This is a genomic window from Streptomyces sp. NPDC085944 (assembly GCF_040686295.1).
Taxonomy (GTDB): Bacteria; Actinomycetota; Actinomycetes; order Streptomycetales; family Streptomycetaceae; genus Streptomyces; species Streptomyces salinarius.
Window position 1 is genome coordinate 1 of record NZ_JBFBJX010000034.1, and the last position, 40638, is coordinate 40638.

General features: G+C 72.9%; 39 protein-coding genes, 1 tRNA gene and 2 pseudogenes. 17 read left to right on the top strand and 25 right to left on the bottom strand.

Annotated elements, in window-relative coordinates; all coding sequences use genetic code 11:
- Positions 1–83: 83 nt before the first annotated feature.
- From AB0P07_RS35435 to AB0P07_RS35445, 3 genes and pseudogenes are all read left to right on the top strand, one after another.
- Positions 84–488: pseudogene (locus tag AB0P07_RS35435) on the top strand (UTRA domain-containing protein); the annotation flags it as partial.
- A gap of 94 nt (positions 489–582) precedes the next feature.
- The gene (locus AB0P07_RS35440) at positions 583–774 is read left to right on the top strand and encodes a DUF6381 family protein (protein ID WP_365558231.1); all 192 of its coding nucleotides are present in this window, start codon (positions 583–585) and stop codon (positions 772–774) included.
- Positions 775–984: 210 nt separating this feature from the next.
- The gene (locus tag AB0P07_RS35445) at positions 985–1743 is read left to right on the top strand and encodes a dienelactone hydrolase family protein (protein WP_365558234.1); all 759 of its coding nucleotides are present in this window, start codon (positions 985–987) and stop codon (positions 1741–1743) included.
- 299 nt (positions 1744–2042) lie between these two features.
- On the opposite strand, the gene AB0P07_RS35450 is transcribed toward AB0P07_RS35445, so the two are convergent.
- The 9 genes from AB0P07_RS35450 to phoU all read right to left on the bottom strand — a co-directional run bounded on the left by AB0P07_RS35450 (position 2043) and on the right by phoU (position 7611).
- A complete protein-coding gene (locus tag AB0P07_RS35450) occupies positions 2043–2363 on the bottom strand; it encodes a transcriptional regulator (protein ID WP_365558237.1) in 321 nt (106 codons plus the stop codon).
- On the bottom strand, positions 2360–2851 hold the full coding sequence (locus AB0P07_RS35455) for a hypothetical protein (RefSeq protein ID WP_365558240.1): 492 nt from the start codon (positions 2849–2851) through the stop codon (positions 2360–2362). The genes AB0P07_RS35450 and AB0P07_RS35455 overlap by 4 nt, the downstream gene beginning before the upstream one ends.
- 85 nt (positions 2852–2936) lie before the next feature.
- Positions 2937–3335 (bottom strand): signal peptidase I, encoded by a 399-nt coding sequence (locus AB0P07_RS35460; protein ID WP_365558242.1) that lies wholly within the window; start codon positions 3333–3335, stop codon positions 2937–2939.
- Positions 3336–3417: 82 nt separating this feature from the next.
- Positions 3418–4287: an AraC family transcriptional regulator gene (locus AB0P07_RS35465; protein ID WP_365558245.1), complete on the bottom strand. Its 870-nt coding sequence runs from the start codon at positions 4285–4287 to the stop codon at positions 3418–3420.
- 105 nt (positions 4288–4392) lie between these two features.
- The gene (locus tag AB0P07_RS35470; protein ID WP_365558248.1) at positions 4393–5658 is read right to left on the bottom strand and encodes a lanthionine synthetase LanC family protein; all 1266 of its coding nucleotides are present in this window, start codon (positions 5656–5658) and stop codon (positions 4393–4395) included.
- A 69-nt stretch (positions 5659–5727) separates the two neighbouring features.
- The gene (locus tag AB0P07_RS35475; RefSeq protein ID WP_365558251.1) at positions 5728–6111 is read right to left on the bottom strand and encodes a hypothetical protein; all 384 of its coding nucleotides are present in this window, start codon (positions 6109–6111) and stop codon (positions 5728–5730) included.
- A 135-nt stretch (positions 6112–6246) separates the two neighbouring features.
- On the bottom strand, positions 6247–6495 hold the full coding sequence (locus tag AB0P07_RS35480) for an SCO4226 family nickel-binding protein (protein ID WP_030868395.1): 249 nt from the start codon (positions 6493–6495) through the stop codon (positions 6247–6249).
- 118 nt (positions 6496–6613) lie between these two features.
- Complete coding sequence (locus AB0P07_RS35485) at positions 6614–6769, bottom strand: hypothetical protein (RefSeq protein ID WP_164883312.1); 156 nt, start codon at positions 6767–6769, stop codon at positions 6614–6616.
- 152 nt (positions 6770–6921) lie between these two features.
- Positions 6922–7611 (bottom strand): phosphate signaling complex protein PhoU, encoded by a 690-nt coding sequence (gene phoU, locus AB0P07_RS35490; protein ID WP_109035183.1) that lies wholly within the window; start codon positions 7609–7611, stop codon positions 6922–6924.
- A gap of 215 nt (positions 7612–7826) precedes the next feature.
- On the opposite strand from phoU, the gene AB0P07_RS35495 reads away from it, so the two are divergent.
- Entirely contained in the window at positions 7827–9125 is a 1299-nt protein-coding gene (locus AB0P07_RS35495; protein ID WP_365558254.1) for an ATP-binding protein, read from the top strand.
- Positions 9122–9802 (top strand): response regulator transcription factor, encoded by a 681-nt coding sequence (locus AB0P07_RS35500; RefSeq protein ID WP_019326704.1) that lies wholly within the window; start codon positions 9122–9124, stop codon positions 9800–9802. The genes AB0P07_RS35495 and AB0P07_RS35500 overlap by 4 nt, the downstream gene beginning before the upstream one ends.
- A 103-nt stretch (positions 9803–9905) precedes the next feature.
- Here the strand turns inward: AB0P07_RS35500 and AB0P07_RS35505 are convergent, their stop codons facing one another.
- A complete protein-coding gene (locus tag AB0P07_RS35505; RefSeq protein ID WP_365558257.1) occupies positions 9906–10640 on the bottom strand; it encodes a DUF461 domain-containing protein in 735 nt (244 codons plus the stop codon).
- A 656-nt stretch (positions 10641–11296) separates the two neighbouring features.
- Here AB0P07_RS35505 and AB0P07_RS35510 point away from each other — a divergent pair.
- From AB0P07_RS35510 to AB0P07_RS35535, 6 genes are all read left to right on the top strand, one after another.
- Positions 11297–11779: a CarD family transcriptional regulator gene (locus AB0P07_RS35510; protein WP_003953493.1), complete on the top strand. Its 483-nt coding sequence runs from the start codon at positions 11297–11299 to the stop codon at positions 11777–11779.
- Between the two features lie 329 nt (positions 11780–12108).
- A complete protein-coding gene (ispD, locus tag AB0P07_RS35515; RefSeq protein WP_256109006.1) occupies positions 12109–12885 on the top strand; it encodes a 2-C-methyl-D-erythritol 4-phosphate cytidylyltransferase in 777 nt (258 codons plus the stop codon).
- 67 nt (positions 12886–12952) lie between these two features.
- A complete protein-coding gene (ispF, locus tag AB0P07_RS35520; protein ID WP_365558304.1) occupies positions 12953–13432 on the top strand; it encodes a 2-C-methyl-D-erythritol 2,4-cyclodiphosphate synthase in 480 nt (159 codons plus the stop codon).
- Between the two features lie 221 nt (positions 13433–13653).
- Complete coding sequence (gene cysS, locus AB0P07_RS35525; protein ID WP_365558260.1) at positions 13654–15054, top strand: cysteine--tRNA ligase; 1401 nt, start codon at positions 13654–13656, stop codon at positions 15052–15054.
- Positions 15055–15182: 128 nt separating this feature from the next.
- Complete coding sequence (rlmB, locus tag AB0P07_RS35530; RefSeq protein ID WP_365558263.1) at positions 15183–16124, top strand: 23S rRNA (guanosine(2251)-2'-O)-methyltransferase RlmB; 942 nt, start codon at positions 15183–15185, stop codon at positions 16122–16124.
- Positions 16125–16405: 281 nt separating this feature from the next.
- Entirely contained in the window at positions 16406–18109 is a 1704-nt protein-coding gene (locus AB0P07_RS35535) for a DoxX family membrane protein (protein WP_365558265.1), read from the top strand.
- Positions 18110–18200: 91 nt separating this feature from the next.
- Here the strand turns inward: AB0P07_RS35535 and AB0P07_RS35540 are convergent, their stop codons facing one another.
- The 3 genes from AB0P07_RS35540 to msiK form a co-directional block, all read right to left on the bottom strand.
- Complete coding sequence (locus tag AB0P07_RS35540; RefSeq protein ID WP_365558267.1) at positions 18201–18938, bottom strand: nucleotidyltransferase family protein; 738 nt, start codon at positions 18936–18938, stop codon at positions 18201–18203.
- 42 nt (positions 18939–18980) lie between these two features.
- Positions 18981–19436, bottom strand: a complete 456-nt coding sequence (locus tag AB0P07_RS35545; protein ID WP_365558307.1) for a hypothetical protein — start codon at positions 19434–19436, stop codon at positions 18981–18983.
- A gap of 222 nt (positions 19437–19658) precedes the next feature.
- Entirely contained in the window at positions 19659–20795 is a 1137-nt protein-coding gene (gene msiK, locus AB0P07_RS35550; RefSeq protein ID WP_365558269.1) for a diacetylchitobiose ABC transporter ATP-binding protein MsiK, read from the bottom strand.
- A gap of 219 nt (positions 20796–21014) precedes the next feature.
- On the opposite strand from msiK, the gene AB0P07_RS35555 reads away from it, so the two are divergent.
- Positions 21015–21088 (top strand) — tRNA-Thr (locus AB0P07_RS35555).
- 312 nt (positions 21089–21400) lie between these two features.
- On the opposite strand, the gene AB0P07_RS35560 is transcribed toward AB0P07_RS35555, so the two are convergent.
- From AB0P07_RS35560 to AB0P07_RS35595, 8 genes are all read right to left on the bottom strand, one after another.
- The gene (locus tag AB0P07_RS35560; protein ID WP_365558272.1) at positions 21401–22876 is read right to left on the bottom strand and encodes a zinc ribbon domain-containing protein; all 1476 of its coding nucleotides are present in this window, start codon (positions 22874–22876) and stop codon (positions 21401–21403) included.
- Positions 22873–23451 (bottom strand): phage tail protein, encoded by a 579-nt coding sequence (locus AB0P07_RS35565; RefSeq protein WP_365558273.1) that lies wholly within the window; start codon positions 23449–23451, stop codon positions 22873–22875. The genes AB0P07_RS35560 and AB0P07_RS35565 overlap by 4 nt, the downstream gene beginning before the upstream one ends.
- Entirely contained in the window at positions 23448–25406 is a 1959-nt protein-coding gene (locus tag AB0P07_RS35570) for a putative baseplate assembly protein (RefSeq protein WP_365558275.1), read from the bottom strand. Before AB0P07_RS35570 ends, AB0P07_RS35565 begins: the two co-directional genes overlap by 4 nt.
- On the bottom strand, positions 25406–25867 hold the full coding sequence (locus AB0P07_RS35575) for a GPW/gp25 family protein (RefSeq protein WP_102927663.1): 462 nt from the start codon (positions 25865–25867) through the stop codon (positions 25406–25408). The genes AB0P07_RS35570 and AB0P07_RS35575 overlap by 1 nt, the downstream gene beginning before the upstream one ends.
- Before the next feature lie 61 nt (positions 25868–25928).
- The gene (locus AB0P07_RS35580) at positions 25929–27848 is read right to left on the bottom strand and encodes a VgrG-related protein (RefSeq protein ID WP_365558277.1); all 1920 of its coding nucleotides are present in this window, start codon (positions 27846–27848) and stop codon (positions 25929–25931) included.
- Positions 27848–28567: a tail protein X gene (locus AB0P07_RS35585; RefSeq protein ID WP_365558280.1), complete on the bottom strand. Its 720-nt coding sequence runs from the start codon at positions 28565–28567 to the stop codon at positions 27848–27850. Before AB0P07_RS35585 ends, AB0P07_RS35580 begins: the two co-directional genes overlap by 1 nt.
- A gap of 28 nt (positions 28568–28595) precedes the next feature.
- A complete protein-coding gene (locus AB0P07_RS35590) occupies positions 28596–29018 on the bottom strand; it encodes a phage tail protein (RefSeq protein ID WP_365558283.1) in 423 nt (140 codons plus the stop codon).
- Positions 29019–29171: 153 nt separating this feature from the next.
- Complete coding sequence (locus AB0P07_RS35595; protein ID WP_365558286.1) at positions 29172–30299, bottom strand: hypothetical protein; 1128 nt, start codon at positions 30297–30299, stop codon at positions 29172–29174.
- A 208-nt stretch (positions 30300–30507) separates the two neighbouring features.
- On the opposite strand from AB0P07_RS35595, the gene AB0P07_RS35600 reads away from it, so the two are divergent.
- Both AB0P07_RS35600 and AB0P07_RS35605 read left to right on the top strand, forming a co-directional pair.
- Positions 30508–30930, top strand: a complete 423-nt coding sequence (locus tag AB0P07_RS35600; protein ID WP_365558289.1) for a hypothetical protein — start codon at positions 30508–30510, stop codon at positions 30928–30930.
- Positions 30931–32715: 1785 nt separating this feature from the next.
- On the top strand, positions 32716–33075 hold the full coding sequence (locus AB0P07_RS35605) for a hypothetical protein (RefSeq protein ID WP_365558290.1): 360 nt from the start codon (positions 32716–32718) through the stop codon (positions 33073–33075).
- A gap of 359 nt (positions 33076–33434) precedes the next feature.
- Here the strand turns inward: AB0P07_RS35605 and AB0P07_RS35610 are convergent, their stop codons facing one another.
- The 4 genes from AB0P07_RS35610 to AB0P07_RS35625 all read right to left on the bottom strand — a co-directional run bounded on the left by AB0P07_RS35610 (position 33435) and on the right by AB0P07_RS35625 (position 36242).
- Complete coding sequence (locus tag AB0P07_RS35610) at positions 33435–33593, bottom strand: DUF6760 family protein (protein WP_007450918.1); 159 nt, start codon at positions 33591–33593, stop codon at positions 33435–33437.
- Positions 33590–34120, bottom strand: a complete 531-nt coding sequence (locus tag AB0P07_RS35615; RefSeq protein ID WP_365558293.1) for a hypothetical protein — start codon at positions 34118–34120, stop codon at positions 33590–33592. Before AB0P07_RS35615 ends, AB0P07_RS35610 begins: the two co-directional genes overlap by 4 nt.
- Positions 34120–34566: a phage tail protein gene (locus AB0P07_RS35620; protein WP_030405220.1), complete on the bottom strand. Its 447-nt coding sequence runs from the start codon at positions 34564–34566 to the stop codon at positions 34120–34122. The genes AB0P07_RS35615 and AB0P07_RS35620 overlap by 1 nt, the downstream gene beginning before the upstream one ends.
- A gap of 71 nt (positions 34567–34637) precedes the next feature.
- Positions 34638–36242, bottom strand: a complete 1605-nt coding sequence (locus tag AB0P07_RS35625; RefSeq protein WP_365558296.1) for a phage tail sheath subtilisin-like domain-containing protein — start codon at positions 36240–36242, stop codon at positions 34638–34640.
- Positions 36243–36570: 328 nt separating this feature from the next.
- On the opposite strand from AB0P07_RS35625, the gene AB0P07_RS35630 reads away from it, so the two are divergent.
- The 3 genes and pseudogenes from AB0P07_RS35630 to AB0P07_RS35640 all read left to right on the top strand — a co-directional run.
- Positions 36571–39480, top strand: a complete 2910-nt coding sequence (locus AB0P07_RS35630) for a hypothetical protein (RefSeq protein WP_365558299.1) — start codon at positions 36571–36573, stop codon at positions 39478–39480.
- 124 nt (positions 39481–39604) lie between these two features.
- On the top strand, positions 39605–40276 hold the full coding sequence (locus AB0P07_RS35635; protein WP_365558302.1) for a DUF4157 domain-containing protein: 672 nt from the start codon (positions 39605–39607) through the stop codon (positions 40274–40276).
- Positions 40277–40291: 15 nt separating this feature from the next.
- A pseudogene (locus AB0P07_RS35640) lies at positions 40292–40638 on the top strand (hydrogenase expression protein); the annotation flags it as partial.

The window sequence follows — 40638 nt, forward strand, 5'->3', positions numbered from 1 at the left end:
GCTTCGCCAGGACGCAATAGCCGGCCGATCCCCGCGACCGGCAGTCCTGCCCCAACCTCACCGGGAAACGGACATCAGATCACGAACCGCCCTCTGAGAGCGTCGCGGCGGTACTGGACCTCGCCGGAGGGGAGCCGGTGTGCGTGCGACGCCGGCGCTTCGCCCTGGACGGCAAGCCCGTCCTGCTGGCGACGAGCTATCTGCCCGCCGCCCTGGTCGCCGGGTCCGCGATCACCCAGGAGGACACCGGGGAGGGCGGGACGTACGCCCGGCTCGCCGAACTTGGCTACAAACCGGTGCACTTCCGCGAAGAGATCCGCTCCCGGATGCCGTCGAGTGAAGAGGCGGCCCAGTTGAGCATGTCCGCGGGCACCCCGGTCATCCTCGTCTGCCGCACAGCGTTCACGGACGAGGGTCGCGCCGTCGAGGTCAACGAAATGACGCTGGATGCCGCCTCATACATCCTGGAGTACGACTTCGACGCGTGAGGCGGGAACGGCGGCTCGGAGAGGATGCAGAAGGTAGCCGAGCGTGATTCGCTGGTATACGCAACTGCACACTCACGATGCGAGGACGGATCACATGAGTGCAAGCGGAGAAGCGCGCGCCCGACTCCAGCAGATGCGCGACAAGGCGCAGGAGTTGCAGGCCGCCTCGGAGCGGGCCAGTGACCCGGACGAGCGGAAGAGGCTTCAGGAGAAGGCCCGCAGGCTGCAGAGCCAGAGCGAAGAGGAAAGCATGGAGCGGGGCGGGGACATCTATCCCCCGGCGTGAGTCCGGTGGGCTAGGTTCTGGAGTCATGACTACCGGGACGGCTTCGCGCCACGCACGGATTGGTGACCCGGTGCCTCTCTGAGCGCCGTAGGGGCCGGTGTCGGCCCGCTGTTGGGACGAGGATCCCGCGCCGCCGCGCGGGCGCCGCCTCCGTCGTGTTGAGCACAGGATCGATACATCAATCGATGCATCAACCACGACAGGAGACTCATGCTCACCAAGACCCTGCAGATCCCCACCGCGGACGGACAGGCCGACGCGTTCGTCGCCCTTCCCGAGGGGGAGGGGCGGCACCCAGGGGTGCTGATGTACGCGGACGGCTTCGGGATCCGGCCCGTGCTGCGCGATATGGCCCGCGAACTGGCGGGGCACGGCTACTACGTACTCGTCCCCAACTTCTTCTACCGACACGGCCCGGCACCGGTGATCGAGCTTCCCGAGTACATCGGAGAAGAGGACCGGGTCGCGATCGTCCCCCAGTTGATGCGCCTGATCGAGGCGCACACCGCAGAGCGCGTCCTGCGGGACGCACACGCCTTTCTCGACTTCCTCACCGCTCAGCCCGAGGTCGGCGCCGGGCCGGTCGCGGTGACCGGCTACTGCATCGGCGGCCTCCTGGCGACGCGCACGGTCGTGGCCCATCCGGGCCGGGTGGCCGCCCTCGCCGCGTTCCATGCCCCCGTGGCAGCCGACGGGCTCGACAGCCTCGCCAGGCTCGCCGCCGAGGTTCATTTCGGCCACGCCGAGAGCGACTTGACGTCCGAGGCCCTCGGCGAGCTCAACCAGGCCCTGGATGCGGCAGGCGTCGGCTACACCTCCGAGATCTACCCCGGCACCGTCCACGGCTTCACCATGTCCGACACCGACGCCTTCGACGCCGCCGCGCTGCGGCGCCACTGGGAACGCCTGCTGCCCCTTCTCGGCCGCGCCCTGGAGCGCGGTGGGGAACCCGGTCACCCGCCTCGTTGACGGGTGCGCGGTCGGCTCTGGCAGGTCATCCGTTGGCCATCGACGAAGCCCGACCGTCGGTTGGGTCCCGGACGATTCTCCGGGCCGCCCCCAGACAGGCCGGGGATGCAACCATTCCTTACAGAGCTGGAACCCCCGGAAGCCGACCGCGCGCTCACGAGCCTAAAGGCCGGCACTGACAACGGGCGGTTGGATGAGTGCCGTTCAGCGGCGCTGCGCCCGGTGGCGGGCGCGTCGGGGCCGTGGTCCGTGCGGAGTCGCTGTCAGCGGGAGGGATTCCGGCGTCCCGGTCTCGTCGGTCAGGGAGCCGGGTCGGACGGCTTCACGATCGCGCGCAGTGCCGCCAGGTGGCCCTGGTACGCGGCTCGGCCCCGCCGGGTCAGGCGGAGCCACACGCGCTGGCGGGTGTCGCGGACGGCCTTGCGCTGTGCGACGTAGCCGGCGTCCATCAGGACCGTGACGTGCTTGCTCAATGCTGAGGCGGAGAGGCCGAGTTGGTTCTGGACCAGGGCGAATTCCGCCTCCCCGGCGCCTTCCAGCAGGGCGCAGACGCGCAGGCGGTGCGGGGCGTGGATGGTGGTGTCGAAGCCGTCCAGCGGGTCGCCGCCCCCGCCGCTCACGCGGTCCTCCGGTGCAGGCGGACGAAGGCGAGGTGGAAGCCGACGGACACGGCCGCGCCGAGCAGTGAGGTGGCGATCAGCCAGGCCGGCCGGCCCGTGACGCCGAAGGCGTACGGCCCCCCGACCAGGAGGAGCGGGAGGCCGATCATGAGCGGCAGGGTCGCCCGCTTCGGCAGGACGTCCAGCCGCAGCGCCACGCCGGTCTTGTCGCGCCACGCCTTCGTCGCGACGGAGAGCAGCGCCGCGTAGAGCGCGGTGATCGCCAGGAGGGTGGCCATCCAGGCGGGGTGCGGCAGCAGCCAGTCGTCGTCGGTCATGACGCCGCCGAGGACGATCGGAAGTACGGCGACGTAGAGCGTCAGCGTGACGAAGAACCAGGTCGGCCATGGCGTGGCCGTCAGTGCCGTGGCGGACGCCCGGACGCGCTCGGTGTCGGCCAGGGCGGCGCGGGCCTGCTCCGGCGTGAGGGGCACCCCGTTGGTTTCCATGTCGGAAACAGTAGCAGTCTGTTTCCGACATGGAAAGTGGTGGGTTTCCGGCTTGGCAAGTGGATGGTTCGCGGTGCTGCGGAACTCAGTTCGCCGTCGGCGGCGCCTCGGAGCCGGCCCCGGCCTCGACCGCGTATCCGGGTACGGACGGCCACCGCACCGTCAGCACCACGGACTCCTCCTCCGCGTACCAGGAGTGGTCGACGCCCCTGCCCCACACGACGTAGTCGCCCTGTTCGGCGAGGACGACGCTGCGGCCGGGGAACTCCACCCGGAAACGGCCGCTGACGAGGACCTGCAGGGCGGTGCGTTGCTCGCCGGTGACCCAGTGGGCGCGCTCGTCGCCCTTCGGGTGGACGCCCCACTTGATCTCCACGTCCTCGCTGTGCCGCGGGCCGGAGGCGTCCTTGAAATGCCCCAGTAGCCATCCCCGGTCCAGCGCCGCGTCCTCGCCCGCGTTGCCCACGTACACGTCGTCCGTCATGGTCCCGGAAGCTAGCACTCCGCCGCGTGGGGTCTGCGTGCGGAATCGGCGCCTTCGCAGGAGGACTGAGAAAACCGGCTCGTCAGGCCGGTTCCACTGGCAGCCACAGTTCCGTCGTCGCCGTCGTGAAGTCGTCCGCGCGGTCCAGCACGGAGACGATCGACGGGCCCCGGCGCAGGCGCCACGGGTTGGACGGGAACCACTCGGACGCGGTGGCCGCCCAGGTGCTCTGGAGGGCGTCCGGATAGGGACCCGAGCTGCGGAAGACCGCCCACGTGCCGGCCGGTACCTCGATGGCGTCGAGGTCGTCGGGCGCCGGGGTGTCGGCGGAGACGGCCACGCCGTGGAGGTAGGTCAGCTCCGTGCCCTCCGGGCTGTCCTGGGCCACGTCGCCGGTGACCTGGAGCAGGCCCGCCGGGTCCGTGTCGCCGAGGGACTTCAGGCGGGCGTGGGCCTCCTGGGGGAGGGCGGCGATGTGCTGCTGGATATGCGGGTTGACGCCTTCGTGGATGAGCGGGACGCGGGTCGCGTGGCCGATCAGACGGAAGGCGGGGCGGTCGGTGAAGCGGGTGTCCATGGGGGTGCTCCCTTCGACGGTCAGGCGGAACCTGAGCTGCGGCTGGGTCCGAAGGGGGCCGCCGTCGCGGCGTACGTCGCGCGGAGCGGCGCCGTGGACCGACCGGAACGCGCGTCCGAACGCCTCCGTCGAGCCGTAGCCGTACCGGACGGCGACGGTCAGCAGGTCGTCCCCGCCCCGTACGACGTCGGCGGCGGCCACCGTCATGCGGCGCCGGCGGACGTACTCCGACAGCGGCATGCCCGCCAGCGACGAGAACATCCGGCGCAGGTGGTACTCGGTCGTGCCGAGGCTCGCGGCCAGCGCGGGGACGTCCGGTTCCTCGCCGAGGTGGCCCTCGACCAGGTCGACCAGGTGGTTCAGTGCCGAGATCACGCGACACCTCCCTTCGGCATCCACCGTGGCAGGGGGGGACACCTGCGGCGCCCGATCGCCGCGGTCCGGTTCGGTTCGGTGGGTCCGGGGGTCCGGTCGGTTCGGTCAGGCGGGCGCCGGCACCGGGGGCTGGTCCGGCCAGGTGAAGGCGTATGCGGGGGCACCGCCACGGGCCAGGCGTACGTAGCGGAGCAGCTCGCGGACGATTCCCGCGTTGCCCATCGCCCACCCGAGCCGGGGTTCGAGATCGCCGGGGGTGGACCGGAAGTCGACGTTGGACCAGCGGGCGCCCTCGCGGTCGCGGGTCGCCCGGTTGGTCAGGTCCGTGACCAGGACGTCGGCGAAGTCGAAGGCGTCCCGCTGCTCGGCGATCCGGTCGCAGGCCAGGGCCAGGACGCCCGCGGTGCCGCAGCAGCGGCCGTTGTTGTCCCAGAATCCGGGTCGCAGTCGCCGGGGGAGGCCGCAGTGGGTGACCGTGTGCCAGCAGCGGTCGGCCAGGGCGGTCCAGGCGGGGTCGGACGTGACGTCGCGCAGGGTGCGGAAGAGCTGAGCGTCGCCGGAGGGGCCGTGGCACCAGCCGTAGCTGACCGGGTCGATCAGGTCCGGGAGGAACTGCGGGGTGGAGTGCGGAACCAGGAAGCCGTCGGGGCCGGCGGTGTCGCGTGACACGACGTCGGCCGTCGCGGCCAGCGCCAGGTCGAGCAGATCCTCGCGGCCGGTGGCGCCGCCGACGCGGGCGAGGGCCAGGGCGATGCCGAGGGTGCCGTGCGAGACGTGGTGCAGGCGGGAGGCGACGCCGGTGCGGTGCGGCCAGTGGACGCCGTGCGCGGTCTGCTCCGCCGTACGCAGGTACGGCTCCACGGCCAGGACGGCCAGGTCCGGGTCGCCGGCCAGGAGGGCGCCCAGGCCGATGCCCGCGTTGCCGCCCATCAGCTCGAAGAGGTCGCCCCAGCGTGTGCCGTCGAAGCGGGAGCGGACCAGGCGCAGGGCGCGGTCGGCGGCCTCGCCCGACGCCGGGTCGCCCAGCTCGGCGTGGACCGCCCGCAGGACCAGGGCGAGTCCCGTGCGGCCGAAGTAGAGGGAGTCGTCCTCCAGGTCGTCGACGTGGGCGGCCAGGGCACGGGCCGCGCGCAGGGCGGTGTCGGCGTACGCGTCGTCGCCGAAGTGCCGCCACGCCTCCAGGAGCACGGGGACGTTGCCCGCCGTGCCGTCGTAGAGCATCGGCTCGACGGCGTCCTCCGAGGGCCTGGTCGGCCAGGCGAGGCCGCCGCCGGGGGTCTCCCGCGCCGCCCCCGTCAGCCAGCGCAGTCCGTCCACCGCGATGTCCTCGACTTCGTCGAGCGCCCCGACCTCTGCCCCTGGTGCCGTCATGGTGCCACTCTCGCATCCGCGTCCGCCCACAAGCCGGAGCGGGCCGTAGCGGCGGGGGAGGGGGCAGAGTCAGTGCGCCGCCGTCAGGTGGCCGCGGTTGCCCCGGCGCCCGCGCAGGGCCCGCCACACCGCCCCCAGGGCCAGCGACTGGACCAGGGCCGAGAGCACGATGCCGCCGACGAAAAACCACGCCGGGGCGTCGCCGCCCCAGCCCGCCTCCCCGAGCCAGGCCACGAAGCCGAAGGCCGGGAAGGTGAACAGGGCCGGCCAGACCCAGACGAGCGACGCGTCGGGACCGCTCGCGAACAGGGGCTGTGCCGCGGCGACCGCCATCGCACCGCCGACCACGGTGAGGTACACGGCCGAGACGCGGTTGGCGAGGGCGAGGCGGACGACGGTGCGCATGCGGTCGCTCCGGCGGGTCCGGGCGTTGTTCGGACGGGTGCTGTTCATGGGATCCGGGCTCCCGGGGTGGTGGTCGTGATCGTGCTCCCGGATCCAGGGTCGGCCGGGAGCCCGCCCCGGGCCTGAGTACCCGTACTCAAGTCCGGGGTGACGCGGTACCCGCCCGCGGGAGGCCTGCCCGGCCTATACCGACAGGGGGACTTCGTGGATCTCGTCCGCCTTGTGGCCCGCGCGTTCGTGCACACGCTGGACCGCCTCGGCCGACGGTCCCTCGGAGAGGCAGTAGATGGTGCCGGAGGCCGGGTCCGCCCACGCCTGTTCGAAGTGGACGTTCTCGTCCTTCTCCACGGCCAGGTCGGCCTGGTGGGCCTGGTGCAGCTGGTCCGAGGTGATGCCGTGCATCCCGCGGTGTACGTCCATGAAGTGAGCCATGGCGCCTCGCACCCCCTTCAGGGTCCTTCTTCCAGGGTGCGCCCGTATGACGGCCGGGGCGACCCCGGCCGCCATACCGCGGTCCACCGGTACGGCGTACGGGTGGACCGCTACCGCGTCAGCCGCACTGGCAGGGGCTGCCCGACTGGCAGCCGCAGCCGCAGCCCGAGCCGCAGCCGCACGCGGCGATCAGCGGGAGGCTGCGGATCTCGGTGGGCTGCTCGGTGGGGCGTTCCTGTGCGGGGTCGGGCTTCGTGCTGGGGGAATCGGCCATGGTTCCTCCTGGAAGCGGGTGCGTGGATCTCTGGGTCCCTGGATCCCTGCGACTACTGGCTCTCGGGTCCATTGCACGCCCTCAGCGGCCGTCGCATCAACGGCGCACGGGAGCGAACGCGCGCCCCCGGTCCGCTCCCGCGCGGCCTCGGCTCAGGCCCCCTCGACCTGCGTCGCCGGCTGGATGTCCGCCTGGAGGTCGTCCGCGTGCTCGCCGGTGACCAGGTAGACCACCCGCTTGGCGACCGAGACCGCGTGGTCGGCGAAGCGCTCGTAGTAGCGGCCCAGCAGGGTGACGTCGACGGCCGTCTCGATGCCGTGCTTCCAGCGGTCGTCCATCAGGTGCTGGAAGAGGGTGCGGTGCAGGAGGTCCATCGCGTCGTCGTCCTGCTCCAGCTGGAGCGCCAGGTCGACGTCCTTGGTGATGATCACCTCGGCCGCCTTCGCCATCAGCCGCTGCGCGAGCTGGCCCATCTCCAGGATGGTCGCGTGCAGGTCGTGCGGCACCGCGCGCTCCGGGTAGCGCAGCCGGGCCAGCTTGGCCACGTGCTGGGCCAGGTCGCCCGAGCGCTCCAGGTCGGCGGACATCCGCAGCGAGGTGACGACGATGCGCAGGTCCGTCGCCACCGGCTGCTGGCGGGCCAGCAGGGTTATCGCCCGCGCCTCCAGCTCGTGCTGGAGGTCGTCGACCTTCTGGTCCGCCTCGATGACGGCCTCGGCCAGCTTCAGGTCGGAGTCCAGGATCGCGGTCGTGGCGCGTCCGATGGCCGACCCGACCAGCCGGGCCATCTCCACCAGACCGTCACCGATCGAATCAAGTTCCTCGTGGTACGCGTCCCGCATCAGGATTCCCTCTCGTACGTCCGTTTAAGGGGCTCGAAGAGCGGCCACGCGCCCCTCGCCGTGCCCCCACGCTTACACGTTCCGGCCTGTACGCGTCCGTTTCCGGCACCCCAAATGAACCATCCCTGGCTCCAAGGTGAACTCTGGGCGACGAGTGTTCGAGGTCGCACTCGGATGGCTGGGGTCCGGACGTACGCCGTGCCTAACCTGGAGACATGGACGTGAACGCGGCGGTCGCCGCAGCGGCAGCGATCGCCGGAGTGCTCACCGGTGTCATCGCCATGCTGGCGTTCCGCTGGAGCGAGCGGGAGCAGAAGCGCCCCACGCGCACCTCGCTCCACACCGACCCCGTGCTGCCGCCCGGCGTCGACACCGTCCTGTCCGTACTGCGCTCCTCCGCGGTCGTCCTCGACGAGGCCGACGCCGTGGTCAAGGCCAGCTCGGCGGCGTACGCCCTCGGCCTGGTCCGGGGCGGCAGGCTCGCCGTCGAGCCGATGCTGCAGATGGCCAGGGACACCCGGCGGGACGGGGAGATACGGCAGGTCGAGCTGGACCTGCCCCGGCGCGGGAACGGGCGGGGGGAGGCCCTCGCCGTCTCCGCACGCGTCGCACCCCTCGGGTCGCGGCTGGTGCTGCTGCTGGTGGAGGACCTCACCGAGGCCCGCCGCATCGAGGCCGTACGGCGCGACTTCGTCGCCAACGTGAGTCATGAGCTGAAGACGCCGGTGGGGGCGCTGTCGCTGCTGTCCGAGGCCGTGATGGACGCCGCCGACGACCCGGAGGCCGTGGAGCGGTTCGCCGGGCGGATGCAGATCGAGGCGACCCGGCTCACGAACCTGGTGCAGGAGCTCATCGACCTCTCCCGGGTGCAGAACGACGACCCCCTCGACGACGCCGAGCCCGTCCGGGTGGACGAGCTGGTCGCCGAGGCCATCGACCGCTGCCGGCACGCCGCCGGTACGAAGCAGATCACCATGGCCGCCGGAGGCGCGGCGGATCTGCACGTGCGCGGCAACCGCGGCCAGCTCGCCGCCGCCCTCGGCAACCTCGTCGAGAACGCCGTCAACTACTCGCCGGCCCGCACCCGCGTCGGCATCGCCGCCCGCCGCGTCGCCGCCACCGGCGGCGACCTGATCGAGATCGCCGTGACCGACCAGGGCATCGGCATCTCGGAGAAGGACAAGGAGCGCGTCTTCGAGCGCTTCTACCGCGTCGACCCGGCCCGCTCCCGGGCCACCGGAGGCACCGGCCTGGGTCTCGCGATCGTCAAGCACGTGGTCGCCTCGCACGGCGGGGAGGTCACGGTGTGGAGCGCCGAAGGCCAGGGCTCCACCTTCACCCTGCGGCTGCCGGAGGCGGGCCCCGCCCGCGACCGCGCGCGGCAGCGGTCGGAGCGCGCCGGGCTCAGTGACGAGCCCGAGCGGTCGTCCTCATCCCCCCATGGCCCGCGTTCCTCGCATTCCCCCCATACATCCCCGTACGAAACGTTTCCCGCCCCGGAGGTCCTTCCGTGACCCGTGTGCTCGTCGTCGAGGACGAGGAGTCCTTCTCCGACGCCCTGTCGTACATGCTCCGCAAGGAGGGCTTCGAGGTCGCCGTCGCGACCACCGGCCCCGACGGACTCGACGAGTTCGAGCGCAACGGCGCCGACCTCGTGCTCCTCGACCTGATGCTGCCCGGCCTGCCGGGCACCGAGGTCTGCCGCCAGCTGCGCGGCCGCTCGAACGTCCCCGTGATCATGGTGACGGCCAAGGACAGTGAGATCGACAAGGTCGTCGGGCTGGAGATAGGGGCCGACGACTACGTCACCAAGCCTTTCTCCTCCCGCGAGCTGGTCGCCCGCATCCGTGCCGTACTGCGCCGGCGCGGCGAGCCGGAGGAGGTCGCCCCGGCCGCCCTGGAGGCCGGTCCCGTCCGCATGGACGTGGACCGGCACGTGGTGACCGTCGGCGGCACCAAGATCGACCTGCCGCTCAAGGAGTTCGACCTGCTGGAGATGCTGCTGCGCAACGCCGGCCGCGTGCTGACGCGCATGCAGCTGATCGACCGGGTGTGGGGCGCCGACTACGTCGGTGACACCAAGACCCTCGACGTCCACGTCAAGCGGCTGCGCGCCAAGATAGAGCCCGACCCGGGCGCGCCGCGGTACCTGGTGACGGTGCGCGGGCTGGGGTACAAGTTCGAGCCGTAGGCCGGCCCACGGGCCGGTGGACGTGACGAAGGGCGGGACCTCACGGAGAGGTCCCGCCCTTCGGGCGTACGTGTCGGGCGTACGTGCGTGCCGGGTACGGCGCTCAGTGGCCGGCTTCGGCGTCCGAGCCGGTGCCGTTCTCCTGGGAGGTGCCGTCGGCCGAGGCGCCGTCGGCCGGGGCACCGGCCTCGCCGGCCTCGCCGGAGGGCGCACCGGCGGACTCGCCGGCCGAGGGGGCGCCCGAGGACTCGCCGTCGGCAGGCTCGCCCGAGGCGTCGGCGGAGGCCGTGTCGGAGGGCGTCGCGCCCGGCGCGGACGGGACGTCGCTCGGGCCCCACTCGGTGAAGTAGCTCTCGGCGGGAACGACGAGGGCGCGCAGGCCCACCTCGCCGGTCTTGCTGAAGGTGAAGGTGATCTTCTGCGCGTTGCCGTCCTGGAGCGCCTCGCGGCTGCTGGGCAGCACGGCGGCGGCGTTGCCCTCGCCGCCGAGGATCAGGCGGCCGCCGGCCGGGACGACCAGGTCGCCCTTCTCGCCCTCGGCGGGCTTCAGCTCGGCGGACTTGCCGGTGCCCGGGACGGTGACGGACTCGAGGGTCTGGTCCGTCCGGCCGTTGTTGAACAGGGTGACGGCGACCACGGCCGGGCCGGTCGACTCCAGATCGGGCTGCGTGATGACGACCGCGTTCTGCACGTCGATGTCGCCGACGGTCGTCGCAGCGTGGTCCGGCTTGATCTCCAGCGTCTGGGCGTTGTGACCGGCACCGCACGCGGCGAGCGAGGCGATCGAGAACGCGATGGCGGCGGCGGCGAGGGCACCGCGTCGAAGGCTGCTGCTCACGGCGGCGGCAACTCCTTGGACTCGAGCGTGGTGGCGGCAACGGATAAAGCCGCCCTAAGTGGCTGTCAGCGGCCTTAGGCTACCGAGCCGTTCTCGGGCCGCCGCACCCGACCCTCCCCGAAGACGCCCGGCTTCGCCCGGCAGGCGGTAGGACGCGGGCGCGGTGCGGGCGGGGCGACGGGGGCGGTCGGGGGCGTTCCGTCCCTCGTTTCGGCGGCTCGTACTCGTCCGGCATTCAGCTATGAAGCCTCCGCCATACCGGTCGCGGATCGGTGCGCGAAATTTCCGTGAAGGAATGCGCGGACGGCCAGGAAATTGATCACAGGGGAGCCCGGGCGGGGCACCTCGTGATCAATTCCGGATTCGTCCGGAACCCCGCCACGGCCACCGAACGGAGTAGCGGAAGTCGCACGCATGGAACCGGACATATCGGGATTTTCGGGCGCGCGGTGAGGGCTTCGGGAGCGTGTGACGTGCGTGTTTCGGGTGGCCGGAACAGCCGCTCCGACCTGCGAATACTTTCTTCCGCTCGCCGGGCGCAGCACGTTCCTGTTGCTGTTGTCAAGCCCCGAGATATGCCCTGACCTGCGAAAACGCCATTCAGAAGACGCCGTTTCCGTGTTACCCTGGATAGCCACGGAAGGGGTACCTGTCACATGACGTTCAAGGTTGGCGACACCGTGGTCTATCCCCATCACGGGGCCGCGCTGATCGAGGCTATCGAAACTCGCCAGATCAAAGGCGTGGACAAGACCTACTTGGTGCTGAAGGTCGCCCAGGGCGACCTGACGGTACGTGTGCCAGCGGACAATGCGGAGTTCGTCGGCGTGCGTGATGTGGTCGGTCAGGACGGGCTGGACCGGGTCTTCGAGGTGCTGCGCGCGCCGTACGCCGAGGAGCCCACGAACTGGTCGCGTCGTTACAAGGCAAACCTGGAGAAGCTCGCCTCCGGCGACGTCATCAAGGTCGCGGAAGTCGTGCGCGATCTGTGGCGGCGTGAGCGCGAGCGCGGACTCTCCGCAGGTGAGAAGCGCATGCTCGCCAAGGCCCGCCAGATCCTGGTGAGCGAGCTGGCCCTCGCGGAGAACACCAACGAGGACAAGGCGGAGGCCCTGCTCGACGAGGTGCTCGCCTCCTGATCCGACGGTCCTGATCCGACCGGATCCGAGGTGAGGCGCAGACCGTCAGCCACTCGGTTCAGCGCACTGAAATGCCGCGGTGCCCGATGACATCCTTGCTGTCGCCGGGCGCTGCGGCATGTTCGTACCCGGGTACCCGGACACGGTTCGCGGTATCCGGACGTCCATGATCCTCGTACGCTCGTCCCGGGAGGCTCTCCCGGATCCTGGCGTGCCGGGCCCGGGCTGCTGGCTCGACCAGGGTCACGGAAGGGTCCGGTCAAGGCGTCGCGCCCGGCACGGTGAGGCCATACCCAAGTAGGTCGAGCACACAAACCTGACAGGAACCGATGTCTGACGAATCGCGTCCCTCGCCCACCCCGCAGGCCGCCGGTACCCGTACGAACACACCGACCGCAGCCGTGATTCCGGCCGCGGGCCGGGGCGTACGGCTCGGCCCGGGCGCCCCCAAAGCCCTGCGCGCGCTGGGCGGCACGCCCATGCTGATCCACGCGGTCCGCGCGATGGCCGCCTCCCGCGCGGTCTCCCTCGTCGTGGTCGTCGCACCGCCCGACGGCGCGGCCGAGGTGAAGAACCTCCTCGACACGCACGCGCTCCCCGAGTGGACGGACTTCCTCGTGGTGCCCGGCGGCGAGACCCGGCAGGAGTCCGTGCGGCTCGGCCTGGACGCACTGCCGCCCGAGTACGACATCGTCCTCGTGCACGACGCGGCCCGGCCGCTCGTGCCGGTGGACACGGTGGACGCCGTGATCGAGGCCGTACGGGAGGGCGCGCCCGCCGTGGTGCCGGCCGTGCCGCTCGCCGACACCGTCAAGCAGGTCGAGCCCGCTGCGGCGCCCGGCGAGCCGGAGCCCGTGGTGGCGACGCCCGAGCGGGCGCGGCTGCGCGCGGTGCAGACCCCGCAGGGCTTCGACCGCGCCACGCTGGTGCGGGCCCACGGGACGGTGACCGACGACGTCACCGACGACGCGAGCATGGTCGAGCAGCTGGGGCTCACCGTGGTGGTGGTGCCCGGGCACGAGGAGGCGTTCAAGGTGACGCGTCCGCTCGACCTGGTGCTCGCGGAGGCGGTACTGGCGCGCAGGAGGCTGAACGATGGGTTCTGAGGCATCTGAGGCATCTGAGGCATCTGAGGCATCTGAGGCATCTGAGAGGTCTGAGGCGGACGTGCAGGTGCTGCTGCCCCAGGTCGGGATCGGTACGGACATCCACGCCTTCGAGGACGGGCGCGAGCTGTGGTGCGCCGGGTTGAAGTGGGAGGGCGAGGGGCCCGGGCTCGCCGGGCACTCCGACGCGGACGTCGTCGCGCACGCGGCGTGCAACGCGTTGTTCTCTGCGGCGGGGCTCGGTGACCTCGGGCAGCACTTCGGCACCGGGCGGCCGGAATGGTCCGGGGCGTCCGGGGTGACGCTGCTGACGGAGGCGGCGCGGATCGTGCGGGAGGCGGGGTTCCGGATCGGGAACGTCGCGGTGCAGGTGGTCGGGGCGCGCCCGAAGATCGGCAAGCGGCGGGAAGAGGCGCAGGGGGTGCTTTCCGCGGCGGTGGAGGCGCCGGTGTCCGTGTCGGGGGCGACGACGGACGGGCTGGGGTTTCCCGGGAGGGGGGAGGGGTTGATGGCGGTGGCCACGGCGTTGGTCGTGCGGGTGGCCTAGACGGCGGGTGGCGCGCCCCGTTGCCCTGCCGTGCGGGGGCTCCGCCCCGCGCCCCGCCAGGGGCTCCGCCCCTGGATCCCGCCTGTGGCCACCCGCCACCCGACTCGGTCGGACAAGAGGGCGCCCCTCGGCGAGAGCGCGGCCCGCGCCTTCCGACTCGGTCCCGCAACAACGCGGCACGTGTGCCCTGGGCACTGCCCAAGGCCTACTACCCTGGACTCGTGACTATTCGCCTGTACGACACCAGCGCCCGGCAGATCCGTGACTTCGCCCCCCTCACGCCGGGCTGTGTCTCGATCTACCTGTGCGGTGCCACCGTGCAGGCCGCCCCGCACATCGGGCACGTCCGGTCCGGGCTGAACTTCGACATCATGCGCCGCTGGTTCGCGTACCGCGGCTACGACGTCACGTTCGTCCGCAACGTCACCGACATCGACGACAAGATCATCAAGAAGGCGGCCGAGCAGAACCGCCCCTGGTGGTCCATCGGGTACGAGAACGAGCGCGCGTTCAACGACGCCTACGCCGCCCTCGGCTGCCTGCCGCCCACCTACGAGCCGCGCGCCACCGGCCACATCACCGAGATGGTCGAGATGATGCGCGGCCTCATCGAGCGCGGGCACGCCTACGAGGCCGACGGCAACGTCTACTTCGACGTGCGGTCCCTGCCGGGCTATCTGTCGCTGTCCAACCAGGACCTCGACGACCTGCGCCAGCCCTCCGACGAGGGCGAGACCGGCAAGCGGGACCCGCGCGACTTCGCCATGTGGAAGGCGGCCAAGCCCGGGGAGCCGAGCTGGGAGACGCCGTGGGGACGCGGCCGGCCCGGCTGGCACCTGGAGTGCTCCGCGATGGCGCACAAGTACCTGGGCGAGGAGTTCGACGTCCACGGGGGCGGGATCGACCTGATCTTCCCGCACCACGAGAACGAGATCGCCCAGGCCAAGGGCTTCGGCGACGCCTTCGCCCGGTACTGGGTGCACAACGCCTGGGTCACCATGAGCGGCGAGAAGATGTCCAAGTCGCTCGGCAACAGCGTGCTCGTCGGCGAGATGGTCAAGCACTGGCGGCCGGTCGTGCTGCGGTACTACCTCGGCACCCCGCACTACCGCTCCACCATCGAGTACAGCGAGGAGTCCCTGCGCGAGGCCGAGTCGGCGTACGCGCGCATCGAGGGCTTCGTGCAGCGGGTGACGGAGCTGGCCGGCCACGCCGTCGAGCCCGCCGCCGAGGTGCCGCCCGCGTTCGCCGAGGCGATGGACGACGACCTGGGCGTCCCGCAGGCGCTCGCGATCGTCCACACCACCGTCCGGCAGGGCAACAGCGCGCTGGCCGCCGACGACAAGGAGGCGGCCGTCGGCCGCCTCGCCGAGGTGCGGGCCATGCTCGGCGTGCTCGGGCTCGACCCGCTGGACGCGCAGTGGGCGGGGGAGCAGGAGCAGGGCGAGGACCTGCGGCACGTCGTCGACAGCCTCGTACGGCTCGTGCTCGACCAGCGCGAGTCCGCGCGGGCACGCAAGGACTGGGCCACGGCCGACGCCATCCGCGACCAGCTGGGACAGTCCGGACTGGTCATCGAGGACAGCCCGCAGGGTCCCCGCTGGAGCCTCGGCTCCCGCTGACCCGAGTCCGCAGTCACAGATCGACTCGTAGATCGATTGTGCCGCCCGGCCCTCCGGGCGGCACACTGCATAAGACGCACGTACGACGCACACCCCCCGAAGACACCGAGAGCGGAGACAGGTAACTCATGGCCGCGAACAACCGCCGCATGTCCGGCAAGAAGGGCGCGCAGGTCGGCAGCGGTGGCAAGCGACGCCGTGGCCTGGAAGGCAAGGGGCCGACGCCCCCCGCCGAGATGCGCAAGGGGCACGCCAAGCAGCGCGCCGCCAACGCCAAGGCGCGCCGCGCCACGGGCCGCCCGCAGCAGCGGCGCGGCGGCGGCCGGTCGACGTCCGAGCTGGTCGTCGGCCGCAACCCGGTCTACGAGGCGCTGCGCGAGGGCGTGCCCGCCTCCACGCTCTACGTCCAGCAGTTCATCGACAACGACGAGCGGGTGCGCGAGGCCCTCCAGCTCGCCGCCGACCGCGGTGGGATCAACCTCATGGAGGCGCCGCGTCCCGAGCTGGACCGGATGACCAACGGGCTGAACCACCAGGGGCTCGTGCTCCAGGTGCCGCCGTACGAGTACGCGCACCCCGAGGACCTGGTCGCCGCCGCCCACGACGAGGGCGCGGACCCGCTGATCGTCGCCCTCGACGGCGTGACCGACCCGCGCAACCTCGGCGCGGTCGTCCGTTCCGTCTCCGCCTTCGGCGGCCACGGCGTCGTCGTGCCCGAGCGGCGCGCGGCCGGCATGACGGCGGGCGCGTGGAAGACGTCCGCCGGCACGGCCGCCCGTACGCCGGTGGCCCGCGCCACCAACCTCACCCGGGCGCTGGAGCAGTACCAGAAGGCCGGCGTCACGGTCGTCGGCCTCGCCGCCGACGGCGAGGCCGAACTCGGCGACCTGGAGGCCCTGGACGGCCCGGTCGTCATCGTCGTCGGCAGCGAGGGCAAGGGGCTTTCGCGGCTCGTCGGCGAGACGTGCGACTTCCGGGTGCGGATTCCGATGCCGGGCGGCGCCGAGTCCCTCAACGCCGGTGTGGCGGCGGGGATCGTGCTGTACGAGGCGGCGCGTCGGCGGGGCTGACTCGGGCGCGGGGCGCTGTCCACCGGTCGGAGGCCGGCGCGGCCGTGCGAAGCCGCGCAGCGTGCGAGTGCGGCAGAGGGAGGGGGCGCCGGTGTGGCGGTGGGGAGCGTGCTGTACGAGGCGGCTCGTCGGCGGGGCTGACCCCGGCACGGCGATGTCGCGGGACAAGCGTTCGCCGTATAGCTCGAACGGGGTGTTCGAGGCTGTCCGGACATGCTTGACGCGGTCCGGACAGATCGGGGCGGTCAAGGCAGTGTCCTAACGACACATCACTCGGTTAGATGAGTGTGGACACCAGAACACCCCGCACTCCCACGGGGGACCGCTCGTCGGGATACGACGACGCTCCCGCGCTGAGCATGGTGAAGGTGCCGAGCGATCCGGCCCAGGTCATCGTCAACCACGCGAGTTTCCGCGTGCAGTTCGGTGCCTCCGCCCGGCGGACCCAGTCCCCGCGGATCGCTCGGCACCTGAGCGCCACCCAGGACACCGCCCGCATGCCCCCCGCCCCGGCCGCGGGCCGCCGCCGCGCCGTCGTGTGGAGCGGGCGCTCCGACCCGGACGACACCGGCGCCCACCGGCTGCTCCAGGCGGTGCGCGCGGGAGCCGGTCACCACGCCGACGCCCCGGCCGCCGACGCCGGAGCCACTCAGGTCATCCCCCGGGTCGGCCTCGACGGCGACCCCCTCGACTACGACGACGGCCCCGCCACCGAACCGCTCGAGGCCCCCCTCGTCGGCGCCCAGCGCGGCCCGGTCCCCGACGGCACCCGGCTGCTGCCCGCCATGCGCACCGTCGGCAGCGCCTACGACGAACCCGCCTACGACAGCCTGGACTTCGGGACCGGACCCGACGGGCACGGCCCCGACGGCTACGCCGACTACGACGACCCGGAGCAGGGCGAGCCCCGCAGCAGGCGCCGCACCGACGACCCGGCGCGCCACGCCTACTTCCCCGGCCGCCGCATGAACCTCGGCGTCGTCCTGCTGCCCCTGCGGGTCTTCCTCGGCTTCATCTCCATCTACGCCGGCATGGGCAAGCTCTGCGACCCCGTCTACTTCGACGGCGGCGAACGCGGCTCCATGGTCAAGTGGCTCAACACCCTGCACCCCTGGGACGTCGCCGAGCCGCTGCGCCAGTTCGCCCTCGCCCACCCCGTGGGCGCCGGGCTGGTCATCGCCTTCCTCCAGGTGCTGGTGGGCGTCCTGACCGTCCTCGGCTGCTGGCAGCGCGTGGCCGCCGTCATCGGCGCAGGCCTGTCCGCCGCGCTCCTCGTCACCGTCAGCTGGAAGAGCGTCCCGGCCTACGACGCGCCCGACATCATCTACCTCGCCGCCTGGTCCCCGCTGATCATCGCCGGGGCACCCGTCTACTCCGTGGACGGCAGGCTCGCGAGCAGCGCCTGGCGCCGGCTCGGCCCCCACTCCGACATCTGGGACCTGCGCCGCTACGTCCTGCGCCGCGGCGCCCTGATCACCTTCCTCGTCGCCGGGATCACCCTCCTGGTCGGCTCCGTCCTCGGCGGCGCCGTCCGGGACGCCGACCGCGTGGTCGTCCCCGGGCCCGGCGAGGCCCCGCGCAACGAACTGCCCGGCTCGCCGCTCCCGCAGGAGCCCGGCACGCGGAAGCCCGAGACCTCGTCGCCGGAGGCCTCCGCCTCGCCCACCCGGGGCGCCACCGGCGGGGCGTCGAGCCCCGCGAAGGACGGCACGAGCACGCCGGGAGCGACCCGCGACAGCAGCGGCACCGCCACCGGCGGCGGCACGCCCAGCCAGACCCAGGGCACGACGGGCCAGGCCCCGCCCCGGCAGTCCTCCCCGGCCGGCCAGGCGCCGAGCACCACGGCGGGACCGACGTCCGGCGGCACCTCGACCGGCGGCAGCGGCGGAGGCGGCTCCACCGGCGGCACCGGCAGCGGTGACGGCGGCGGCTCGTCGTCCACCGGCGAGCCCGGCGGACGCCTCGTGGGCGGCCTCCTGGGCTGACCGGCGTCAGGTCACCCGCACCACGGCAGCAGGGCCCCGCACAGCGCGTGCGGGGCCCTGCTGCCGTGCCGCCTCTGTATGTGTACGGCGCTCAGCGGCCGCTCAGGGCCGCCAGCTCGCCGGCCGCCTCGGTCAGGTCCTTCGCGGTGTCGATCGCGCGCCAGTAGGAGCCCTGCGGGATCGGGAAGCCGGCCAGGCGGCGTTCGCGGGCCAGCCGGGGGAAGGTGGTGCGCTCGTGGTCGCCGCGCTCCGGGAGCATGGCGGCGAACTCCGGCGAGAAGACGTAGACGCCCGCGTTGATCTCGAACGTCGACGGCGGCGCCTCGATGAAGTCGGTGATGTGGCCGAAGCCGTCCGTCTGCACGGCGCCCCACGGCAGCCGCGGACGCGCCAGGGCGAGGGTCGCGACGGCGTCCCGCTCGGCGTGGAAGTCGGCCATGTCGCGCAGCGAGAAACGGGTCCAGATGTCGCCGTTGGTGGCGTACCAGGGCCGGTCGGGGTGCGGGAGGTGGGCGGCGGCGTACTTGAGGCCGCCGCCGCGGCCCAGCGGCTCGGTCTCCACGACGGTCGTGACGGAGAGCGGCAGATCGGCGCTCTCCAGCCACTTCTGCAGGACTTCGGCGAGGTGGCCGCAGGAGACCACGACGTCCGTCACGCCTTCCTCGGCGAGCCAGGCGAGCTGATGGCCGATGATCGGCGTCCCGGTGCCCGGGATCTCGACCATCGGCTTGGGCCGGTCGTCGGTGTAGGGGCGCAGCCGGGAACCCTGCCCGCCGGCCAGGACGACGGCTTGAACGGGGCGACGGGACGCGGCGTTCGGATCGGTCATGCCCGAACTGTACGCGGCGCCCCGGCGGCCCCCGCAGGGCACTCAGCCGTGCGCGGCCAGGACGCCCGAGGCGAAGGCGGTGTCGCAGACGGGGCGGGCGTACGACTGGGCGCGCGTCGGGCCGTACACCTTCACCGCGGCGCGGCCCAGCGCGCGGGCGATGGTCGCGCAGTGGTCGGCCAGCGAGGGGCGCTCGTTCACCGCCTGCTGGAGGTGGGTCAGCGCGACGCCCGGATCCTCCTCCTGCAGTTCGGTCAGCAGCCGGTCGCGCAGCACCTCGTGCGGGGCGCGGGCGGTGCGGGCGGAGGAGGCCTTGGACGACGACGCCTCGGACGCTGCGAGCACCGAGTCCGAGGGATCCGCGGACCAGTCGACGCGGGTGACCGCGAGAGTCCCGGAGAGCACCAGGACGACGGGCAGGACGAAGGCGAGAGAGCGGCCGATCCGGCGGGCGGGGCCCCGGCCGCGTCGCGTCTGTCGGGTGGTGGAGTGCTTCACGGAGTGCTTCACGCGAGTGAGGGTAGCGCCCGGTAATGATTTGGCGACATTTAGTCACCCTATCGGGGGATGAACGACGGGCGTGAAGCGGATAGGGGGTTGACGAACACCGGTCGAAATGTCGGGGGTGCCGGGGTATTTGTCGACAACGGGAAGAGCCCCGCAGCAGGCCGCGGGGCTCTTTTCGTCAACGCGGGTGAAATCACCCGGTCGCGTGGTTTCTCAGTCGGTGAGGCGCTCGCCCGTGGAGGACGAGAACACGTGCGTCTCGCCCGGACGCGGCACCACGTGGACGGTCGTGCCCTTCTCCGGCACCGCACGGCTGCTGACGCGGACCACGAGGTCCTTCGTCTCGCCGCCGACCTCGACCGTGCCGTAGATGTAGCCGTCGGCGCCGGTCTCCTCCACGACGTTGACCGAGACCGCGAGACCGGCCGGGGCGTCCGTCGAGTCCTTCGACAGGGTCTTGGAGACGCCGCCGTTCAGCTCCACCACGTCGAAGTGCTCCGGACGCACACCGACGGTGACCGAGCGGTCGCCCTTGTCGGCGGCGGCCTTCAGGGCGTCGCGGTTGACCGGGACGACGCTGTTGCCGAACTTCACGCCGCCGTCGGTGATCGGCACCTCGACCAGGTTCATGGCCGGGGAGCCGATGAAGCCGGCGACGAAGAGGTTCGCGGGCTTGTCGTACATGTTCCGCGGGGTGTCGACCTGCTGGAGCAGACCGTCCTTGAGGACCGCCACGCGGTCGCCCATCGTCATGGCCTCGACCTGGTCGTGGGTGACGTAGACGGTGGTGATGCCCAGGCGGCGCTGGAGCGAGGCGATCTGCGTACGGGTGGAGACGCGGAGCTTGGCGTCCAGGTTGGACAGCGGCTCGTCCATGAGGAACACCTGCGGCTCACGCACGATCGCGCGGCCCATCGCCACACGCTGACGCTGACCGCCGGAGAGCGCCTTCGGCTTGCGGTCCAGGTACTCGGTGAGGTCGAGGATCTTCGCGGCCTCCTCGACCTTCTGCCGGATCTCCGCCTTGTTGACACCGGCGATCTTCAGGGCGAAGCCCATGTTGTCGGCGACCGACATGTGCGGGTACAGCGCGTAGTTCTGGAACACCATGGCGATGTCCCGGTCCTTCGGCGGCAGGTGCGTCACGTCGCGGTCACCGATGCGGATGGCGCCGCCGTTGACGTCCTCGAGCCCCGCGAGCATGCGGAGCGAGGTGGACTTGCCGCAACCGGAGGGACCGACCAGGACGAGGAACTCGCCGTCCGCGATGTCGATGTCGAGACCGTCGACGGCGGGCTTGGTGGAACCCGGGTACACACGGGTCGCCTTGTCGAACGTAACTGTGGCCATGGTGAATGGGCCCCCTTCTACCGGCAGGAACGTGCCGGACGATCCGTTGTAGGAAGGTGGTGGTGTAGTCCACGCGGGTGAAGCTGAGCAGGACGGTACCCGGCGTTCACCTGATCTGTCAGTAGCCGGGGGTCTGTGAATTTCGCCGAAATTTTCGAATCCCATCGTTCACCGGCTCTGTGTACAGTGGAGCAGCCTGCGCGCGCCCGCCGCGCGCGTGCCTCCTTAGCTCAGCTGGTCAGAGCGCCGCTCTTGTAAAGCGAAGGTCGTCGGTTCGAATCCGACAGGGGGCTTTGCAGCGACAGGGCAACGCCCCCGCGATCTCGGATCGCGGGGGCGTTGTCGGTGGTGCCGGTTACTTGCCCTCCGGGAGCGGTTCCGCCTCGCAGACCGTGCCGGGGGCGGGGAGCCTGCCGTCGAGCAGGTACGCGTTGACGGCGTTCCGGACGCGGTGGATATCGCGCGTGCTGTGGGCGTGGCCTCAGCCTCTGGCGGCCGGGCGGGGGACGCATGGTGCGGCGTCCGTTCGGGTGGGAGGGGGGCCGTCTACGGGTGGGTGCGGGGCCCCGCCGGTTTCGTCGTGGGTGGCGGGGCCCCGGCCCGGATCAGGAGGAGCGGTTGGCGCTGGAGGGGCCGAAGAACTCGATCTCGGCGATCGCGACCTGTTTGTCGGCGGACGCCGCGTGGGCGGACTCGATGGTGAAGCGGACCTTGGTGACCTCACCGACGCGGAACGGGCGTCGCTGACCGCCGGCGCCCTGGTCGAGGGTGAGGTCGCGGGTCTTGACCGAGCCGTCCTTCATGGTGATCGTCGCCTTGACGCGGTGCGGCAGGGCCGACTCCTGCAGTTTGTTGGCGCGGGAGGAGACACCGGGGGTGATGATCACGTCGAGCAGACGGGTCGGCTCGGTGAAGGTGGCCTCGACCCACTCGCCCTGGCCGGACTGCGAGATGCCCGGGCCCCACCAGGTGTTGCTGAGCTTGTCGATGAGGAGTTTCGGGTCGTGGCCGGGGAAGGAGTGCGAGGCCTTGATCCCGTCCGGGGCGACGGGGGCGCGCTTGGCGAAGTGGTCGCGGGTGTTCTCGATGCCGTCGGGGATGTACATGAAGCCGAGGACGGCCAGGGTGGCCACGACGGCGACCGTGATCCAGGTGCCGATGCGGTCGAAGACGCGGCGCAGACGGGGACGGTCGCCGGCCCAGGGGGTTTCCCGGCGGCGTCCGCCGAAGAGCCGGCGCCACCAGGGGGCGCGCGTGCCGGCCTGGTCGCCGCTCGCGACCAGGGGCATGGCGCAGCGGGCGCAGTAGTGGCGGTCGGGGCGGTTGGGGGTGCAGCACCAGGGGCAGGGCGGGCCGCCCGCGATGTCCGGCTGGTGGCCGGGGGCGCGGACCTGGGGGCGGTCGGCGTCGGGGCGGCCGGGCAGCACGGGGGCGACGGCCGGCGGAGGGGTGGGGGCCGGGGCCTCGGGGTCGGCGACGGGGACGAGGAGGGAACGGGCCCGGTCGGACATCGTGTCGCTGAGGGTCGCCGGGGCGGGGGTCGCCGCGGTGGGCAGCGGGGCGGTGGGGGCCGTCTCGTCGGGCGCGGGGTCGCGGTTCTGGGCGGTGGTGCCCGGCGATCCGGCCTCACCTGCCCGGCCCGCGTCGCCTGCCGTTCCGTCGCCTGCCGTCCCGTCGGCGGTCGGGGTGTCCTCCGGGCCTTCCGTGCGGCGCTGCCGGGGCAGGGTCGGGCCGTCGCCGGTGGCGTTCGGGGCCGGTTCGACGGTGCCGTCGGAAGCCGAACCCGAACCCGAACCCGAACCCGAAGCCGAAGCCGAAGTCGAACCCGATGCGGGTGCTGAGGCGGCAGCGGGTGCCGGTGCCGGTGCGGGTGTCGTGGCCGGGCGGTCGGTGCGGGCCGGGGGTACGCCCGCGCCGGCGAAGGCGTCGAAGGCGGGGCTCTGGTCGGACTTGGCGACCGCGGGCTGGGCGTTGCGGACGGCGCCGGTCTGTTCCCAGCTGAGTACGGCGCCGCACGCGTCGCAGAAGGACTGGCCCGGTTCCGCGCGGGTTCCGCACTCGGCGCAGTTCTGCGTGGTCATCTCTCCGGGGTCCTTTCGGAGGCGGTCACTTCGACCGTGTAGGGCATGTGGGCGGGGCGGGCGGCGGCGACGAGGGCGTCCAGGCGGTGGGTGTCGACCGGTTTCGGGTCGGGCAGCCGGAGGGCGACGTGCAGGTGCGGGCGGGGCCGGCCGGGGAACGGGCCGAGCGGGCGGGCGTTCCACTGGGCGCCGCCGCTCTCGGTGATCTCCGGTTCGACGCCGAAGGCCAGCCGTACGGCTTCGGCGAGCCCCTGCCGGGTGCCGCGCACGCGGTGCAGCCGGGCGGCGGCGGCGACGGCGGCGCGCAGCCGGGCCTCGGGTTCGGTGCCGTCGGTCTCGGCGCCGACCCAGGTGCCGAGCCACTGGGCGAAGTCGGCCGGGGTGAGGGCGGGGTCGAAGTAGGTGTCGAGGCAGTCCAGGACGCTGAGGATGGGGGCGAGGACGTCGTCGAGTCCGCCGACGAAGCGCAGGGCGAGGTCGTCGTCGGCGAAGACGGAGGGCAGCATCGAGGCGATGGGCAGGGAGGAGCCGAGTCCGTCGACGGAGCCTCGCCGGGAGGCGGGGGCGGCCGTCATGCGCCGTCGCCGATCACGCGGACCCGGTGGTCGTAGGAGAAGACCAGGGCGGGGGCTTCGAGGTCGATGCGGTCGGTGGGGTCGCCGCGCTTGCCGGTGAGCGGGTCGGCCGGGTGCAGGACGACCTCGTCGACGAGTTCGACGCCGGGCACGCGCTGGAGGACGGCGAAGACCTCGCCGGCCTGCACGGGGCGTCCGAAGGGCCAGCCCCTGCCGTCGGCGCCGCCGGTGAGCGGGTCGAGGTGGCGGTAGAGGGCGTCGTGGGTCTGGCGGCGTACGCGGTCGGCGTCGACGTCGCGGAAGGCGTGGACGGTGGCGACGACGGTGACGCCCTGGTAGTAGGGCGGTCCGACGGAGAGGCGGGTGCCGATCAGACGGCGTTCGTCGAGATGGCGGGTGATGCGGCCGAGGAGGGCGTCGCCGGGGACGAGTTGTTCGAAGCGGAGGCGGCCACCGGGGTCGGGGACGGCCTGGGGGACGACGAGGACGCGGACGGCGTGGGCGCCGTATTCGTTCTCCTCGCCCTCCAGGCAGGTGATGCGGGCGGTCTCGGGGGCGGCGCGGCGGGCGAGCTCCTCGTAGTCGCGCAGGGTGACGGCGCGCTCCTGCGCGCGCAGGGTGATCGGCGCGCGCAGCTTGGCCTCCTCGACGGTCTCGCCGTCGACGCCGCCGCGGGCGGCCTCGCGGTTGACGACCTCGGAGACGTACGGGATCGAGGTGCGCAGCACCTGTACCGCGCCGCGGGCGACGTTGCCGGCCCTGCCCCCGCCGGTGCGGTAGCGGCGGGCGCGGATGACGGCGCCCTTGGGCGGGACGGTGCCGTACTGGCGCAGGGTGCCGTCGGCCTCGCGGACGGCCGGGCCGAAGGCGATCTCGCCGGTGGCGGCGTCGAGGGTGATGTGGTGGTCGTCGGGGCGGGAGCCGGCGAAGTGCGGGACCACCTGCCAGTCCTGCCAGCCGTCGTCGGCGGCGGTCTGGAGCAGGACGGGCGGGTCGTCGGCGACGACGGGGGCGTGTTCCAGCCGGATGCGCTGGCCGGGGAGGCCGGTGGACTCGCCGAGGGCCTCGTCGTACACGGTCTCGGCGTGGACGGTGCCGGTGGTGCCGCCGACGGTGTAGGCCTCGGCGGAGCGGATGGTCGGCGATGCGGTGTAGAACGGCTGGCCGGGCAGGGGGTCGGTGACCCGGCAGCGGATCCAGCCGGCCTCGTGGCCGCCGTTGCGGGACAGCACGTGGCCGCCGGGCACGTGGAGGACGATGTCGCCGGGGCGGTTGAGGCCGCCGGTGCCGTCGCGGTCGACGTCGCAGAGCTGCCAGCCGTCCTCGGTCCACGCCTCCCACACCAGGGGCGGCTGGCGGGGGTCGACACCGACGCCGTCGACGCGGCTGTCGAGTTCGAGGGCGAGCGCGCAGTGCGGGACGGCGTTGGTGAGGCCGATGAGCATGCAGTCGCCGGGGGCGGGGGCCTCGGCGAAGCACATCAGGTCCTTGCCCTCGGCGAGGTCGGTGGTGCGGTCGGTGACGGCTTCGCCGCTGTGCTGCACCACCAGGCGGCCGAGGTCACACGGTACGACGGTGAGGTCGCCGGTGGTGGTGAAGACGACGGCCTCGTCGCGTTCGGTGCGCAGGGTGGCGACCTCGGTGCCCACGGGGACCAGGATGGCGTCCTCCTGCGGCGCGGACAGCCAGAAGGTGACGTCCGTGCGGGCGGCGGACGGCGGGAACAGGGTGATGCCGACCAGGTCGAGGAAGGCCAGGTGGTTCTTCTCCGGCACCCGGTTGAGGCGGTAGACGATCTGGTCGGCCATGTGGGCGACGGTCTCGACGAGGGTGACGCCGGGGTCGGAGACGTTGTGGTCGGTCCACTCCGGGGCGCGCTGCTGGATGTAGCGCTTGGCGTCGTCGACGAACTGCTGGAAGCGGCGGTCGTCGAGGTTCGGGGAGGGCAGGGACATCAGCGATCGCTTTCGGGAGAGCCCGGGAGGCCCGCGGGGCCGGCCCCGCCGTCGGGGAGGTCCGGCTCGTCGTGGGAGGGGATGACGTAGAAGGGGAAGACGAGGCTGCGCGGGTTGTTGGTGCCGCGGATGGAGTAGCGCACGTCGATGTGGAGGACGCTCCGGTCCTCACCGGCGGTGACGTCGACCTCGTGGACCTCGATGCGCGGCTCCCAGCGGTCCAGGCTGGTGTACACCTCGTGCTGGATGCGGCCGGCGGTCTGCTCGTTGACCGGCGCGAAGACGAGATCGTGGATGGCGCAGCCGAACTCGGGACGCATCGGCCGCTCGCCGGGGGCGGTGGCGAGGACGAGCTGCATGGCCTCCTCGATCTCCCGCTCGCCGCTGACGAGGGCGATGCCGCCGGTGGGCCCGATGCGCAGGGGGAACGACCAGCCGGAGCCGACGAACTGTTCGGCCATCAGTGGGCCACCTGCCTTTTCCTTCTCCTGACGGACCCGGGACGTGGGTGTGGTCGTTCCGTCATCCGAACGGGTACTTGATCTGGTTGACGAAGAAGAGGCCCATCAGGTCGAGCTTGACGGCCTTGATGTTCACGTTGGCGACGGCGTTGACCGTGACCATGCTGCTCGACGACAGGTTCAGGGGTCCGCCCATCGAGTTGACGTCGACGACGCCGCCCAGCGACGTCAGGCTGACCAGGCCCTTGCCCTTCAGGGTGAGGGGTCCGCCGCTTTCGATCATTACGGACCGCCGGCCGCGCAATGTGAGGCTGGTGCCCGCCTCCACCGACACCGACGTGCCGCCCTCCACCGACACCGAGCGGCTGCCCGTGATGCTGACCGAACCCTTGCTGTCCACGGTGATCTCGGTCTTGGTGCGGTCCAGGTTGATGGTCAGCTTGTCGTTGCCGCTGGCGATCCGCACGCCCTGCTTGCGCCCGCCGGTCTGCTGGCTCAGCAGGTCCACGCGGTTGCCCTGACGGTCGGACAGGGTGTGCCGGACGGCCTTCTTCTTCAGACCGTCGTGCAGGGGCACGTCGGCCACCTTGGTCGGCAGGTCCCGGCCGTTGTAGAGGCCGCCGATGACGAACGGGTGGTCGAGCGCCCCCCGGTCGAAGGCGACCAGCACCTCGTCGCCGACGTCCATGGGGAAGACCCCGCCGCCGCCCTTGCCGCCCATCTGCACACTGCGCGCCCAGTCGCTGACGTAGGCGTCGTCCAGCCACGGGAACTGCAGCTTGACCCGGCCCTGTTTGAGGGGGTCCTGCACGTCGGTGACGATGGCGTTGGCGACGCTGGGCAGCCGGGCCGCGCCGGCGGGGTCCACGGCGCCCCCGCCGCCGGAGGCGAGCCCGTACAGGGAGCGCCACTGGCGGCCGCTGACGGTGAGCCAGGTCCGGTAGCCCTCGCTGTCGCCGAAGTGGTGGCGTGCCGAGGTGACGGTGTACTTGCCCTCGAAGGGCTTGCCGACGTCGGAGAGGGCCACGGGCACGCCGGGCCGCAGGTCGGGGCTGCCCTTGACGGAGATCTCCAGCTCGGCGAAGGAGGAGGTGACGTCGGCGGCGAGGGCCTTGGCGGCGTGCCGCACCTCGTCCTGCCGGTCGTAGGGGTGGGCGGTCTCGACGAGCTTGGCGGTCTTGAACGCGCCCGCGGCCCTGCCGGGGGTGGAGCCGATGCTGATGCCCGGGTCGGTGGTGGCGGGCGCGGTCTCGACGATCTTCTTCTTGGTGGTGACGTTCCAGCCGCGCGACTCGACCTTGCCCACCTGGTCGGCCGCGGTGACCGCGGCCCGCAGCCGCATGATGTCGTGGCGGGCCTGGAGGACGAAGGCACTCTGGTCGCCGTCGGTCTGGGGAGAGGGCGCACCGGAGGCGGGGTTCGGCTTGACGAACCGGAACTTCCCCTTGGCGTCCACGTACATCACCATGTTGTTCTCGTCGGCGAGCCGGGCCAGGAAGTCCCAGTCGGTGACGTTGGACTGGCTGATGAACCCGTAGGCGCCCTTCGTCGGATCGATCCGGCCGACGGACACGCCGTCCGTGCCGGCGAGTTTGCGGGCGATGTCGGACGCCTTCTGGTTGCGGTAGGCGGCCACGCGGCGCTGGCGCATCAGGCGGTGCCCGAAGTCGTAGCCGCGGATCACGGTGTAGCTGCCGGTGCCGTCGAAGTCGGCCTCCATGGCGGTGACCTCGCCGGTCAGCAGCGGCTTGCCGATGCCCTTGCCGTCGGCGACGGGGGTGATGACGACCCGGGTGCCGAACTGCACCCCCAGCTTGTCGAGGACCCTGCGCTTGGGGTCGCGGAAGGTGAGGCGGAAGGCCGCGGGCACGCCGACGCCCTGGTCGACCCAGCCGTCGACGAGCATCAGGGCGATGTCGTCGGGCAGTTCGGCGGAGCCGACGCGCACCTTGACGATGCTGGAGAACGCGGGACGCACCATCAGCGAGCCACCTCCTCTGCGGCCGGCAGCATGAGCTGGGTGCCGGTCGGCAGGCGGGACGGGTCGTCGATGCCGTTGGCCTCGGCGATGGCCCGCCAGGCGTTCGCGCTGCCGTACTCCCGCCAGGCCAGCGACTGGAGCGAGTCGCCCGCGACGACGCGGTGCACGCGCTGTGCGGTGAGCGCGCCCGAGGTCGGGTTCTGTCCCTGGGTCGGGCCGGGGATCTCGACCAGCGCCACCTGGCAGGTGGCGCGGATGGGGACGCCGGTGGTGCTGAAGAGGGTGTACGACGCCTCGACGGAGGCGACGTACGCGGTGAACCGGGCGGTGGAGAACGACCCCCACTCGAAGACCACCCAGGGCGGTGACGGCTGGTCGGCACCGAGGCTCTTGGTGGTCACCTCGCAGCAGTCCAGCAGCGACTCCACCTTCTTCAGCACGGTCTGGGCGTCGGGCTTCATGGAGGTGTCCAGGAAGATCTCCAGGGTCATCTCCCGCGGCTCGGCGCCCAGGAACTCCGGCTTCGCGGCCTCCCGTACGGCCGCCACGGGGGTCGCGTTCCACTGGGCCCGGCGGGTGAGGGTCAGCTGGGCCGGGTTGAACTCGAAGCCGAAGGTGCGCATCAGCCCACCGGGCGTGGTGGAGTCCCCGGTGGGAGGCTCGTGGATGGCGAGGTTGGCGCGTACGAGGCTCTTGCCGGCGCCCTTGCTGCTGGCCATGGGTCTTCCTTTCTGCTCTTCGGCGCCGTCAGTCCGTGAACCCGTGGTGGGCGATCTCCAGGACCTCGTTGGCCACGGACAGGTTGCCGGGGTCGAGGCTGGGGCCCTGCCAGCTGACCGGCAGGACGTCGATGAGTCCCCAGCGGGCGACCAGCGATCCGTCGGCGCGCAGGGCGGCGATCTGCGCGGTGGGCCGCTTGATGCCGGTCTGCACGGAGGAGATCCACTTGGCGACCTTCGCCGTGTCAGGGGTGAGGGGGCGGGTCAGCCGGATGTTGGAGAAGGTGACGCGGGTGGGCAGTTGCCACACGAACCCGTTGTTGCCGCCCTCCTGGCGCTGTTCCACCTCCACCTGGGTCGACAGCCCCTCGCACCCGTTGAAGTAGCCGAGGCTCTCGCCGTCGATGGCGAGGCTGAACCAGATGGAGGAGCCCGGGTCCTGGCGGGTCATCGGGTCGGCCTTTCTGTCGGGAGGTCGGGAGGTCGGGAGGTTGGGGGGGAGGAGAACGGTCGTGGGCGGGTGGGCGGTCCGGTCGTCTCGGCTGGTCGGTTGCTTCGGGCTGGTGGCTCTCTTCGGCCTGTCCGGCGCGTTCGGTGCGTTCGGTCAGCGGGGGTCGCGCAGTCTGCCGATCCGCTCGCGGTCCATGCGCAGTTCGGTGCGGACGAGACGGGTGACGCGGCCGACGATCCGGTGCACCAGTTCGTCGAGCTGGAACTCGGTGAGCTGACGCGGGTCGAAACCGCCGTCCGGGACCGCCGTGTACTCGGGCGGCCGTTGGCCCTCCCCCGGGTTCGGCCCGGCGGGGACCGCCGAGTAGGAGGGCGGACCGCCGGGCGGGGAGGCGCTGTACGGCGGCGGTGGCGGCTCGGCCGGGCCTTGCGGCGAGGAGTGGGGGCGGAGGCGCGTGAGCGTCTCGGCCAGGGCGGCCGCGGCGCTCGACGCCAGGGCACCGGTGGTACGACCGGCCCGGCTGCCGCGGCCGAACGCGCGCTGAACCGGCAGCGCGGAGGCCTCGCCGGGCGCCGCCGACGCGGCGGTGACGGCGGGGTCCGCGGGGGCGGCGGGCACCGAGTCGGCGGTCGGCGGCGCGGGTGCCGCCGCGGCGACCGGGAGGGCCGGACGGGGCGCCGACGCGGCGGGCGGCGTGAGGGGGGCCACCGGGAGCGGCGCGCCGCTGGCAGCCGGGGGAGTGGGCCGGCGCAGGGGTACGGCCTTCGTGGCGGCGCGCTGGACGGCGGGGGGCTTGGGCCCGGTGCCGCCGGGGGCGACGGGCAGGGGTGGCGCCGCGAGGGTCGTCGGGGGCGCGGTCGCGGGCGTGACCGTGGGCGCGCTCCGCAGGGGCGTAGGAGAGGACACCGGGAGGGGTGAAGGGGCCGCCGGGGAAGGGTCGGGTGCCGGGAAGGGCGGGGTGGCCGCGAAGGGGGGCGGTGCCGCGAACGGCGGAGTCGCCGGGCTCGCCGTGGTCGGAGCCGGGGTGCCGCCCGGCGCGGTGGCCCGCTGGACGGGCGGAGTGGTACGAGGGTCGGTGGTGACCGGGACGGGGGCCACCGCGGGCGGGCGCGAGGCCGACGGCGCGGTGTCGGCCGGGGGCAGGGGGGCGCCGAGCGCGGAGGAGCGCTGCGCGGGTTGTGTCACCGGGGCCGGGGGTGCGGCCGGGCGTACGGCGTTGGCCGGGCCGGCGGAGGTGGGGGCGCCGAGCCCCGGACGACGGGGCGCGACGCTGCGCTGCACGGGGTGGGCCGGGGCGGCCGGGGAACCACTGGCCCCCGGCCGGCTGCTTGCGGGCCGGGGGGTCTCCGTTCGGTGGGCTTGCGTGCGGCCGGTTTCAGCGGGGCCGGTTCCCGTGCGGTGGGGCTCCGTGCGGTGGGGTTCCGTCGGGCCGGTCTCCGGCCGGCCGGGTTCCGGTCGGTTGAGCGGTACGGACGGGGAGTTGCCTGCCGTGTCCTGGCCGACGGGGGATTCCGTGCGGGCGACGGGGAGCTGGGCCGAGGCCGATCGCTGGACGGGGGATGCCGCTGGGGTGTCGCCGCGCGGTGCCCGTGCTCGTGCCGGGGGCGAGGAGGGCGGGCCGGGCAGGTCGTCGGCCGACCTGTCGGCGGCCCGCTGGACCGGGGCCGTCGTGGGCACCGGGGAGGGCGCTTCGGGCGAGCGGTGGGCCGACGGAGACGCCGTGGGGCCCGAGGGCGACGGCGTTTGGGCCGGCCTCGACTGGTCGGCGGTCGCCCGGCGTTGGACCGGGGGCTGTGCGTTGGCCGGGGCACTGTGGGCGCCGGATGACGTGGAAGGACGGCTCGCCGGTCGGGAGGGGGCCGCTTCGCTGCCCTGGGCCGCCGGCGGGGTGATGCGGGCGACCGCCCGCTGAACCGGCGCCGGCGGAGTGCCCGGTGCCGTGGCCGACGCGGCGGTCGAAGGGGCGTTGCGCGAGGGGACGGCCGGTGACGTTCCTGCCGCGGGCGCGGGCGCCGGGGACGACGAAGGCGCCGAGGGCGACGTCGCGCCGTCGGTGCTCGTGCTTCCGGCGCCGGCCGCGGGCGTGGGCGTGGCGGAACCGGGCGCCGACGCGCGCTGCACCGGGAGGTCGGAGGCGGCGCGGTCGGGGGCCGGGGCGGTGCGGGGGCGCGTGGTGGGCGCCGGGTGTGTTCCCGGAGCGGACGAGTTCGCGGATTCCGCCCGCTGCACGGGGAGTTCGCCGGTCGCCCCGGTCGTCCCGGTCGTCCCGGTCGTCCCGGTCGTCCCGGTCGTCCCGGTCGTCCCGGTCGTCCCGGTCGGCGCGGGGCCGGGCTGCGGCACGGTTCGCCGCTCGGGGGCGGGGGTGCGGGTCGGCGTGTCGTCGCCGGAGCGAGAAATGGGGGCCCCGAGGCCCGCCCTGGGCCGTCGGTCCGCCGACCGCTGGACCACGGGATCTGTCGACGCGGCGCCGGGCGAGGTCGGCCGGCGCTCACCGGCAGAGGCGGATCCCTCGGCGGGCGCGGGGGCGCCGGTGCCACGTGCGCGTGTGGCGTGCTGGGCCGGTGTGCCACCGGGTGTCGGGGCGGCGCTGGTTTCGTGTGCCGCGCGTTGGACCGGTGTGCCGGTCCTGGCCGTGCCGGCGTCGCGGACCGGGGGTGCGGGCTCGGCCCCGTGGCCGGCCTCGCGTGTGGCGTGCTGGGCCGGTGTGCCACCGGGTGCCGAGGTGCCTCGGTCCCGTGTGGGCGCGGGTGTCGGGGTGGCACTGGTTTCGCGCGCCGCGCGGCGGGCCGGTGTGCCGGGCTCGGGCGTGCCGGCTCTGCGGACCGGGGACGTTGGGCCCTCTCCGTTGCCGCCTTCGCGTGGGGCGCGTTGGACCGGTGTGCCGGGCTCGGGCGTGCCGGCCCTGCGGACCGGGGCCGTTGGACCCTTGCCGTCGGCGCCTTCGCGTGCGGCGCGCTGGACCGGTGTGCCACCGGGTGCCGGGGCGTCTCGGTCCCGTGCGGGTGCGGGCGCGGGTGCGGGTGTCGGGGTGGCGCTGGTTTCGCGCGCCGCGCGTTGGACCGGTGTGCCGGTCCTGGGCGTGCCGGCGTCGCGGACCGGGGGTGCGGGCTCGGCCCCGTGGCCGGCCTCGCGTGTGGCGTGCTGGGCCGGTGTGCCACCGGGTGCCGGGGTGTCTCGGTCCTGTGCGGGTGTCGGGGTGGCGCTGGTTTCGCGTGGCGCGCGTTGGGCCGGCGTGCCGGGCCCGGGCGTACCGGCGTCGCGGGCCGGGGGCGTGGGGGCGCCGTTGCCGGTCTCGCGTACGGCTCGCTGCACCGGCGTACCGGACGGCGTACCGGCGTGCCCTGCCGGTCCCGTACCGCCGCTGGACCGGGGTGCGGTGCCCCGCACCGGGGCGTCGGGCGCCGGTCGGTCACCCTTGACGGGCCCGGGCGCCGGGGCGTGCGTGGACTCCGCCCGCTGTACGGGCGGAGCGGCCGGGGACGGCGGTGCGGCGGGTGTCGTGGGCCCAGGCCGCGGAGGTACTGCGTGCCGCGCCGGGGCGCCGGGATCCGCTCGGTCGCCGTCCGTCGACGCGGGCGCCGTTCCGGACGACTCCGGCGGGGAGTCGGTGGTCCGGCGGCTCGCGGGCAGGGACCGGCGCTGCACGGCCGACCCCCCGGACGGAGCCTTGGTCAGTCCTTGCCGCGGGTGCGGCGCGGTGGGCGGTACCGGCGTCACCCGGACCCCGCGCGCGGACCGGGCCGCCGGTGTGCTCGCCGGCGCACCGGACGACGGGGCCGGCGCCGCACCGGTGGAACGCGCCGCCCGCTGCACCGGCGGCGTGGCCGTGGACGCCGGCTGCGGTGCCGGTGCGGGGGCCGAAGCACCCCGGCGTGTCCGGGGCGTACGCGGCTGCGCACCCGAGGCGGAGGTCCGGGTCGGTGCCACGGAACCCGTGGGGGCGCTGGGTGCGCCGGTCTCGGAGGTCTCCGCGGGTATCGCGCGCAGGGGCGCGACCGGCATCCGCTGGACGGGCGGTGGGCCCGACGGGGGTGCCAGGCGGGTGGAGGACGGCTGACGGGCCGGTGTGTCGAAGGCGCCCGACAGCAGGCTGTCGCCGGCCGCCGGGTTCAGTACCGCCGGGGACGGCGCGCTCGTGAACGACGGGTTCTGCCACGTCGGAAGGCGGCCGCCGAAACCGGCGTCCGCCACTCCCGTACCTGCCGCATCCGTCGCCCGCCGGATCGGCGGCAGACCGGTCCAGGCGGCGACCGCGACGGGCGCCGGTCCGGTCGCGGGACCGCTCGCCGGGCCGGCCGCGGACGCCGTACTCCCGTCGGTGCCCGGGTCCGGAGACGGACCCGCGGACAGCGCGCCCCCGCCCCCGTCGCCGACGTCGTCCCGACGGCCCCGCAGCCGGTCCAGGAATCCCACCGATCAGCCCTCCGCCGTGCCACGCGTCACGAGGGACGCGATCTGGTCCGTGTACCGGCGGCGGTCCTGGTGCTCCAGGTCCAGGATCGCCTCCAGGCTCCAGTGGAAGTGGTAGGCGACGTACGCGATCTCCTCGTGCAGCCGGTCGGTCGCGTACGTCACGATTCCCCCAGGCGGCTCCCGCCGAGTTCCACCTCGAAGGCCTCCGAGCAGTGCGGGCACGCGACGGCCGCGCGGGTGTGCCCCTCCGCGTTGATCTGGCGGTAGAAGTCCTGGAGGAACGCCAGGTCGGAGGCGAACATGTTCTCCACGATGCCGTCGTGCACCGACGGCAGCGTGCCCAGCCGGGTGATGACCCGGCCGAGCAGCACCACCGACAGGTACGCGGGGTTCTCCTGCACCCGCACGTCGCGCAGCGGGATCAGCTCGTCCCGGGCCGTCGACAGGCGCATCACGCCGTCCCGGTGCACCGTGCCGGAGTCGTCGACGTACCCGCGCGGCAGCTCGAAGGGGAACTCGGTCCGCAACTCCTGCCGTGGTGCCGTCTCGACGGCAGGCGCGGCAGGCCCGGCGGGAGGACCGGCCGGTGCCTCCGCCGGCGCGGCGGCGGGAGCCGAACGGGGGAAGTCCGCTCCCGCCGCCGCGGCCTGGGGTGCCGCGGCAGGCGCCTTGGCAGCCATACGACGCATTACTCGATGACCAGTTCTTCGAACACGATGGTGACGGTCTCGGTCAGCGCGGAGGCCTCACCGGCCTTCACCGGGCTCATGTCGAGCTTGCTGCACCAGGCGTTGCGCAGGTTGTACCGCTTGACCGGGTTGTCCTCGTAGTCCATCACGATGATCGAGGCGTTCTTGCGGGCGGAGGACATACGACCCTCGAGCGAGTCGTTGATCCACTGGGTGAACGCGGACGACTGGGTCATACCGCGGACGACGGTGCAGGAGCCGTCCTTCGCGGAGCCCGGCATCACGGCGATCTCGAGCTTGCCGGTCGCGCCGTTGTTCTGCGGGTACTTGATGACGTCCTGCTCGAGGGTGATGCCGTTGACCTCGGAGAGGTACTCGATCATCACACCGTCGATCTGGAGACCGAAATTGTGTGAAGTAAGGGAGTCACCCGGGTTCAGACTCATGTGTTCTCAGTCCTTCTGAGGCTTTTGACGATGGCGTGGGCAGGGGCGTAGGTGTCGGAGGGCGCCGCCCGCTACTCCTCCAGCTCCCCGCCGCCGCTGGAGAACTGGGCCAGCCGGAAGATCACGAACTCGGCGGGCTTGACCGGCGCGATGCCGATCTCGCACACGACCCGGCCCAGGTCCACCGACTCGGGCGGGTTGGTCTCCTCGTCGCACTTGACGTAGTACGCCTCGGACGCGCTCTGGCCGAACAGGGCGCCGCTGCGCCACTCGTTGACCAGGAAGGCCGAGATGTTGCGGCGGATGCGGGCCCAGAGGTTGTGGTCGTTCGGCTCGAAGACCACCCACTGGGTGCCGATCAGGATCGACTCCTCCAGGTAGTTGAAGTACCGGCGGATGTTCAGGTAGCGCCACGCCGGGTCGGAGGAGAGGGTGCGGGCGCCCCAGACACGGATGCCCCGGCCGGGGAACGAGCGGATGCAGTTGACGCCGATCGGGTTGAGCAGGTCCTGCTCGCCGCGGGTGATCTGCAGCTCCAGATCGACGGCGCCGCGGACGACCTCGTTGGCGGGTGCCTTGTGCACGCCGCGCTCGGAGTCGTTGCGGGCCCAGATGCCGGCGACGTGACCGCTCGGCGGGACCAGGCGGGACTGGCCGGTGGCCGGGTCGAAGGACTTGATCCAGGGGTAGTACAGGGCCGCGTACTTGGAGTCGTAACCGGCCGTCTCCTGGCGCCAGACGCGGATCTGGCGGGCGTTCTGGCTGGGCGGCGGGTCGATGATGGCGACGCGGTCGCCCATCAGCTCGCAGTGGGCGATGAGACCGAGCTGGACGGCCTTGACGGCCTCCAGGTCGATCGCGCCGCGCTGGTAGGCGGCCATCAGGTCGGGCACCGCGACCATGGAGATCTCGTCGATCGCCTCCAGGCCGCCGAAGCCGGTGCGGTCCGCGGAGTCGCCGATGTACTGGGTGGGGCCGGGATGCGCGAGCTCGCCCTGGCCGGCCGGGACGGCGGGTGCGGCGGCGGGCGGCGCGGGCAGCGTCAGGGTCTGGTTCTCCGGGCGGACCAGCTGCGCGGCGGGCGCGGCCTCGGTCACCGTGATGAGCTTGGAGCGCTCCTTGACCTGGGTGACGACGTAGGAGCGGTTGCCCTTCTTGGCGCTCACGTCGAAGGTCTCGACCGGCTTGTCGCCGTCCTTGACGATCAGCTTGAAGCGCTCGGCGGGGCCCTCGCCCTCGGGGTCGGCGACCTCGACGGTCAGCGGGCCGCTCTGGCCGGCGGCGGTGGCCGTCACGGCGAAGGTGCCGAGCTGCTTGGGCTCGGCGGCGGGCAGCGCGGCCTTGGCGGTGCTGCCGGTGACGGCGGCGGGGGCGGTGGGGCCGTCCGCGGTGCCGGCGGCGGCGTCGTCGGCGGAGCCGCCGACCCGGACGACGTAGGCGGCGGAACCGCCGTTGTTGAAGAACCCGTAGACGGAGTGCGCGAGGTAGTACCCGCCGGTGAAGTCACCGAAGGCCGCGACGTACTGCGTCCAGTTGGTCACCAGCGTGGGCTCGTTCAGCGGGCCGGTCGGGGCGAGACCGACGAAGGCCGCCACCGACGTGCCCACTCCCTCGATCGGGCGCGAGCCGCTGGCCACCTCCTCGACGTAGACGCCGGGCGACAGGTAGGACGGCATGCTCTGCTCTCCTCGGGGTACGAGACAGGACGCCCCTCAGCCTCACGCGCGCGTTGCCTTCGCCGAAACGCCCTTCGGTGCCGGTGTGGGGGCACGGCCATTGCCCCTGACCGTGCCCGTTGGGGCAGACTCCCGGCCCTTCCCGGCCCTTCCCCTCCCGGACCCCTGGCGGTCGTCCGGCGTTTCTGATTCAACATCTTGTGTCGACTGCCAGTTCGCCAGGATGTCATCCTGCGATCAAGTTCCGTACCGGAGCGTGCCGTTCCGCGCACCGGGGCCCGTCCCGCCTGAGCGGGCGCGGTGACAGGGTGTCAGAAGGGGATCGTCCGTGTCGGACCGCTTGAACCAGACGCCGGGACACCGCACGGCCGGGGCCGCCCCGGCCCGGCCCCGCCCGCAGGGACGCCGGCAACCGCCCCTGGCCTCGCTGCAGGCCGCGGCGGGAAACCGGGCCGTCGCCTCGGCGATCCGGCGTGGGACGGGTACGGCGATCCAGCGCGCGACCGGTACGGCGCAGCTCCCCCGGGACGCGGTGGTGGCGCGGGCGACCGCGCCGGCGGTGGACGACGACCTGCGGATCACGCCGGTGACGGAGACCGGGCGGTCGGCGGGCGAGACCGGCCGGGCGGCGGACACGGCGACCGAGCAGCAGGCGGCCGTGGACGAGGTGGCCGACCAGAAGGCGAAGGTCACGGCCGCGTCGCTGGCGCGGGCCGCCGCCGAGACCGACGTGTGGCAGGCGTCCGGGGAAGCGGCCGAGGCGCGCAGGAAGGCGGCGGGGGCCCGGGGCCGGGCGGAGAAGCTGGAAGGCGCCGCCGGGGCCGCCGAGCTGGGTCGGACCAGCTCACTCGAGGCCGAGGAAAGGTTCACCGAGGCGGCCGGAACGGCGACGGAGAAGCAGCAGATCGCCGAGGAGAGGGCGGGCGGGCTCCAGAACACCGAGAACGGGGAACGCGCGGCGGCGAAAGCGGCCCGTGCCGAGGAGCGGAAGTACACGGAGCAGGCCGAGGAGGCCGAGAAGAGGCGGGAGGCCGCCGAGGACAGGGCGGCGGACTTCAAGCGGCAGGCCGACGACGCCCGGCAGAAGCAGGAGGCCGCCGAGGCCAAGGTGGCGAAGCTCAAGGAGCAGGCCAGGAAGGCCGAGGAGGAGCAGAAGGCCGCCGAGACCGCGGCACGGGCGAAGGCCGAGGCCGAGGACGAGGCGCTGCGGCAGGCGGCCAAGTCCGAGGCGGAGGCGGAGGCCGAGGACGAGATTGCACGGCGCGTGAAGAAGTGGGCCGAGGAAGCGGCCGACGCGCTGAAGCAGGCCGGTGAGGCCGAAGAGGAGGCCCGTCGGCAGGCGGGAGAGAGCAAGGACGCCGACGATGCGCGGAAGAAGGCCGCGGACGAGGCGAGCGCGTACGCCGAGGACCGGGACACGGCGCAGGAGCAGGCGAAGGCGGCCAGGGACCGGGCAGCGCTGCGGGAGAAGAACGCCGACGCCGCAGCGCGGGAGCGCGGCAAGGCCGAGCGTGCGGCGGAGAGGCACAAGAAGGCCGCGGACCAGGCGCTGCGGCAGGCCGACCGGGCCCAGGCCGACGCGGACAAGCAGGCGCGCATCGCGGCGGAGCGGGGCCGGCAGGCGGAGGCGGCCCGCGCCGAGGAGCGGGGGCACGCGCGGGACGCGGTCGAAGCACAGGACAGGGCGGCGGCAGCAGGGCGGCGGCAGCAGGACCAGCGGGAGGCCCAGACCACGGCGACGACGGCGCTGAGCGCGGCGAAGAAGGCCCGGGAGGCGGAGAAGGCTCAGAAGGCGAAGGAGGCCGCCGCGGCGGAAGCCGCGAAGAAGAACGAGGCGCAAGCGGCGGAACGGACGGACGAGGCGGAGCCGGCGGGCGCCGAGAAGGCGGGCGAATCCCTGGGCAAGCGGGCCACGGGCACGGTCAAGAAGGTCGCCGCCAAGGTCAAGTCGTGGGTCGACGTGCCCGACCTGGCGGCCCTGCGGCTCAGTGCGCCGTACAGCGGAACGCAGCGGTCGGAGGCGACGAAACTCGGGAACACGGGGACGGTGCACGACACCGCGGCCCAGCAGCTCGTCGAGAACCCGATCAACGTGACCAGCGACGCCACCGGGACCTTCAACGACCTGACGGCGCTCAAGGACTCCTTCGGCAAGCGCAAGGAAAAGGGACCGGCCTCCCACGGGCACCGGAAGAACGTGAACACCAAGCCCCTGGCCGCGACGACGAACGCCTTGATGACCACCAACGACGTCGTGAAGATCACCGACAACACCATGAGGATCACCGAGAACGTGGCCGGAGTGGCCGAGCTCGGCGCCGCCGGCGGTGGCCTCAACATCGCGTTCTCCTCCTTGACCGCCGGCCGCGACATCAAGGTCCTCAAGGACACCCATGCGCAGCGCAAGGAGCTGAAGGACCACTTCAAGGGCGAGGCCGCGAAGCGCGACCGCGGGCTCCAGAAGGTCCTGGACGACCTGGGGGCGGCCAACACGAAGCTGGCCCAGGAATCGATCAGACTGGCGGCCGCCGAGCCCGGCGCGGAAGCGGCGGCGCTGCAGGCCGTCGAGGACGAGCGCGCCCGCATCGACGGCCTGCGGCAGGAGCTGATGGAGCACCTGGCCAGTGGACGGGACTACGCGGTGAAGAAGAAGGGGCGGAAACTCAGGCACCGCGCCACCAACCTCACCGGCAACGTCGCGCGCACCACCGCCGGCGCCGTGGCGGTCGCGGCCGCGGCGGGAGCGGTCTCCGGCGGAATCGGAGCCGGTGTGGTGGGCGGCACGACGGCACTGGCCCTGGGCGGATACGCGGCCGAGAAGGGCGTGCGGAAGGGCAACAAGCGCTATAACTCGGTACGGGACTACGACAAGCACGCCCGGACCACCCTTCCTCAGGAAGGGACCCCGACGCCCGAGCCGCCCAGGCTGGACAAGGACGGCCGGGGCAGGAGGAGCGACGCGTGGAAGGAGGCGGTCATGGTGACGCACTCCATCAAGCAGGGAAAGCGGCAGCTCAACGCCCAGGAGATCTACGCGCAGGCGGCCGGGCCGGCCGTCCCCGCGAGCGAGAACGTCCCCGAGGACATCCGGCGCGAGACCCGCGCGTTCCTCAAGTCGCTCAAGTGCGGCCCGGACAAGCACAACCAGAACGAGACGCAGTGGGAGGAGTCGCTCAACGACCCCGAGCTGCAGACGGAGTGGGAAGAGGCGATAGCCAAGGCGCTCTCCTCGCTCTGAGCACCCTGCGCCGTGACCGGGGGCGGCGCCGGTGCGCTGCCCCCGACGTTGCCCTCGGGTACCTGCCGGGGGCGGGCGCCCTCCGGTAGGGCTGGTGGCCACAGGTCCGGTGTCGAAGGGAGCCATGGTGCGCGCGCACGAGGAAGCCACCGAGCAGAAGGCCGTGCGGGGTGGTCGGGCTCCGCACCGGGCCGTGGCCGCGCCCACCACCGCGGTGAGCGGCGCCCCGATGACACCCGCGACGGTCATGGCGCTCCAGCGCTCCGTCGGCAACCAGGCCGTCCAGCGGCTCATCAGCCGGGAGGAGCACCAGCACGGCGCCGGCTGCGGGCACGACGGGTTCGACGACAAGAGCCCGCAGGGCCAGGTCCAACTGCTCAACGATGCCATGGCCACGCCGAGCAGCCCGCTCGGCGGGTCGCTGCGCTCCGAGGCGGAGTCGTTCTACCAGGCCGACCTCTCTCCCACCCGGATCCACGACAACCCGGTGGCCCAGCGCGCCACCGCGGCCCTGGGCGCGCAGGCGATGACGGTCGGCGCCCATGTCTTCCTCGGTCCGCAGGCGGCCGGCCGCAAGGACGTCATCGGCCATGAGCTGGGCCACGTCAAGGAGAACCTGTCGGGCGTCCGCGAGACGGGCAACGACAACGGTGCCGGACTCGCCGTGACCGACCCGGGCCAGGGTTCGGAGCGGGCCGCGGAGGCCGACGGCGCCGCCTTCGGCGCGGGCGCGAAGGTCGCCCCGTCCGTCGCCGCCCGGGGAGCGGTCACGGACCACGCGGACGACACGGAGTAGAACGGTACGGATCCGATGAGCCTGTGGACTTCCCTGGAGCCCGCGTCCGCGACTGTGGACCCCGGCAGCAGTACGCGCGTACGGCTGCGGGTGCGCAACACCGGTGACGTGGTGGACGAGTACCGGTTCGAGCCGGTGGGGGACGTGTCCCCCTGGACGACGGTCGAGCCGCCGACGCTTCGCCTGTATCCGGGGACGACGGGGACGGTGGAGCTGACGTTCGCTCCGCCGCGTACGCCGGACGCGGTGGCGGGACCGAACCCGTACGCGGTGCGGATCACGCCGACCGAGCATCCGGACGCGGTGACGGTGCCGGAGGGGAACCTCACGATCACGGCGTTCACCGAGGTGCGGGCCGAGTT

Bases quoted from the DNA above. Each gene is read 5' to 3' on its own strand.
- AB0P07_RS35440 (WP_365558231.1), top strand. From the start codon at position 583: ATGAGTGCAAGCGGAGAAGCGCGCGCCCGACTCCAGCAGATGCGCGAC.
- AB0P07_RS35445 (WP_365558234.1), top strand. From the start codon at position 985: ATGCTCACCAAGACCCTGCAGATCCCCACCGCGGACGGACAGGCCGAC.
- AB0P07_RS35455 (WP_365558240.1), bottom strand. From the start codon at position 2,851: ATGGAAACCAACGGGGTGCCCCTCACGCCGGAGCAGGCCCGCGCCGCC.
- AB0P07_RS35460 (WP_365558242.1), bottom strand. From the start codon at position 3,335: ATGACGGACGACGTGTACGTGGGCAACGCGGGCGAGGACGCGGCGCTG.
- AB0P07_RS35470 (WP_365558248.1), bottom strand. From the start codon at position 5,658: ATGACGGCACCAGGGGCAGAGGTCGGGGCGCTCGACGAAGTCGAGGAC.
- AB0P07_RS35475 (WP_365558251.1), bottom strand. From the start codon at position 6,111: ATGAACAGCACCCGTCCGAACAACGCCCGGACCCGCCGGAGCGACCGC.
- AB0P07_RS35480 (WP_030868395.1), bottom strand. From the start codon at position 6,495: ATGGCTCACTTCATGGACGTACACCGCGGGATGCACGGCATCACCTCG.
- AB0P07_RS35485 (WP_164883312.1), bottom strand. From the start codon at position 6,769: ATGGCCGATTCCCCCAGCACGAAGCCCGACCCCGCACAGGAACGCCCC.
- phoU (WP_109035183.1), bottom strand. From the start codon at position 7,611: ATGCGGGACGCGTACCACGAGGAACTTGATTCGATCGGTGACGGTCTG.
- AB0P07_RS35495 (WP_365558254.1), top strand. From the start codon at position 7,827: ATGGACGTGAACGCGGCGGTCGCCGCAGCGGCAGCGATCGCCGGAGTG.
- AB0P07_RS35510 (WP_003953493.1), top strand. From the start codon at position 11,297: ATGACGTTCAAGGTTGGCGACACCGTGGTCTATCCCCATCACGGGGCC.
- ispD (WP_256109006.1), top strand. From the start codon at position 12,109: ATGTCTGACGAATCGCGTCCCTCGCCCACCCCGCAGGCCGCCGGTACC.
- rlmB (WP_365558263.1), top strand. From the start codon at position 15,183: ATGGCCGCGAACAACCGCCGCATGTCCGGCAAGAAGGGCGCGCAGGTC.
- AB0P07_RS35535 (WP_365558265.1), top strand. From the start codon at position 16,406: ATGAGTGTGGACACCAGAACACCCCGCACTCCCACGGGGGACCGCTCG.
- AB0P07_RS35540 (WP_365558267.1), bottom strand. From the start codon at position 18,938: ATGACCGATCCGAACGCCGCGTCCCGTCGCCCCGTTCAAGCCGTCGTC.
- msiK (WP_365558269.1), bottom strand. From the start codon at position 20,795: ATGGCCACAGTTACGTTCGACAAGGCGACCCGTGTGTACCCGGGTTCC.
- AB0P07_RS35560 (WP_365558272.1), bottom strand. From the start codon at position 22,876: ATGACCACGCAGAACTGCGCCGAGTGCGGAACCCGCGCGGAACCGGGC.
- AB0P07_RS35565 (WP_365558273.1), bottom strand. From the start codon at position 23,451: ATGACGGCCGCCCCCGCCTCCCGGCGAGGCTCCGTCGACGGACTCGGC.
- AB0P07_RS35570 (WP_365558275.1), bottom strand. From the start codon at position 25,406: ATGTCCCTGCCCTCCCCGAACCTCGACGACCGCCGCTTCCAGCAGTTC.
- AB0P07_RS35575 (WP_102927663.1), bottom strand. From the start codon at position 25,867: ATGGCCGAACAGTTCGTCGGCTCCGGCTGGTCGTTCCCCCTGCGCATC.
- AB0P07_RS35580 (WP_365558277.1), bottom strand. From the start codon at position 27,848: ATGGTGCGTCCCGCGTTCTCCAGCATCGTCAAGGTGCGCGTCGGCTCC.
- AB0P07_RS35585 (WP_365558280.1), bottom strand. From the start codon at position 28,567: ATGGCCAGCAGCAAGGGCGCCGGCAAGAGCCTCGTACGCGCCAACCTC.
- AB0P07_RS35590 (WP_365558283.1), bottom strand. From the start codon at position 29,018: ATGACCCGCCAGGACCCGGGCTCCTCCATCTGGTTCAGCCTCGCCATC.
- AB0P07_RS35615 (WP_365558293.1), bottom strand. From the start codon at position 34,120: ATGCGTCGTATGGCTGCCAAGGCGCCTGCCGCGGCACCCCAGGCCGCG.
- AB0P07_RS35620 (WP_030405220.1), bottom strand. From the start codon at position 34,566: ATGAGTCTGAACCCGGGTGACTCCCTTACTTCACACAATTTCGGTCTC.
- AB0P07_RS35625 (WP_365558296.1), bottom strand. From the start codon at position 36,242: ATGCCGTCCTACCTGTCGCCCGGCGTCTACGTCGAGGAGGTGGCCAGC.
- AB0P07_RS35635 (WP_365558302.1), top strand. From the start codon at position 39,605: ATGGTGCGCGCGCACGAGGAAGCCACCGAGCAGAAGGCCGTGCGGGGT.